A 55,356-nucleotide genomic window follows, 5' to 3' on the forward strand; every position below is an offset into this window, starting at 1 on the left:
GCCTAATCCCCTGTGGGAGCGGGCTTGCTCGCGAAGACGGCGGGTCTGCAACATGGTTTAACCTGACACTGCGCTTTCGCGAGCAAGCCCGCTCCCACATTGGCCGGGGGCGAGTGAAAGATTTTGGTTGAGCCCAATCCCCCTGTGGGAGCGAGCCTGCTCGCGATAGAGGTGGGCCAGTTTGTTATGTTGGATGTGCCGTTGCAATCGCGAGCAAGCTCGCTCCCACAGGAGGAACGCGGTTGCTTCAAAACGCAGGTCGGCTATAAGGCCGCCTCGGCGGGCTTTTGATCTGGGCACACCGAGCCTAGGCGAGGTGCCGAGTGGTGGGGGCAAGAGCGTTTTGCTTACTTTTCGCCGGGCCGCGCAGGCTGTTCAAAAGTGAGCCGCTGTAAGAGCGTAACCGTCAGCCGCCGTTACCGAAGAAACGGATATACACACCACTTCGACCTCGCAGGGAACCGCAAGAATGGCCCTCCACCCCGTCCCAGCTCTCCCATCCCAAGGACTGATCGGCGTAATCGCCCCCGCCGGCCCCGCCCCCCTGGACACGGACAAAGCCGTGCAATGGATGCGCGCCCATGGTCATGAATTGCGGATATTCCCAGGCGTCTATGAAAAGGACGGCTACCTGGCCGGCAGCGACGACATACGCCTCAACGACCTGCACAGCGCCTTCGCCGACCCCGAGGTCAACGCCATCATCTGCCTGCGCGGAGGCTACGGCACGCCCCGTCTGCTGGACCGTATCGACTTCGAGCTGTTGCGCAACAACCCCAAGCCCTTCATCGGCTACAGCGACATCACCGCGCTGCACCTGGCAATCAGCCGTTATGCAGGCTTCGTCACGTTTCACGGCCCATTGCTCAACGCCGATCTGCTGGGCGACAAGCAACCCCCGACCGTCACCTCGTTCTTCAACCTGCTACGTGGGCAGTTGAAGGCCGGCAGTGTGCTGAGCCATCCTGCGGCCTACCCATTGACCACCGTCGAACCTGGCATTGCTCAGGGGCGTTTGCTGGGGGGCAACCTGTCGATCATTGCCGCGACCCTGGGCACGCCTTATCAGATCGATGCCGATGGCCTGATCCTGTTCATTGAAGATATCAACGAACCGCTGTATCGCATCGATCGGCTGCTGACCCAGCTGCGCCTGGCCGGCACGCTGCAGAAGTTGCGCGGCGTTCTGGTGGGGGATGTGGCCGGGGTGGATGTGGCGGCGTTGAATCGCTTGCTCAAGCAGACCTTCGAACCACTGCGGATTCCGGTGCTGTCCGGTTGGCGCAGTGGGCATTGCGACCCGAACCTGACCTTGCCCATGGGGGCGCTGGTCAGGCTGGATGCGGGGGAGAAGCGGTTGGTGTTGGAGCAGGATGTGGTTATCAGCCGCTAGTCATTGGTTGCCTTGGCATCAGTCTTCGCGAGCAAGCCCGCTCCCACAGGTACCGCGTTCCTTTCATGGGAGCACGGTCGATGTGGGGGCGGGCTTGCTCGCGATAGCGCCTTCAGCCATAAGCCGATTCAACGGCTACGCAAACTCTCCAGCAACTGATGCGTCGGATACCCATCCGCCGGCCAACCGAACGACTGCTGGGCGCTGCGGATCGCTTTGCGGGTGTTGGCGCCGATGATGCCGTCGGGATTGCCTGCGTCGTAGTTATGCGTGCTCAGCAAGGTCTGCAATTCGATGCGTTCGCTGCGGCTCAGCGGCAGGTCATCCTTGGGCCACTGGCCGTACACCAGCCCTGCACCGGTGAAACGCCCGGACAACAACCCGACCGCCAGCGCGTATGACGAGGAGTTGTTGTACTTGAGGATGGCGCGGAAGTTGTCGAACACCAGGAACGCCGGGCCGCGATGGCCTGCGGGCAACAGCAGCGCCGCCGGCAGTTGCCTTTCACCCGGGGGAATCGGCATGCCGTCATAGGTGGAGACGCCCAACTGCATCCATTCGGAGAAGGGCTTGCGGATCGTGCCGTCGGCCAGGGCGTAGTCGAAGTCCTTTTCCAGTTCTACCTCGTATCCCCACGGTTGCCCGCGCTGCCAGCCGGAGCTTTGCAGGTAGTGCGCAGTCGAAGCCAGGGCGTCGGTGGAGCTGCCCCAGATGTCCCGGCGGCCGTCGCCGTCGAAATCCACCGCATGGGTGCTGTACGTGGTGGGAATGAACTGGGTCTGGCCCATGGCGCCGGCCCAGGAACCGAGCATTTTTTCCGGGGCGATATCGCCCTGTTGCAGGATCTGCAACGCGGCGATCAATTGCGCATGGGCAAATCCCGGACGCCGGCCTTCATAGGCCAGGGTCGCCAGGGAGTTGATCACCGATTTGGTGCCCTGGAACTGGCCGAAGTTGCTTTCCATGCCCCATACGGCGACCAGCGCTTCGCGATCGACGCCATAACGTTGCTCGATGCTTTGCAGGATCTGGGCGTTCTGCTGGAGCAGTGCCTTGCCTTTGTTGACCCGCAGTGGCGACACCGCGCCATCGAGGTATTCCCACACGGGACGGGTGAATTCCGGTTGGCTGCGATCAGCCTTGATCACGCTCATGTCCGGGCTGACGCCGCTAAAGGCGCGGTCGAACAGGTCGGCACGGATCCCGGCGGCCAAGGCGTCCTTGCGAAACCCGGCCTGCCATTCGGCAAAGGTCTGGGTGGGCACGATGTCCAGGTTTTCACCGGTCGGCACCACAGGCGGCACCATGGCCGGAGCGGTCACGACAGGGACGGTCTGGAGCGGTTGGGCGTCGGCGGCGGTCGGTTTTTCGGCGCAGGCGACAAGCAGGGCGATGCTTGTGGCGGCAATCAGTTGGCGCAGGGGCCAACGACGGGAAAGACAAAAGGGCATGCACGGGTCCAGAAATACAGATCAGGTGCTGACCTTAACATGCGAAAGGGTTGTAGGGCTTGTCCAGGTGTTTCAAGCTGCCAGAAAGCAAGAAGCCTCCCAGTTGTCAGACTGGAAGGCTTCGCGGCGGTAGCTGCCCTTGCCCTTGGCGGGTCGTTCCTGGCGGCTGCGGAACAGGGGCTGGGCGACGATGGACTTGGCCTTGTTGGGGCCATGCCTGGATGGCTTTTTGCTCATGGCTGGATTTCTCATTAGCTGGGTTTTGCGCGGCAAATCATGGGGCAGAGTTGGGGGGCTGTCCAGTCCCTGCATTTGCAGAACATGTCATTTCAGACCGACACCTTTGTGGCGAGGGGACTGATCATTCAGCCGGCAACGCCAGCCGCTGGCCGGCCATCAACAGGGATAACCGGCTGAGGCTCATCCACGGCGAGCCGGCGGCCTGACCCTTGATCTGTGCGTCGATGCGTTGGGCTTCCAGCAACAATTGCGCCCAGCGCGACGCCGAGTAGCGTTGCAGCGCCTTGCTCATCAGCGGCTTGCGTTTGTCCCACACCGGCGGACGGGCTTGGCTGAAGGCCTTGTCCAGCGGTACGCCCTGGCTGTACTGCAACGACAGGTTGGCCAGCAGACGCAACTCGCGCGCCAGGGCCCAGAGGATCACCGGCGGCTCGACGCCTTCGCCCCGCAGGCCTTCCAGCATGCGCAGGGCGTGGGCGGCTTCGCCGTTGAGGATCGCATCGGTCAGTCCGAAGACATCGAAGCGCGCGCTGTCGGCCACGGCCGCCTGCACCGTTTCCACGGTGATTTGCCCGCCCTCGGCCATCAGCTTGAGCTTTTCGATTTCCTGGGCCGCAGCCAGCAGGTTGCCTTCGACCCGGGCGGCAATCAGCTCCACGGCGTCCTGGCTGGCCGAAAGACCGGCCTGGGACAGGCGTTGGCGGATCCAGCTTGGCAACTGGCTGACATCCACCGGCCAGATCTGCACGAACTGGGTTTGCTGGCCCTCGACCAGGGCCTTGCCCCATTTGGTCTTCTGCGCACTGCCATCGAGCTTCGGCAGGCTGATCAGCAGGACCGTGTCTTCGGCTGGCCGTGAGCAATATTCGATCAGCGCGGCGGCGCCTTTGTCACCGGGCTTGCCAGACGGCAGGCGCAGTTCCAGCAGGCGCTTTTCGGCAAACAGCGACATGCTCGCCCCGGCCATCAGCAGCGTGCCCCAGTCGAAACTGGCATCGGCGGCGAACACCTGGCGCTCGTCGAAACCTTGCTGGCGCGCGGCGCTGCGGATGGCGTCGGCGGCTTCCTGGCACAGCAGCGGGTCATCACCGCTGATGATGTAGACCGGCGCGAGGGCGCCTTGCAGGTGTTTGCCGAGTTGGGCGGGAGCGAGCTTCATAAGATAAGGCGAGCAGGGGCGCCGGAGCGCCCCGCCAGCTTATTCGGCCGGGATTTGCATCGGCGACTGCTGCGGGGTTTCCGCTTCAGCCTTGCGAGCCGCTTCCAGCGCGTCGGCTTCAGCCTTGGCGCGGGCGTCGGCCGTTTGTTGCAACTGTTCCAGCTGGGCCGGGCTCAGCTGTTGCAGGCGCAGCATCATGCGCTGTACGAGGTCACGGCGCATTTCGCCACGCACTTCGGTCGATTCCTGGTCGGAACCGGTGATGTTGTTGCCGTCATGCAGGTAGACCTTCTGCACCTGGAGTTTGTCGTCCAGCAGCGACAGGTTGTTATGGCCACGGATCTCATAGTTCAGCACGTTGGTCAGCTCGTATTCAGCCGAACGACCGGCGCCGGCATAGCTCAGGCTGCGCTGGCTTTGCTGTTCGTTGGTCAGTACCAGTTTGTACGGCGCGCCGCTGTAGATCTTCACACCGCTGTTTTCCAGCGTGTCGCGCAGCATTTTCACGGTATCGCCGTAAGCGTCCCGCGCACTGAGATCCAGTTCCTTGATAGCCAGTTCGGTGGTGCCGGTGCCGCGCAGCTGGAAGCCGCAGGCGCTCAACAGGACCGCCAGGCCCATGACCAGCAGATTACGTTTGATCATCTTGTTGCTCCCCTTGAAACCCTATAGGCCGACAATGCGACCCCGCAGGTCATATTCGACGCCCTGCCTGTGGCCGGGCGCCCGATCCAATTAGCTTGCGACGATGTTGACCAGCTTGCCGGGCACGACGATCACCTTGCGAATCGTCAGGCCATCGACGAAGCGCAATACGTTTTCGTTGGCCCGGGCAGCGGCTTCGACTTCTTCGCGCGTTGCAGTGGCCGGCATGTCGATCTGGCCGCGCAGCTTGCCGTTGACCTGGATGACCAGGGTCAGGCTGTCCTGCACCAGCGCGGTTTCGTCCACTACTGGCCATTTGGCGTCAATCACTGGATCGGCGTGACCCAATTGATGCCACAGCTCGTGGCTGATGTGCGGCGTGATCGGAGCCAGTAGCAGCGTTACGGCTTCCAGGCCTTCGTGAATCAGTGCGCGGTCCTGCCCGGTGCCTTGCGCGGCTTTTTCCAGGACATTCATCAGCGTCATCACCTGGGCAATTGCGGTGTTGAATTTGTGGTTCTGGCCGACGTCATGGCTGGCCTGCTTGATGGCCAGGTGGATCGAACGGCGAATGGCTTTCTGTTCGTCGTTCAGGCCGGCAACGTCCAGTTTCCCCGGCAGGCCTTGGGTAACGTGGGCTTGAGCCAGGCGCCAGACGCGCTTGAGGAAACGGTGCGAGCCCTCGACGCCGGAGTCGGACCATTCCGCGCTCATGTCAGGTGGCGAGGCGAACATCATGAACAGGCGGCAGGTGTCCGCGCCGAACTGGTCAATCATCGACTGTGGATCGACACCGTTGTTCTTCGACTTGGCCATTTTCTCGGTGCCACCGATTTCCACCGGCAGGCCGTCGGCGATCAGCTTGGCGCTGATGACCTTGGCCTTGCTGTCGCGTTCGAGTTCGACGTCGGCCGGGTTGAACCAGGTGTAGGCGCCGTTGGCTTCGCGACGGTAATACGTCTCGGCGACCACCATGCCCTGGGTCAGCAGGTTCTTGAACGGCTCGTTGGAGCTTACCAGCCCCTCGTCACGCATCAGCTTGTGGAAGAAGCGGGCATAGAGCAGGTGCAGGATGGCGTGTTCGATGCCGCCGATGTACTGGTCCACCGGCAACCAGTGGTCCGCCGCGGATTTTTCCACGAGGCCGCCTTCATAGTGCGGCGAGGCATAGCGGGCGTAGTACCACGAGGACTCGACGAAGGTGTCCATGGTGTCGGTTTCACGCTTGGCCGGTGCGCCGCATTTCGGGCAACTGCACTCGTAGAACTCGGGCATGCGTGCCAGGGGCGAACCGGCGCCGTCGGGTACGACGTCTTCCGGCAGGACTACAGGCAATTGATCTTCCGGCACCGGCACGTCGCCGCAGCTGTCGCAGTGCACGATCGGGATCGGGCAGCCCCAGTAGCGCTGGCGGCTGATGCCCCAGTCGCGCAGGCGGAACTGGGTGCGAGAGGCGCCGAGGTTCTTCTTGATCAGCGCGACTTCGATGGCATCGAACGCGCCGGCGAAATCCAGGCCGTCGAATGCGCCGGAGTTGATCAGCTCGCCGTGTTCGCCGTAGGCGTCCTGCCAGGGGGCCGGGGTCTGGTCACCGGCGCTGGTGCGCACCACCGGCTTGACCGGCAGGTTGTACTTGTGGGCGAATTCGAAGTCCCGCTCGTCGTGGGCCGGGACCGCCATTACAGCCCCATCGCCGTAGTGCATCAGTACGTAGTTGGCGACCCACACTGGCAGTTTTTCGCCGGTCAGCGGGTGCTCGACGAACAACGAGGTCGGCAGGCCTTTCTTTTCCTGGGTCGCCACGTCGGCTTCGGCGACGCTGCCGCCCTTGCATTCAGCGATGAATGCCTGCAATGCAGGGTCGTTCTGTGCCGCCAGGGTCGCCAGCGGATGCTCGGCGGCCACGGCCACGTAGGTGGCGCCCATCAGGGTGTCCGGACGGGTCGTGAAGACCTTCAGCGTGCCGGCTTCGCCAATCGAGGCGACGTCGTACGGGAACTGCACTTCCATCCCGCGGGACTTGCCGATCCAGTTGCGCTGCATGGTCTTGACCTGCTCGGGCCAGCCGGTCAGCTCGTCGAGACTCTCCAGGAGTTCATCCGCGTAGGCGGTGATCTTGAAGTAGTACATCGGGATCTCGCGCTTTTCGATCAGCGCGCCAGAGCGCCAGCCGCGACCGTCGATCACTTGCTCGTTGGCCAGCACGGTCTGGTCCACCGGATCCCAGTTCACGGTGCCGTTCTTGCGGTAGATCACGCCTTTTTCGAACAGACGGGTGAACAGCCATTGTTCCCAGCGGTAGTAGTCCGGTTTGCAGGTGGTGACTTCGCGGGACCAGTCCACCGCCAGGCCCAGGCTGCGCAGCTGGGACTTCATGTAGGCGATGTTTTCGTAGGTCCACTTGGCGGGCGCCACGTTGTTCTTCATCGCGGCGTTTTCCGCCGGCATGCCGAAGGCGTCCCAACCCATGGGTTGCAGGACGTTCTTGCCCTGCATGCGCTGATAGCGGGAGATCACGTCGCCGATGGTGTAGTTGCGCACGTGCCCCATGTGTAGCTTGCCGCTGGGGTAAGGGAACATCGACAGGCAGTAGTAAGTCTCCTTGCCTGGCTGTTCACTGACTTCAAAGGACTTTTGCTCGTCCCAGAACGACTGGGCGGCGGCTTCGATTTCACGGGGCTGGTAGTGTTCGTGCATGGCTACTTTTGTACTGAATGGGGTGGCCCAATCCTCTTCGTTGCCATGCTGGACGCAGACGACGCCGAACGCGGCGTTTTCGATGCCCAGCCAAGCTGGAAGTGGAGTTACAGGAAGCGCCGTAGCATACATGACCGCGCTCTGCCGAGGGAAACCCTGATTGCAGCCGGCCGTTGCCGGCCGCTGGCGAAATCAGGCGTCCAGGGCCGTTGGTCGCGGCGTGCTGCCGGTTTGCCCAGCGAAGCTAAGCTTCTCAATGGGGAGTGAGTCTTATCTTCAATGAGGTGAGGGATGGTTGAATCACAGCGAAAAGTAACAACACCTGAGTTGTACGAAAAACTGATCGATCGTCTCGGGGTGGCCCTGGACGCTGCTAGAACCGCCGGTCGTTTGCGCGACGAGCGTCCGGCAGAGCTGGAGCTGCGCGGCTTGAGCCCCGCAGAGTTCGAACTGGTCAAGACGTATCTTGAGCAGGTCGGGCACCCGCCCCCCGTCAGTGGGGCCCAGGCAAACAAGCGTCTCGATGCGCCCCGTTCGGCCAACGTTGTGTGGCTCAAGGACCGGACGCCTGACAAGGATGCTATAAAGGTCCGGTCACTGCAGTTCAAGTAGCGCCGGATTCACGAGTGTCGCTTTTTTTGATTCAAGGCTTTTTCGAATCTGTTGTCGCTTTGCGACAACCCCCTTAGGCTTCGGGCATCTATGGAGATGCCCGATGCCGCTTCGCTATTTCATCAAACAACTTTTATTGCCGCCTGGCATCCTTTTGCTGCTGCTGGCGCTTGCCTGGTGGTGGCGCAACTCCCGGCCACGTCTGGCGCGCCTGTGTTTTGCCGTGGGGCTTGGCGGTTTTTGGCTGATGAGCCTGCCGGTGGTGGTGCAGTGGGGCGCCAAGGCACTGGAACGCGACCCGCCGCTGGCGCGCAGTGAGTGGGCAACCCTGGCCCAGCGGGCCGACGCCATCGTGGTGCTCGGCTCCGGGCGCGAGCGTGGCGACCCGGCCTGGGGCGCCGACCAGCCGACCGGTGTCGGGCTTGAGCGCCAGCGTTATGCCGCTCGGCTGGCCAAGGCTTCGGGGCTGCCGGTGCTGACTTCTGGCGGCTTGCACTACGGCACCCCGCCCAGCGAGGCGAAGCTGATGGCTGACTCGATGCTGGATGACTTCGGGGTCACGGTACGCTGGCAGGAAGGGCGCAGCCGCACCACCTGGGAAAACGCTCAAATGAGCGCCGGGATCCTCCTCCCGGAGGGTGTCCGTCGGGTCGTGGTGGTGACCCAGGCGTGGCACATGCCGCGGGCGGTCTTGAGTTTCGAGCGCTCGGGATTTGAGGTAGTGCCGGCGCCAGTGGGTTTCCTGGGCCCGGACAATGCCCGGCCATTGGGCGGCTGGATGCCGGAATTCAAGTCGATCTGGCAGTCGGGGCAGTTGTTGAATGAGGCGGTGGGGCTGGTGGGGTATAGGCTGTTCTATCGCTGAGGTGTCACCGGATCGTTCCCACGCTCCTGCGTGGGAATGCCTGAAGGGACGCTCCGCGTTCCAGATCGTGCTGGCGCCGGCCGCCTGTGTGACGCGGAGCGTCACGGCTGCATTCCCACGCGGAGCGTGGGAACGATCAAAAACCTTAAACCGTCTTGGCCATTCGCCCCGTCATCGACGCCTAGCCCAACAGCAAGTGGTGCTACCGGATCGTTCCCACGCTCCTGCGTGGGAATGCCTGAAGGGACGCTCTGCGTTCCAGATCGTGCTGGCGCCGACCGCCTGTGTGACGCGGAGCGTCCCGGGCTGCGTTCCCACGCGGAGCGTGGGAACGATCAAAAACCTTAAACCGTCTTGGCTATCCGGCTTGTCACCAACGCCCAGCCCAACAGCAGCACGCACAGAATGATCAACGGCCACGAGCGCCATTGCAGGTAGGGCGTCAGCTCGTGCATGGGCACCACTTCGCCGTAGAGGATGCCCCGCTCGAATTGCGGGATCTGCGCGGTGATCTGGCCGAAGGGGTTGATCAGCCCGGTGACGCCGTTGTTGGTGGCGCGGATCATCCAACGCCCGGCTTCCAGGGCCCGCATCTGGGCCATTTGCAGGTGCTGCAATGGGCCGATCGAGGTGCCGAACCAGGTGTCATTGCTGATGGTCAGCAACAGGTCGCTACGCGCCGAGAGGCTGGCGGCGAATTCCGGGTAGACCACTTCATAGCAAATGAACGGTGCGATCTGGTAGCCCTTGGCCTGCAGCAATGGCTGGTCGGCCGGGCCTCGGGCGAAGTCCGACATGGGCAGGTCGAAGAAGGCGATCAGGCCGCGCAGGATGTCCTGCAGGGGCACGTACTCGCCGAATGGCACGAGTTTCTGCTTCAGGTAAGTGCCGTCGCCTTCGCCGGTCACGGTGATGCCGTTGAAGTAACGTTTCTCGTGACGCACCAGTTGGCGAATCGGCACGCCGGTGATCAGCGCCGAATGCCGTTCGGCGGCGAAGCTGCCCATCATGTCCAGGTAGCCCTGGGCCGACTCCTTGAGTACCGGGACCGCCGTTTCCGGCCAGACCAGCAGGTCGACGCGCTTGGAGGCAAAGCTCATGTCGCGATACAGCGCCAACTGCGCGTTGAGCTGTTCCGGGTCCCACTTCATGCTTTGTTCGATGTTGCCCTGGATCGCCGCGACGCTCAGCGGGTCGCCCGATGGGCGGGTCCAGGCGTGGCCCTTGAGCGCCACGCCGGTCACCCAGGGGCCGACCAGCAGCACCACGCCCGCCGCGATAAAACCTTTGCGCCCGGTGCCGATCAACCGGCGCGCGTTGTACAGCAGCGCGGCGGTCAGGGCCAGGATAAAGGAAATCAGCCACATCCCGCCCAGCGGCGCGAGGCCGGCCAAGGGGCCGTCGAGCTGGCTGTAACCGGAATAGAGCCACGGGAAACCAGTGAGGAACCAACCACGGAAGGCCTCCTGGCCCAGCCACAGCGCGGCGAACGCCAAGGCATCGGCCAGCGGCGCTTCGTTGCGCCGCAGCCAGCGCGCCCACAGCCAGGCGGGCAGGGCGAAGAACCAGGCAATGGCCGCAACGAACAGCAGCATCAGCAACCCGGCCAACAGCACCGAGGCGCCGCCGAAGTTATGAATACTGACGTAGATCCAGCTGGTGCCGGCACCGAACAGACCAAAACCGAAGCACCAGCCACGGCCCAGTGCCTGACGCGGCGACAGCTCGCGCAAGCCGGCGTAGAACAGCCCGACCGCCAGCAGGGCCAGCGGCCAGAGATCGAACGGTGCCAGGGCCAGGGTGGTGATCGCACCGGCCGCCACGGCCAGCAGGTTACCGGGCCAGCCGGGGCGGTTTATCCAGCGCATGTGTGTCCTTAGCGGGTCTCGCAGGGTTTAGCGGGCAATGGGTGACAGGCGCAGCAAGTGAATCCGACGGCTGTCGGCGTTCAGGATGCGGAAACGCCAGGAACCGATTTCCGTGGTTTCGTTGCGCTTGGGCAGGTGCCCGAAAGCACTCATCACCAAGCCGCCGACGGTGTCGAACTCGTCGTCGGAGAATTGGCTGTCGAAGAATTCGTTGAAGTTCTCGATCGGCGTCAGCGCCTTGATCAGAAAGTCACCGCTGGGCAGGGGCTTGATGTAGCTGTCTTCCTCGACGTCGTGTTCGTCTTCGATGTCGCCGACGATCTGCTCGAGTACGTCTTCAATGGTGACCAGCCCGGCGACGCCGCCGTATTCGTCGATGACGATGGCCATGTGGTTGTGGTTGGCGCGGAATTCACGCAGCAGCACATTCAGGCGCTTGGACTCGGGCACGAAGGTGGCCGGACGCAGCAAATCCTTGATGTTGAAGCTGTCGCCGTTCTCCTGAAGGATCAACGGCAGCAGATCCTTGGCCAGCAGCACGCCCATGACGTCGTCGTGGCTCTCGCCGACGACCGGGTAGCGCGAGTGAGCGGAGTCGACCACGGCGGGCAGGAACTCGCGGGGTGTCTGGGTCGCCTTGATGCTGACCATCTGCGAGCGCGGGACCATGATGTCGCGTACTTGCAGGTCAGCGACCTGGATGGCGCCTTCGACGATGGCCAGCGCTTCGCTGTCCAACAGTTTGTTCTGGTGTGCATCGCGCAGCAGCTCCAGCAGCTCCTGGCGGTTTTTCGGCTCATGGGCAAAAGCCTGGGTGAGCTTGCCCAGCCATGACTTCTGCCCGTTGCTCGATCGATCTTCGCTCATAGCGATTACTCTGAATCCTTTGTCGTTACAGGTTGATGTATCAGTGTTCGTCGCCGGCATACGGGTCGGGATGACCCAGCTCTGCAAGCAACGTTCGTTCCAGTGCTTCCATTTCCTCGGCTTCGGCATCTTCAATATGGTCGTAACCGAGCAGATGCAAGCAGCCGTGAATCACCAGATGGGCCCAGTGGGCCTCGGAAGTCTTGCCCTGTTCAGCCGCTTCACGCCCCACCACGGGGACGCAGATCACCAGGTCGCCCAGTAGCGGAATGTCGAGCAACTCGTCAGGCACGTCGGCGGGGAACGACAGCACGTTGGTGGCGTAGTCTTTCTGCCGCCAGGTGTGGTTCAGTTCGCGGCCTTCGGGTTCATCCACCAGACGGATCGTCAGCTCCGAATCGGCGCTGCGTTGGCGCAGGGCCAGTTCACACCATTGGCGGAACCGGGCTTCGCTGGGGGCCGGGTATTCGCTGGCCAGTTGCAGGTCGAGTTCAACCATTGTGGCGATTGCCTTTGCCTTCGACCGCATCCTCATCGCTGCGGTTCTCGAAGCGCTCGTAGGCTTCGACGATGCGCTGCACCAGCGGATGACGGACGACGTCCTTGGGCATGAAGTGCGTGAAGCTGATGCCCGGCACGTCCTTGAGGACCTGGATCACATGGTTGAGCCCGGACTTGGTGCCCTTGGGCAAGTCGACCTGGGTGATGTCGCCAGTGATGACGGCGGTGGAGCCGAAGCCGATCCGGGTCAGGAACATCTTCATCTGCTCGACGGTGGTGTTCTGGCTTTCGTCGAGGATGATGAAGCTGTTGTTCAGGGTGCGACCGCGCATGTAGGCCAGCGGTGCGACCTCGATGACCTGGCGCTCGATCAACTTGGCGACGTATTCGAAGCCGAGCATTTCATACAGCGCGTCATAGAGCGGGCGCAGGTACGGGTCGATCTTCTGGGCCAGGTCGCCAGGCAGGAAGCCAAGTTTTTCCCCCGCTTCAACCGCCGGGCGTACCAGCAGGATGCGTCGCACCTGCTCGCGCTCCAGCGCGTCGACGGCGCAGGCCACGGCCAGGTAGGTCTTGCCGGTACCGGCCGGGCCGATGCCGAAGTTGATGTCGTTGCCGAGGATTTCCTTCACGTAGCGCTGCTGATTCAGGCCGCGCGGGCGAATCATGCCTTTTTTCGTGCGCAGGGCGACGGCAGGTTCCGCGGGCGCGTGGTTGTCGAGTTCTTCGACGGCCGATTCCTGCAGGAACAGGTGCACGGTGTCTGGTGACAGCTCGCTCCCCTTGGTTTCCCGGTAGAGACGGCGCAGCAGGTTTTCCGCGGAGGTAGTGTGTTTGGGTTCGCCGATCAATTCGAACTGGTTTCCGCGGTTGCGGATCTCGATGGCCAGGCGCTGTTCGATCAAGCGCAGATGCTCGTCGAATTGCCCGCACAGATTGGCGAAGCGGCGAGCCTCAAAGGGCTCGAGAATGAAACGATGTGGTTCGATGGGTGCGTTCAAGGTCGTTTTTAGCCGCCCAGGGGCAATTGAGATGAGACCAAGGATAGCGCCAGTAGGCTGGGTGCGAAAGGTCTTAAACAGGCGAATCTGACCACAGGGCCTGGCACAACCCCTGTGGGAGCGAGCCTGCTCGCTCCCACAGGGAATTGAGGTGTTATTGAAGCAACGAGCCGCGCAGGGAGTGCGGTTGCGCGGCGTCGATGTGCACGTCGGCGAACTGGCCGATCAGCGCTGGCGTATCGCAGCGAAAGTTGACGATGCGGTTGTTTTCGGTGCGTCCCTGCAACTCGCCCGGGTCTTTTTTCGAGTAGTCGGTCACCAGGATCCGCTGGATGGAACCGACCATTTGTCGGCTGATCTCGAAACCTTGCTGGTTCAGGCGGTGCTGCAAGGCGTTGAGACGTTCTTTTTTCAGCTCCTCCGGAGTGTCGTCCGCGAGGTCGGCCGCCGGGGTGCCGGGGCGCTGGCTGTAGACGAAGGAATAGGAGAAATCGAAACCGACGTCCTCGATCAGCTTCATGGTTTGCTGGAAATCTTTCTCGGTTTCACCAGGGAAACCGACGATGAAGTCCGAACTGATGCAGATGCCCGGCACGGCGGCCCGCAGCTTGCGCAGCTTGGATTTGTACTCCAGCGCCGTGTGGTTGCGTTTCATGGCCGCGAGGATCCGGTCGGAGCCCGATTGCACCGGCAGGTGCAGGTGCTTGACCAGTTCCGGGACTTCGGCGTGGGCCTGGATCAGGCTGTCGGAGAACTCCAGCGGGTGCGAGGTGGTGTAGCGGATGCGGTCGATGCCATCAACGGCTGCCACCACGCGAATCAGTTCGGCGAGGTCTGCCAGGCGCCCGTCGTGGGTCAGGCCGCGGTAGCCATTGACGTTCTGCCCCAGCAGGGTGACTTCGCGCACACCGTTTTCCGCCAGATGGATGATCTCGGCGATCACGTCGTCGAAAGGCCGGCTGACTTCCTCGCCCCGGGTGTAGGGCACCACGCAGAAGGTGCAGTACTTGCTGCAACCTTCCATCACCGAGACATAAGCGCTTGGGCCGTCGATGCGCGGTTCGGGCAGGTGGTCGAACTTTTCGATTTCCGGGAACGAAACGTCCACCTGCGGCAGCTTGGTGATGCGCGCGGCGTCGATCATCTCGGGCAGGCGGTGCAGGGTCTGCGGGCCGAAGACCACGTCCACGTACGGCGCACGGTCACGGATGGCGGCGCCTTCCTGGCTGGCCACGCAACCGCCGACGGCGATGACCATGTCCGGGTTGGCGAGCTTCAATTCGCGCCAGCGGCCGAGCTGGGAATACACCCGGTCCTGGGCACGCTCGCGGATCGAGCAGGTGTTGAGCAGGATCACGTCCGCGTCTTCGGCGCGGGCAGTGACTTCCAGGGCCTGGTGGTCGCCCAGCAGATCGACCATGCGCGAGCTGTCGTACTCGTTCATCTGGCAACCGTGGGTTTCGATGTAAAGCTTCTTGGCCATGGACGGGATCATCACGTGATTCAAAGAACCGCGCATTATAGGGAACAAGTCCCCGGGTTCCTACCGCTGCGCGAGCAGCGGCTATGCTATAGTCCGCACCCTCATTTTTACCCGCCGATGTGTTTCGCCCGCCATGACCAAACGTGAAGCTCCAATCTACAAGGTGATTTTCCTCAACCAGGGCCAGGTGTTCGAAATGTACGCCAAGCAGATCTATCAGAGTGATCTGTGGGGCTTTCTGGAAGTGGAGGAATTCGTCTTTGGCGAGCGCACGCAGGTGGTCGTCGACCCGAGCGAAGAAAAGCTCAAGGCACAGTTCGAAGGCGTGGTACGCAGTTTCGTGCCGATGCATTCGATCGTGCGCATCGACGAAGTCGAACGCCTGGGCACCCCGAAAATCAGCGAAGCCCGCGGCGCGGTCGGCAATGTGATGCCGTTTCCGATGCCGATGCCTGAGAAGTAAGGTTCAAGACCGAGTCGCTGCCAATCGCGAGCAGGCTCGCTCCCACACTGGATAGTGTTCACAAATCTTGTGCTCACCAGAGTGCCATTGTGGGAGCGAGCCTGCTCGCGATGAGGCCGTCAAGGCCACAGCAATAATCAGGGCAGTGGCGAAAAAGGCGTGCGCCCGTCGGCGTTCTGCAGTTCCATCAGGTATTTGCGGAAGATCTGCCCCAGCACCTGGGTGGCGACTTCCAGCTCATCACGGGGCATTTGTTCGGCGACTTCGTCGGCGGTGTCCAAGGCATCTTCGGCGCCATTGACCGCCGCCATCTTCAAGACAATGTAGGCCTGGACGTTATTGGCAGGCACGCCTTCGCCATGAAAGAACATGCCACCCAGCTTGAACTGTGCCTGGGCATGGCCTTGCAGAGAGGCTTTTTCGAAATAGTTGAGGGCTTGCTTGAGGTCGCGCGGCGCAGCCTTGCCTTCGTAGTAGAACTCGCCCAACTCGTATTGCGCTTGTGCGTCACCTGCATCTGCCGCTTTTTGACAGGCGTCGAGTGCCGGTGCGAGATCTTGTGGCTGGGTATTGAGCGTGCAACGGCCCAGCGCCGGGATCAACAACGAGTTGCCGCCTGCCTGGGCATTCGCCAGCAGGGGCTGAAGGAGCAACAGGCAGCCCAAGGCAAGGGTGCGGCCGGTGCGGTTCATGGGAATCGACTTACCTCTGAGGGGCGCGCGGACCCTTCGGGGGATCCAATAAGCGCGCATTATGAAATAAGCGAGGCCATCCTTACAAAGTCTTTACTCGTTTTTCTGCTGCAAGGGAACGCCAGCGGCTGCTTTGCGGCGAAATCCGTAGGAAAAGGCCAGAGGGGTGTCAGTGATAACTGACGCCGGCGTCAGCCAACGTCAGTTATCCACAGCCTTATTTCAGGGCAGCGAACGCACGCTCGGCGGCGTCCAGGGTGATTTTCAGCTCGGCCTCGCCGTGGGCGATGGAGGTAAAGCCGGCTTCGAACGCGCTCGGCGCCAGGTACACACCGCCTTCGAGCATCAAGTGGAAGAAGCGCTTGAAGCGGTCGGCGTCGCTGGCCATGACATCTTCGAAGGTGACGATGTCGTCGGCACCGCTGAAATACAGGCCGAACATGCCGCCGGCCTGGGTGGTCACGAACGGAATGCCGGCTGCGTCGGCGCGAATCTGCAAGCCGTCGAGCAGGCGCGTGGTGTAGTCGGTCAGCTCGGCATGGAAGCCTGGGCGGCTGATCAGGCGCAGGGTGGTCAGGCCGGCGGCCATGGCCAGCGGGTTACCCGACAGCGTCCCGGCCTGGTAGACCGGGCCCAGCGGCGCGATGCATTCCATGATGGCGCGCTTGCCGCCGAAGCAGCCGACCGGCATGCCGCCGCCGATGATCTTGCCGAAGGTGCTCAGGTCGGGTGTCACGCCGTAATGGGCCTGCGCGCCACCGAGGGCGACACGGAAACCGGTCATCACTTCGTCGAAAATCAGCACCACGCCATGCTGGTCGCACAGGCTGCGCAGGCCTTCGAGAAAGCCCGGTGCCGGCGGTACGCAGTTCATGTTGCCGGCCACGGGCTCGACGATGATGCACGCCACTTCCTGGCCGACGTCGGCGAGCATCTTCTCGACTTCTTCGAGGTCGTTGAACGGCAGGGTCAGGGTGTGTTTGGCAAACGCTGCCGGCACGCCGGCCGAGCTCGGCACGCCCTGGGTCAGTGCGCCGGAACCGGCCTTGACCAGCAAGCTGTCGGAGTGGCCGTGGTAGCAGCCTTCAAACTTGATAATGCTGTCGCGACCGGTGAAACCCCGCGCCAGGCGGATCGCGCTCATGGTCGCTTCGGTGCCGGAACTGACCATGCGCACCATCTCCATCGATGGCACGATCGAGCAGACCAGGTCGGCCATCTCGGTTTCCATCGCGGTCGGGGCGCCGTAGGACAGGCCGTGTACCAGTTGCTGACGCACGGCATCGAGCACGTCCGGGTGGCTGTGGCCGAGGATCATCGGCCCCCATGAGCCCACGTAATCGACATAGCGCTTGTCGTCTTCGTCTGTCACGTACGCGCCTTCGGCGTGCTTGAAGAACAGGGGGGTGCCGCCGACGCTCTTGAACGCCCGCACGGGTGAGTTCACGCCGCCGGGGATGTGTTTCTGGGCGTTGGCAAACAGGGTTTCGGAACGGGACATGATGGGGGCTCTCGAAATCGGAAAAAGGTTTATTTGATCTGCAGCAGCGCGTTGAAGGCGCGGGCGCGGCGCGTCACTTCGGCGCTGCTGTCGGCGCCGAACAGGCCATGAACCACGGCCAGCAGGTCGACACCGTGGGCCACCAGCGGGGCGGCGTTGTCCAGGGTAATGCCGCCGATGGCGCAAACCGGCACGTGCAATCTGGCATGGGCTTGTTCGAGCAGTTCAAGGTGGGCGCTGGGGGCGCCGGGCTTGGTGTTGGAGTTGAAGAAGCGCCCGAACGCAACATAACTGGCGCCTTCGGCGGCGGCCTGTTCGGCCAGCTCCAGGCTGGCATGGCAGGTGGAACCGATGATCGCCTTGCGTCCGAGCAACGCCCGCACGGGCGCCAATGGGCCATCAGTCTGCCCCAGGTGCACGCCGACGCCCAGGCGCGCGGCGAGTTCAGCGTCGTCGTTGATGATCAGCTGAGTGTTGTAGCGCTCGCACAGGTTGCGCAGCGCTTCGGCTTCGCGCAGGCGCCGGGCCTCGTCGCTGCTTTTATCGCGGTATTGCAGCAGGGTGACGCCACCTTCCAGCGCCGCTTCAACATACGCAAGGAATTTGCCGGCCAGCAGTTGGCTGTCGGTGATGGCGTAAAGGCCACGTAATTTCATTCGACAGGCCTCCGGTGCTATGAGCAGAAATCCAGCGGCAAGCGACGCGGTACAAACTGGCCTTGGCCCAGTTGTTCGGCATCGCGCAGGGTGCGCCAGGTGTAATCCAGTGCGGTCTTGACGGCGCTGGCGAGCTGTTCGCCCTGGGCCAGGCGACCGGCCAGGGCGCTTGCGAGGGTGCAGCCAGAACCGTGATAGCTGCCGGGCAAGCGCTGGCAGGTATAGGTTTCGCGGCGACCGTCGCGGCTGTACAGGCGATTATGGACTTCATGTTCATCGCCGTGGCCACCGGTGATCAACAGGTGCTTGACGAAAGGCAGGAGTTTTTCCGCGCACTCATCGGCACTGCCCTCGGGCAACTCGGCGAGGATGCGCGCTTCCGGCAGGTTCGGCGTGGCAATGATCGCCAGGGGCAGCAGGCGCTCGCGCATGGCGTAGCCGACTTCATCCTTGCCCAGGCGGCCGCCACCGCCGGCGTGCAGCACCGGGTCGCAGACCATCGGCAGATGCGGGTGCGCCTGGAGCAGTTCGACCACCGTGTCGACCATTTCCAGGGAACCGAGCATCCCCAGCTTGACCGCCGCGACTTGCGAATCGTTGAGCACGGCATTGGCTTGCGCCAGGACCCACTCCCGATCGAGTACGCGGAAATCGCGGACATTGACCGTGTCTTGCACGGTCAACGCGGTAACGGCCGGGGCGGCATGACAACCCTGGGCGAGCAGGGCTTCGATATCTGCCTGCAAGCCGGCGCCACCACTGGGGTCGTGGCCGGAGAGACAGAGGACAACGGGGCGAGAACTGTAGATATTCATGGTGCGCGAGCTTACCACCAAACCCTTCGGCCGGCGCGTGCCTGTGACGATGCTCCGGGGTTGTCTTGCCATCTGGCCAAAGCAACAGCTCTATTTCAATGCTTTCCTCTGGAACGCCTGTTCTAGAGCCTTTGGTGAGGAAGATTTCAATGGTGCAAATTGGCCATCAACGGCTATGCTAGAGATGGATCCAACCATAACAGGTGATGCCGGTTCTATGTCTACTCAGGGAATGGGGGGCTTCCTGACTCAACCGGACAGGCCATGCTGGGGCTTAAATGCGCTATTTGTTGATGTTGCTGCTGTGCTTGTCGCCCTTGGCAAGCGCCCTCGAATTCGATGAGTTCACCCAAAGCCTGCCCTTGGGCCAGGTCCTGCAAGTGTTTGAAGACGCGAACGGCACGGCGACCCTCGACGATGTGCTGGCCCAGGCAGCGGCCGGTGGCTTCAAGTCTCACGATAAAGCCACGCTGAACGCCGGCTACTCGCGCTCGGCGTTCTGGTTGAAGGTCGATCTGCAGTACCGTCCGGCTAATCCGGACGCCCAGCGCACCTGGCTGCTGGAATTGGCGTACCCGCCGCTGGACCACCTCGACTTGTATCTGCCTGATGCCGCCGGGGCCTATCGCCTGGTTCGCCAGACCGGGGATGCATTGCCCTTCGCCAGCCGCGAAATCCGCCAGAACAACTACCTGTTCAGCATCGACTTCAAACCCGAACAACAACGCACTGTCTACCTGCGCCTGCAAAGCCAGGGATCGGTCCAGGCACCGCTGACGTTATGGTCGAGCACCGCTTATCTCGAGCAACAACCGGTGCGCTTGTACGTGTTGGGGATCATTTATGGCGTGCTGCTGGGGATGCTGGTCTACAACCTGTTCATCTACCTCAGCGTGCGGGACACCAGCTACCTTTATTACATTGTCTATATCGCTTCGTTCGGGCTCTACCAGTTGTCGGTCAACGGTGCGGCCGTGGAGTATTTCTGGCCGGACAACCCTTGGTGGGCCAACGCCGCGACGCCATTTTTCATCGGTTGCGCGGGCCTGTTTGGCAGCCAGTTCGCCCGCAGTTTCCTGCAAACCGCCCAACACAGCCGATGGCTTGACCGCCTGTTGCTTGCGCTGATTGCCTATAGCGCGGTGGTGGTGGGCTTGTCGCTGATGACCAGCTATGCCTTGGCACTGCGCCTGGCGACGCTGCTGGCGTTGGTGTTTACGGTGGTGATCTTTGCCGCGGGGCTGTTCGCCTGGTGGCGTGGCCTGCGGGTCGCGCGGTATTTCATCATTGCCTGGTCGGCGTTCCTGCTGGGGGGCATCGTCAATACCCTGATGGTGCTCGGCTACCTGCCGAACGTGTTCCTGACCATGTACGCCAGCCAGATCGGCTCGGCCATTGAAGTGGCGCTGCTGTCCCTGGCCCTGGCCGATCGCATCAACGCCATGCGCGAGCAGCAGGCCCAGACCCTGCTCGACGCCGGGCAGAAGCTGGAGGTGCTCAACCAGCAACTGGCCCATGGCAACAAGCTCAAGGATGAATTCCTCGCGACCCTGACCCACGAACTGCGCACGCCGATGAACGGCGTGATCGGCTCGCTGGAGTTGATGGAAACCGTGGAGATGGACGAGGAGCTGACCCAGTACCAGCAGACCGCCGCCAGTTCGGCGCGGGACATGATGCGCATGGTCAACGGCATCCTGACCCTCACCGAGTTGCAGGCCGGTAAGCTCAAGGCTCGTCCGGCACCGTTCAGCCTGCGCGGGGTGATCGACGCGTTGGAGGTGCAGTTCAGTGCCAATGCAGCGGCCAAGGGCCTGGACTTCAAGGTCGACGTGGCCCCCGGCCTGGCGGACCGGCTGCTCGGCGACAGTTGCAAGCTGGCCCAGTCTCTCGAATGCCTGCTGGACAATGCCATCAAGTTCACCCGGGTCGGCGGCCTGGCGCTGCGGGTCAGCGGTCGACCGACGCAGCTTGATCGGTGGGTGCTGTCTTTTGCCGTGATCGACACCGGTATCGGCTTTACCGACCTGGGCGAGGCGACCTTGTACCAGCGCTTTTTCCAACTCGACGGTTCGATGACCCGCGAGTACGGCGGCCTCGGCGTGGGTCTGGCCATCTGCCGACAGCTGGTGGAACTGCTGGGGGGGCGCCTGACCCACACCTCCGAACTCGGACGCGGCAGTCGTTTCCAGTTGGACGTCGAGTTTGACGTTGCCTTGCCAGTGTCGGTCCCGACAGCGCGCTCGCTCGGTGAGCGTCAGGACGCACGCCTGCCCCAGGAGTGCACGGTGCTGCTGGCGGATGACAACAGCATTGATCAGTTGGTGATGCGCGGCATGCTGCTCAAGCTCGGCTATCGGGTGCGCACCGCCGACAGTGGCCGTGCGGCGCTGGATCTGTTGCAGGGCGAAAGCTTCGACGCGGTGTTGCTCGACTGCCAATCACCGCCAGTGGACGGTGTGTCGGTCTGCTGCCAGATCCGCACACTGGCCGGTTGCGAGGACCTGCCGGTGCTGGTGGTCAGTCCGAACGTGGGGCATGAGCGCTGCCCGTCGGACGCGCTGATCGATTACCTGAGCAAACCGGTGAAATTCGAGGCGTTGCAGGCGCTTCTGCAGCGGCGGGTGTTGTGTCCGAAGCAAGGCGAAAGCGCCGATATTTAGGCGGGTATGACACTTTGTTCGGCTGGGAGGCGGTGCTTAACTGAACCCTGCTGGCCGACCAAGGGAGTCCCGTCATGAACCTGCACCAGTTCGCCGAAACCCACGACGTCACCAATCAGCCGCCTTCCCTGGACGGCGCCAACCTGTATCGCATCGATCTGCCGTTGCAGCAGTGGGCGCAACGTTTCGGTGCTGGCTGGGCGCAGGCGCGCATCGATGCCTACGGTGCGCTGGCCGGCGGGCCGTTGATGGAGGCGGGGTTCCTGGCGAACCAGAACAAGCCGGTGTTTGCCAGCCATGACCGTTACGGTCATCGCCTTGACCTGGTGGAATTCCATCCCGCGTATCACCAGTTGATGCGTACGGCCGTCGAGCATGGCCTGCCCAGTTTGCCTTGGGCTCATCCACAACCCGGCGCCCACGTGGCCCGTGCCGCGATGACCTATCTGCACAGCCAGGCCGAGGCCGGCACCGGTTGCCCGTTGACCATGACCTTTGCCAGTGTCCCGGCGCTGCGCTTGCAGCCCGATCTGGCCGAGCGTTGGCTGCCGAAGGTACTCGCCACCGAGTATGACCCGCGCAATGTCGGCCTGGCCCACAAGGCCGGCGTCACCCTGGGCATGGCGATGACCGAAAAGCAGGGCGGCACCGATGTCCGGGCCAACACCACCAAGGCCTATCCGGTGGGCGCCAGCGGGCCGGGCCAGGCGTATGAACTGGTGGGCCACAAATGGTTCTGTTCGGCGCCGATGTGCGACGCCTTCCTCACCCTGGCCCAGACCGATAAGGGCCTGACCTGTTTCCTGCTGCCGCGCCACCGCCCGGACGACACTCGCAATCAGTTCTACATCCAGCGGCTGAAGAACAAGCTGGGCAACTGTTCCAATGCTTCCAGCGAGGTCGAGTTCCGCGGCGCGCTGGCCTGGATGGTCGGTGAAGAAGGGCGCGGCGTGCCGACGATTATCGAAATGGTCGCCATGACCCGCTTCGATTGCATGGTCGGCTCCAGCGCGCTGATGCGCCAGGCATTGACCCAGGCCAGTCATCACTGCGCCCATCGCAAGGTGGGGGGCAAGTTGTTGAGCGAGCAGCCGCTGATGCAGAACGTATTGGCCGACCTGGCGCTGGAAAGCGAGGCCGCGTTGGCCTTGAGCCTGCGCATGGGCCGGGCGCTGGATCACTTGAACGACGAGCACGAGGCCAGGTTCGCCCGGCTGGTGACGGCGGTGGGCAAGTACTGGATTTGCAAACGCGCGCCCGCGATGATCAACGAAGCGGCTGAATGCATGGGCGGTGCCGGCTATGTCGAGGACAGCATCCTGCCGCGCCTGTATCGGGAAGCGCCGGTCAATTCAACCTGGGAAGGCTCCGGCAACGTGCAATGCCTCGACGTGCTAAGGGCCCTGTCCAAGGAGCCCGGTGTGCTGGAGGTGTTGTTCAACGAACTGGGCGACGGCCACGGTGACAAGCGCCTGGCCGGCCATATCAATCAATTGCACGCGGCGTTCAAGGACACTGACGACATCCAGTACCGCGCCCGGCAATTGACCGAAGACATCGCCGTCGGCCTGCAAGCCAAGCTGTTGCTCGAAGCGGGCAACAGCGACGTCAGCGACGCCTTCATCGCCAGCCGCCTCGGCTCCGCGGGCCGCGCCTACGGCACCTTGCCCCGTGGCGTGAATGTAGAGGCCATCGTGGCACGCTCGATCCCGCAAGGGTTCTAAGCCATTCCGGCTCTTGTGGGAGCGAGCCTGCTCGCGATGGCGTCGGCACGTTCAATATCACTGCAAGCTGACCCACCGCTATCGCGAGCTCGCTCCCACAGGGGCCAGTGGTGGACAGGAAACTTGTGGGCCCTTGCAATCAGGGTGGGGTGGCGGCTTGGTCATTACGCCACTGTTCCCGTTCGGCGGCGATGCAGGCAAGATGAAGGCCTGCAAGTCAGAACACAGGAAGCTGATCGTGACCGAAGCGTTTATTGTCGTTCAAACCGCCGAGCAAGCCGTGGATCGCCTGGCGGCCCTGCACGAGCGTGCAACCACTGCGCTGAACCAGGCGCTGATGCGCTATCTCAAGGACCGCATCGAGCCGGATGCCGAGCAACGTGCGCTGTTTCGCTATCCCGCCCTGCGCCTGACCTATCACTGCCACGGAGAGGTCCCGCAAACCACCCGCGCCTACGCCAAGGTGCAGCTGCCGGGCACCTACAGCGTCACCGTCACCCACCCGGCCGCGTTCCGTAAGTACCTGCTGGAGCAGCTGGTCCCCCTGATGCACGACTTTACCGTCACGGTGGAAGTGGGCGTCAGCGAGCAGAACATTCCCTACCCCTACGTGGTAGAACAGGGCGACGAACTGGCCGGTTCCGGCGTGACCGCTGCGGTGCTGGCGCGGGTCTTCCCCAGCACCGACCTGTCGGCCGCCACTGATGGCATTGCTGACGGCCTCTACGACTGGGAAAACACCGATCCGCTGCCCCTGGCGCTGTTCGACGCCGCCCGGGTGGACTTCTCCCTGCGCAGGTTGGTGCATTACACCGGCAGCGACTGGCGCCATGTGCAGCCGTGGATCCTGCTGACCAACTATCACCGCTATGTCGACCAGTTCATCGTCCATGGCCTTGAGCAACTGCGCAGCGATCCGCGCTTCGTGCGCATGGTCCTGCCGGGCAACGTCATTATCGACAAGAACATGGACCACAGCGAAGCGTCGGCCATCGCCGCCGGCGTGGTCTGGCACCGTTACCAGATGCCCGCCTACCACTTGCAGGCCAGCGATGGACACGGCGTCACGCTGGTGAACATCGGCGTCGGCCCGTCCAACGCCAAGAACATCACCGACCACCTGGCGGTACTGCGCCCGCATTGCTGGCTGATGATCGGCCACTGCGGCGGGTTGCGGCAGTCCCAGACCATCGGCGACTACGTGCTGGCCCACGCCTACATGCGCCGCGATGGCATCCTCGACCGGGTGGTGCCGCCGAACATTCCGATTCCGGCCCTGGCCGAAGTCCAGCTGGCCCTCCAGCAAGCGGCGGCGAACATCACTGGCGAAAAGGGCGACGAGCTGAAAAAGCGCCTGCGCACCGGCACCGTACTGACCTACGACGATCGTAACTGGGAGCTGCGCTGGGCCCAGGAGCGTCCGTTGATCAACCTGTCCCGCGCGGTGGCGGTGGACATGGAAAGCGGCACCATCGCCGCCCAGGGTTATCGCTTGCGGGTGCCGTATGGCACGTTGCTGTGTGTCTCGGACAAGCCGTTGCACAGTGAGATCAAGCTGCCGGGTTCGGCCAACGCGTTCTATGAGCGGGCGGTCAACCAGCACCTGAAGATCGGCATCGCCGCGCTGGACCTGTTGCGCACCGAACTCAATTCGTTGCACTCGCGCAAACTGCGCAGCTTCGACGAGCCGCCGTTCCGCTGATTCGACGGTGGTCATTTAACGGTCGGGCCACTAGCATGGGTGGCCCTGACCGCTAGATGTCGTATTCCGCCATGCCCCGTCCGCCACGCCCCACTTCCCGCCGCCCTGGCGCCAAGCCCCCAACGGCCGCCCCACGTCGTGTCGCCAAGGCTCCGCCGGCCGAGCCGAAGTTGATCCTGTTCAACAAGCCTTTCGACGTGCTGACGCAATTCAGCGACGGTGAAGGACGGGCGACGCTCAAGGATTTTATCGACGTACCCGGCATCTACCCGGCCGGGCGACTGGATCGTGACAGCGAAGGGTTGCTGTTGCTGACCAACGATGGGCAACTGCAAGCACGCATTGCCGACCCCAGGCATAAGCTGGCCAAGACCTATTGGGTGCAGGTGGAGGGCGTTCCGAGTGCTGAACAGCTGCAGCGTTTGCGCGATGGGGTGGAATTGAACGACGGCATGACTCTGCCCGCCGAAGCGCGCGCGTTGGACGAGCCGCCATTATGGCCGCGCAATCCGCCGGTGCGTTTTCGTCTCAGTGTGCCCACGAGCTGGTTGGAACTGGTGATTCGCGAAGGGCGCAATCGCCAGGTGCGACGCATGACGGCGGCGGTGGGCTTGCCGACGCTGCGGTTGGTGCGGGTCAGGATCGGCGACTGGACCCTTGAAGGGCTCGATCAGGGCCAGTGGAAAGAAGTGCCGGCGCGCTTATAAAGCCCCGGATTCGATCAGGCCGATCACCGCGCTCTTGATGACGAACGCCGCCACGCCGAGCCCCAGCACGAAAAACAGGATGAACGAGCCGAAGCGCCCGGCCTTGGATTTCTTCGCCAGATCCCAGACGATGAAGCCCATGAAAATGATCAGGATGCTGACCAGGCCGGTCATCATCCACTCTTCGAAAACGGCAGGATCCATCGAAACACTCCGGCGTGGGCGGGGTTGGAAAGGCGGGGCGAGTATACGGCATGGTGCAAGCGCGAGGGATTGGCCTGCGGCGGTGTGTCGCAGCTATTCATCGCCTGGGCTGGCGCCATCGCGAGCAGGNNGCCTGCTCGCGATGGCGGTTTCAACCGCGCAGATGGGTCAACGGCAGCTCAGTGCTGTTGAGCACCTGGTTCAGCACGAAGCTCGAGCGCACGCTGGTCACGCCGTCGATGCGGGTCAGGTGCCCCAGCAGCAGTTTCTGGTAGTGGTCCATGTCCGGCACCACCACCTTGAGCTGGTAGTCGGCGTCCATGCCGGTCACCAGGCTGCACTCCAGCACCTGCGGCAGGTTGCGGATCGCCGCTTCGAAGTTTTCGAAGCGCTCGGGGGTGTGGCGGTCCATGCCGATCAGCACGTAGGCCGTCAGGCTCAAGCCCAGCAGCTTGCGGTCGAGCAGCGCGACCTGGCGGGTGATGTAGCCGTCGTCCTCCAATTGCTTGACCCGCCGCGAGCAAGGCGAGGGTGACAGGCCGATGCGTTCGGCCAGCTCCTGATTGGAAATGCGCGCGTCGCGCTGCAATTCCGCCAGGATACTCAGGTCGTAGCGGTCGAGCTTGCTCATCGGTCGGGCCTTTATCTGGATAATTGCGGAGGATTATCTATCCAGGGTTAAAAATTGCGCAAGCCATGTTTATTTGAACAATCTTCGCAATCTTCTGCCGGCGCCCCACGCCTATTCTTATCACCAGATCACTGCTCGGACAAACAGTCCAGTGCAGCCCGCCCAAACAGGCCGGCTGCGGTCGCGGCACCCACCGGTGCTGGCAGACCCCCGAGCTGCACACGGTCCAGAAGACAGTGTGAGGTGAGCCGACGTCAAAAGCGTCGAGCACGGACTAGATTCTCGAGGGGAGGCCGACGGGCCTCCTTTTTTTATACCTGCGAAATAAACCCCACGGCTGATAACCTGTCGCAGAACCGGCCTGGGGGTTTCCCAGTCTTAACGTCAGGCCCTGAACCGTTGTGAGGAATAACATGAAGTCGCGCATCTGGCGTTTGGCAGGTGTTGGTCTGTTGTGGGCAAGTGTCAGTGCGCAGGGAATGGCCGATGATCAGCAAAACCGTGGTGGTCCGGACGGCGGGCGCGACCATGATGGACGAGGCGGCAACGGCCAGGGTTATTCAGGTCAGCCGCGCTCCCAGAGCAACGAGATCATTCGGGGCGACAACAGTCGGCAGTTCGAGCCGGATGCCCAGCGTCAGGGCGGGCAAGACTACAATCGGCCCCCTCACGACCCCAATGGTAACGGTCGCCCGCCGCAGCAGCCGGGCAATAACCTGCCGATCCAGGGGCGTCCCGACAGTGTGACCCAGACCCGGGAGCCGCAACCGGGCTATTACCGCGATATTCCCCGCCGCAATGATGGCTATCCCAATGGTGGCCCCCGTCCGAGCCATGACCATCGCCCCGACCCGCACTGGGCTGGTCGCCCGGATGGCCATGGCAATGGCTGGGGCGCCGGGCCGCAGTATCGTCCCGGCTATGTGATCGACCGTTTCCCGGATCGCAACTACCGTGTGCCTTACCGCGGCCAGGATTATTTCTACTCGGGCGGCTACTGGTATCGCCCTCAAGGGCCGCGCTATGTCGTGGTCGAGCCGCCACGGGGCATCCGTACCCGTTACCTGCCCGATTACGCCAGGGAAGTGTGGATTGGCAGCTCGCTGTTCTTCCTCGCCGCCGGGGCCTATTACGTCTATGAAGCCAATACCCAGGATTACGTCGTGGTCGACGCGCCGGCGGCCAACCCGCAACCCCAGCCCCAGGGCAACAGTTTTGATGTGGTGGCGTACCCGGCCAACGGCCAGTCGCCCGAGCAAGTCAACCAGGATGGCTACGACTGTTATCGCTGGGCGGTGCAGCAGAGCGGTTTTGATCCCCGCAGCTACACCTACCCACCGGCGCCGGAAGTGGTGCAAACCTATCGTCAGGCCCAGGGGAGTTGCTTGAGCAGTCGTGGGTATCAGGTGAGTTACTGAGGTCTGGTTTGTTCAGTGGAGAAGGGCTTGGCTGCTTGATGCCACCACAGGTATCAAGGCTCATCAATCCTTGCGTGCTTGACCACTTCCGACGGGTCGGCATGCACCAGCACTTCAGTTTTCGGATAAGCACGATGAATGGCGTCGGCGGCCTGGTCGCTGATGCCGTGGGCCACTGACAGGGTCAGCTCGCCCGGCAGCTCCAGGTGCAGTTGCACGAACCAGTGGTTGCCGGAGATCCGCGTGCGCAGGTCATGGGCACCCAGCACACCGGGCACGGCGCACGCCAGTTCAAGCATGTGCTGGCTGACGTTGGGCGGCAGTTCTTCATCCATCAGCACCGCGAAGCTTTCCCGGCCGATCTGGATGGCGCTCCACAGAATGTACACGGCGATGCCCAGGCCGAACCAGGCGTCCAGTTGATACCAGCCGAACCCGGCCAGTACCAGGGCGACCAGGATGCTGCCGTTAAGCAACAGGTCGGAGCGATAGTGCAGTGAGTCGGCGCGCACGGCGTTGGAGCCGGTGGCGCGGACCACCCGATGTTGCAGCGCCAGCAATGCCACGGTCAGGGCCAGGGAAAACACGATCACCCCGACACTGACCCAGGGGGCATCCACCGGCACAGGCTGTTTCAAACGCTCGAACGCCTGCAGGGCTATCAACACGGCGCTGCCACCGATGAACAGCGCCTGGGCCATGCCGGCCAGGGATTCGGCCTTGCCGTGGCCGTAGCGATGGTCATCGTCGGCGGGGCGCAGGGCGTAATGCACCGCCAGCAGATTGAGCAGCGAGGTGACGCCGTCCAGTGCCGAATCGGTCAGCCCGGCGAGCATGCTCACCGAACCGCTCAGCCACCAGGCCAGCGCCTTGGCGACAATCAGGATCAACGCCACGGCCACCGAGGCGCGGGTGGCCAGGCGCAGCAGGCGCGCGTGTTCGGTCGCCGAGGTCATTACGCGGTCATTCCTTCAGTAGCGTCCATTACGCGGCGGGCTTGAGCCCGAGCGCAGCCAGTTGCTGCGCGCTGCCCTTGTGCTGGATCAACCGTGGATCGTCCAGCGGGAAGCTGCGGCCCAGTTCGCTTTCGAGAATGGCTTGCAGCTTGTGATTATCGACGCTGCCGTCGGCGTTGATGGCCGGCTTGAGCTTTTCCGGTGCGATCTGGGCGGTCTTGCCCGGTTCGAAGTAAATGGCCCCGGTGGCGAAGTCCACCGCGAAGGCGACCAGGCCAGGAATGATGTAGAACAGCAGGCCGACGGCGTCGAGCGCGGCAATCGCCGGGTCGATCTTGCCGTCGATCTGGCCGCGGCGGTCCGGGTAGAAGATCGAGCCGCAGGCGCTGATCTGGGTCAGCAGGGTGGCGACCAATACGCCGCCGATCACGCGAAAGGGAATACGCATCACAATCTCCTGAGCAGGTAAAGGCATTGCTGGTTGGAGTCCAGACCACGCCAAACAGTTCGCCGTTATACTCGGCCCTCTGTTTTGGAGCCAGCATGATTTCTTTGCCGATTGATGAAGTTTTACCCGCCCTGCGTCAAGCCTTGGCATCGCGCCACGAAGCCGTGCTCGAAGCACCGCCCGGTGCCGGTAAAACCACCCGCGTGCCCTTGGCACTGCTGAACGAGCCCTGGCTGGCCGGGCAGACCATCCTGATGCTCGAACCCCGGCGTCTGGCGGCACGGGCAGCGGCCGAGCGACTGGCCAGCGAGCTGGGGGAAAAGGTCGGCGAAACAGTCGGCTATCGGATTCGCCTGGACAGCAAGGTCGGCCCCAGGACCCGCATTGAAGTGGTCACCGAAGGCATCCTCACCCGCCGCTTGCAGGACGATCCGGCACTGGACGGCGTGGGTTTGCTGATTTTCGATGAGTTCCACGAACGCAGCCTCGACGCCGACCTGGCCTTGGCCTTGAGCCTCAATGGCCGGGAGTTGTTTCGCGAAGACCTGCCGCTGAAGATCCTGCTGATGTCCGCGACCCTCGAAGGCGAGCGCTTGGCCGGGCTGCTGGACGATGCGCCGATCCTGCGCAGCGAAGGGCGCATGTTTCCGGTGACGGTGCGCTGGGGCCGCCCGTTCCAGCCCGGTGAGTTCATCGAGCCGCGCCTGGTGCAGACCGTGCTGGAAGCACTGCACGATGAAACCGGCAGCGTGCTGGTGTTCTTGCCTGGGCAGGCGGAGATCCGCCGGGTCCATCAGCAACTGGCCGATGCCTTGGGCGAGGGCGGCAACGTCTTGCTGTGTCCGTTGCACGGCGAACTGGACCTGGCGGCCCAGCGCGCTGCTATCGACCCGGCGCCACCCGGTCAGCGCAAAGTGGTGCTGGCCACCAACATCGCCGAAACCAGCCTGACCATCAATGGCGTGCGGGTGGTGATTGATGCTGGCCTGGCCCGGGTCCCGCGTTTTGACCCGGGCAGCGGCATGACCCGTCTCGACACCCAGCGCATCTCCCGCGCCAGCGCTACCCAGCGGGCCGGCCGGGCCGGGCGTCTGGAACCGGGGGTGTGTTATCGGTTGTGGTCCGAAGACCAGCACGAGCAACTGGCCGCTTATGGCAGCGCGGAAATCCTTTCGGCTGACCTGGCCGGGTTGGCTCTGCAACTGGGGCGCTGGGGCGTGACGCCGCAGCAACTGGTCTGGCTCGACATCCCGCCGGCCGCCGCTTACGCCCAGGCTCAGGAGCTGCTGCAACGTCTGGGGGCACTGGACGGCGAACAACTGACGCGCCACGGTCAGGCCATGGCCGAACTGCCGGCGCACCCGCGCATCGCCCATTTGTTGCTGCGGGGGCAGGCGCTGGGGTTGGCAGACATGGCCTGCAACGTCGCCGCGTTGTTGGGCGAGCGCGACATTCTCCGGGGCGCTGGCGCGGATCTGCACAGTCGCCTTGCCCTGCTATCGGGTGAGGAACGGGCCGCGCGGGGCGCCCAGGGCGCAGTGCAGCGGGCGCGTCAGTTGGCCCGGCAATACCGCGGCTACCTGCGGGGCAAAGCTGAAGAGGCCGTTGCCGACCCGGATCATCCGCGCTGGCTCGGCGCCTTGCTGGCGTTGGCCTATCCGGATCGTGTCGCGCAACAGCGGCGTCCCGGCGGGGCGGAGTATCGGCTGGCCAACCGCCGGGCGGCGCTGTTTGCCGAGGCCGACAGCCTGATGAAACAAACGTGGCTGGTGATCGCCGACCTGGGCAGCCGCCAGGGCCAGCGCGAGGAGCGCATTTACCTGGCGACGGATTTCGACCCGGCGCTGTTCGATTCGGTACTGGCCGAGCAAGTGCGCACGGTGGATCAACTGGATTGGGACGAGCGCGAAGGCGTGCTGCGCGCCGAGCGTCAGCGCAAGGTTGGCGAACTGGTGCTCAGCCGCGAGCCGCTGACCGGCCTGGATGAGTCAGCGCGCAGCCAGGCGTTGGTGAATCTGGTACGGCGCAAGGGTCTGGAGCTGTTGCCCTGGACTCCGGAGCTGCGACAGTGGCAGGCGCGAGTGGCGCTGTTGCGCCGGCTCGATCTGGACGCCAAGGGCGAAAGCGAATGGCCGGACGTCAGCGATAGCGCCTTGCTGGACAGTCTTGAGCATTGGTTGATGCCGTATCTGGGCCGCGTCTCGCGTCTCAGCCATTTCGCCAACCTGGACGTGTCGAGCTTCGTTCACAACCTGCTGCCCTGGCCCTTGCCGAAACGCCTGGATGAACTGGCGCCCCATCACCTGAGCGTGCCCTCGGGTTCTTCCATTCGTCTGGACTACAGCGAGCATCCACCGATTCTCGCGGTGCGCTTGCAGGAACTCTTCGGCCTGGCCGACACCCCGCGCATCGCCGGCGGGCGCCAGGCGGTCAAGCTGCACCTGTTGTCACCGGCCCGCCGACCGGTGCAGGTGACCCAGGACCTGGCGAACTTCTGGCGCAGCACCTATGCCGAGGTGAAGAAGGACCTCAAAGGGCGTTATCCCAAGCATTACTGGCCGGATGATCCGTTGGTGGCGGAGGCGACGGCGCGGGTGAAGCCGAGGAGGTGAGCCGGGGGCAGTTTCTGGACATGAAATAGCGAAGCTGTGGGAGCGGGCTTGCTCGCGAAGGCGTCAGCATATTCAACAATCAGATGACCGGAAAACCGCTTTCGCGAGCAAGCCCGCTCCCACATTTCCTGGCGGCGGCGACATTCAGGTCACGGCGTAGCCGGCAACAAGAACCGCGCAATCACCGGCAAATGATCGGAGATGCGCAGCGTATCGTCTTGCCGCACCTGGGCCTCGACCCGCTTGATCCGTGGGCTGTAGAACAGGTAGTCGACGGTGCGGTCGGGGCCGTTGAGGCCGGGGTCGTTCGGGTAGTGGGTCAGCCAGTGCGCGCGGTCGATGCCGCTGGCCTCGTTGTTGGTGGGGATCATCGGGTACTTGTCCCACAGCAGGTGCAGCGGGCTGTCGACGGAATAGGGCCTGCGTTGTTCGACCGGCAGGCGCCGGTATTGGCCCAGGGGCAGCAGGTTGAAGTCGCCGCCGATCAGCCACGGCGTGCCGGAAGATTCGAGTTTGTCCAAGGCCTTGGCGACGGCGGCAACCTGTTCGGGTAGGGTTTCGTCCGGCTCGGTGGCGCGCTCCAGGTGGGTGTTGAGCACCGCCAACTGGCCGCCATTGCTCAGCGCCAGATAGCTCGCCAGCACGGCATTCTTCGGCTGGAACTGGCGGCTGATGAGGTTGGCCTCGGCCACCGGCAGTTGCACCCGTTCGGCGTGATCGATGCGATAGCGGCTCAGCGTCGCCAATTGTCGGCCGACGCTGCCGAACACGTGCGGGTTGGGGATGAAATCGGCTTTCCAGTCGAAGGCGCTGGCGCTGCACGGATAGAGATCGGCCAGACGCTCCTGCAACAGCTTGAGTTGATCCTGGTAGTCGCTGGCCTTGGCGCCGTTGTCCAGTTCCTGGAGCAACACGACGTCCGGTTGCTCGTCGCGGATGACCCGCGCCACTTCGTCAAGGCTGAAGGCCATGTCTTCCAGGGTCGGGCTTTCATCGTCGCCCTGGGCCAGGTCGTGCCAGAACACGTAGCGCTTGCCGGCCAGGAACTGCACGTTCCAGGTCATCACCTTCAAGGCCTGGCCGGGCACCAGCGGGGCGGTGTTGGCGGCACAACTGACCGGCAGCGTTTCCCGGGGTTGTGGACGCCAGGTCAAGCCGTAGATCGCCAGGGCGGCCAGGCTCAGGGTCAACAGCAGGCCCAGCAGGGTGTAGCGCAATAGACGGGTCATGGCTCAGCTTATGGGCGAACGCAAAGTGATCCCGAGCATAACCGAGAGCGGTTCCCAAGCCCAAGCCCGGGGCCAGCGCCGTGTGGTCAGCGGGTGCCGGGCTTTGCTTCGATCAGCATGAATATTCGGAACAGCACCACGCTGGTGAACAATTGCAGGAAGCTGTGGACGCTGTCGATCAGCAGGCTGAGCACCGGGTTCTGCGACGGTGGATACGCCGAGAGACTGGCACCCTTGAGCAGCCAAAGTGGCGCCATCACGCAGAGAATGCACAGCAGGATCCGCCAGAAATTGCCACGGCTCATGTTCAGGCTTTCCTTCATGGCGGCCAGTGGCGTCAGACCCCTGAGCACCAGCAGGTATTCGCTGAAGGCCAAGGTCACCATCAGCCACAGGCCTGGCAGGAAGTACAGGGAAATGCCCACCAGGATCAGCAGCGTATTGAGCGCGGTGAGCAAGGCAAAACGCGGCCACAGGGTCAGGGCCGTGGCGAGCAGGTCTCGCGGGCGTGGCGATTCGCCGCGGCTGCGGGCGTCGAGAAACAGGATCAACGCGGCGGTGTAGAGCGGATACACCAGCAGCCCGACGATCACGCTGTAGCCAGGAAAGCCTTCCGGGCCGACGGCGCTGTCCACGCCTTGCTGCAGCACCGCCTCAAGTATCACCAGTGGCAGACACAGCTGGGCGATCCGGCCCAGATGGCGCTTGAAGAAATACAAAGAGTCGCGCAGCACGTCAAACGGATTCATGGGTCGGTATCGCAGGTCAAAAAGCGGTCCGACACTCTAACCGATCAAGCGCCCGCACAAGAAACGTAAACATCTGGTAAAGACCATTGAAACCCGTCTGGCGGGCCCCATTACTGACGAGCACCGGTCTTGGTGATCGGAATGGTTTTCTACCCGGCAATCTGATGAGGTCGCCATGAACAGCGAAGAACAAACCCTGATCGATGGACTGTTTTCACGGCTGCAACAGGCCGAAAAGGATTCAGCCCCGCGCGACGCCCAGGCCGAGGCGCGGATCAAGGAACACCTGGCGAGCCAGCCCGCCGCGGGCTATTTCATGGCCCAGGCGATTCTGGTGCAAGAGGCTGCGATCAAGCGTCTCGATGAACAGAACAAGCAACTTGGCCAGCAAGTCGAGCAATTGCAGGCCGAACTGCAACAGGCGCGGAGCCAGACATCGGCACCTGCCAGCGGCGGCGGCTTTCTTTCAAGCATTTTCGGTGGCGGCAACCGTGATTCACGTCCCGCCAGTCCTCCGCCATCCAGCGGTGGCGGTTGGCGCGAACCGGCACGGTCGTCTTTCAACGCTGCGCCCCAGCAAGGCTTCGGCGCGCCGCAAGGCAATTATGCCGCGCCGCCCCAGCAGGCCCCTGCTGCGAACAGCTTCCTGGGCGGCGCCCTGAAAACCGCGGCCGGCGTGGCCGGGGGCGTGATGCTCGCCCAAGGCATCAGCAGCTTGTTTCACAGCGGCCAGCAGCCTCAGGAGATCGTCGAGATTCTCAAGGAGGAACCGGCTCAACCGGTAAACGACGCCGGCAACGGCGCTGACAATGGTTGGAGCGATGACCAGCGGGTGGCCGATAACGGTGCCTACGGCAACGATTCGGCTGGCTTCAGCGACGCGGACTACAGCGACGACTCCTCCCTCTTCAGCGACGACGACTCCTTCGTCTGACCTGCCATTCGTCCGGGGCGCCCTGGCGCCTCGGACCGATTATTCGCGGAACATTCCTCTTGGCTGGCATACTGAGCGACTTTTCGGGCCTGATGGCCTGCGCTTGTGCATCCATGAGGAAACGCGGTGAAGAAAATTGCAGTGTTCGCCGATGTCCAGAACCTCTACTACACCGTGCGCCAGGCCTATGGTTGCCATTTCAACTACGCCGCGCTATGGGCCGATGTCAGCAAGCAGGGGCAGATCGTCGAGGCCTATGCCTACGCGATCGATCGTGGCGACAGCAAACAGCAGCAGTTCCAGCAGATCCTGCGCAACCTGGGTTTCATCGTGAAGCTCAAGCCCTATATCCAGCGCAGCGACGGCTCGGCCAAGGGCGACTGGGACGTGGGCATCACGCTGGACATCATGGACGCCGCCGACCATGTCGACGAAGTGGTGCTGGCCTCCGGTGACGGTGACTTCGACATGCTGCTCGAACGCATCATCAGCAAGCACGGCGTGCAGGCCGTGGCCTACGGCGTGCCTGGGCTGACCGCCAACTCGCTGATCCGCGCCGCCAGCCGCTACGTGCCCATCGAAGGCGCGTTGCTGCTCAAGAATTGATTTTTACGGAGTTCAGACAGGTTTGGAACGCATCGCAGTCATCGACTTTGAAACCACCGGCATCACCCCGAGCAGCAGTTGCCGGGCCACCGAAATCGCCGTGGTCATCCTCGAACGTGGCCAGATTGTCGACCGTTACCAGAGCTTGATGAACGCTGGCGTGCGAGTGCCGTCCTTCATCGAGCAACTGACCGGCATCAGCAATGCCATGCTGCGCAGCGCCCCGCCGGCGGACAGGGTGATGAACGAGGTCAATGAGTTCGTCGGCATCACGCCGCTGCTGGCCCATAACGCCGCGTTCGACCAGAAGTTCTGGGATTTCGAGCTGGGCCGCATCAAGCGCACACGCCTGCAGAACTTCGCCTGCTCGTTATTGCTGGCCCGGCGCCTGATGCCGGCGGCGCCGAACCACAAGCTCGGCACCCTCAACACGTTCGCCGGCCTGCCCCACACCGGCCAGGCGCACCGGGCCATGGCCGACGCCGAAATGGCCGCCAACCTCACCGCGCACCTGGCCTCGGAACTGCGGCAAAAGCATGGACTGCGGGAGTTGTCTCATGACCTGCTGTGCAGTTTGCAGAAAGTGCCGGCGGCGAAGATCAGTGAGCATTTGAAGCGGCATCGAGCTGTATGAACCGTAAGAATTCGCAATCATGGTGGGTCAGTCAATACCTTGTAGGCTGATCCAATTAGACACAAGACATCTCAACTGCGTTGCGACTCCTGAATAGTGCCCGTCGCTGCCGCTGGCGAGGATCTTAGGGTTGCTGCTCTGGTTTGTATTGCTCCGGTAGCTATTTTTGAGCCGTCATTCTCTCGTGTTTTTCTGAATAACGACTGTTCGACCATGGTGTCGAAGACTCGTCGGCTGTGCGGCACTTTGCGAAGCACAGGTATCGCCTACCAACCATCTCGCCAAATTGAATAGAGTCTTTTCGCTCATAAGAGCTGAACCATTTGGTTGTGAGAATTTTCTGTAAGTCTTTTTTCTCTGGCTTGTAGCCTTACTCTCTTTTTTGATTTGCTTAGCCCTTACCCTCGACAACCGTGATGTAGATGATAGCTTCAATGGACAGCTTACAAATGGCTAGGCCAACGATCATCGCGAGCGGAACATTGAGCAACGGGTTATGTGGCTCGCAATTGTACCTTCTGTATTTATGAATATAGAAGGAGCTCTTCATTATTTCTGATTTCCGAAAGAGGAACTGACAATGAGCGAGTACCCGGATGCATCTAATTCTCCACCCGTATCTACTTTGGGTGTCGTACCTCTAACTATGTTGGCGCAAACAATAAGAGCTGACAGGTATGGAGCACCAAAAGACGCCTTTGTTATGGAACGGGTGGCTGTACCAGAACTCGATGTTGATGAATGTTTAATCCGGGTGATGGCTGCGGGCGTAAATCATAATGGCATTTGGGCTGCCCTCGGACACCCTATCGACGTAATTAGTGCACACAAAAAACGCGACGAAGACCATGATTTCCATATTGCTGGGTCCGATGCGTCGGGGATTGTCGTAGCGATAGGGCGAGATGTTGTTGATGTGGCCATTGGTGATGAGGTTGTCGTGCATTGTGGCTGGTGGGATTGCGATGCAGTAGCCGATGAAATCATGGATAAGTCGGCGAAGATCTGGGGCTACGAGATCAACTTTGGCGCATTCGCTGAGTACGCCAGGGTCAAGAGTCAAGCCATTCTGCCCAAGCCTATGCAATTGAGCTGGGAAGAAGCGGCCTCTTATATGCTATGCGGAGCGACGGCCTATCGGATGTTGCACGGTTTCGCCCCTCATACGGTGAAACGCGGTGATGTGGTGCTGATCTGGGGCGGCAGCGGTGGAATGGGATCAATGGCTATTCAGCTTGTTAACGCTGCCGGAGCCATACCTATTGCTGTAGTCAGTAGCGACGAAAAGGCCACCTATTGTCGGGGAATTGGAGCCAAAGGTACTATCAATCGACACGATTACAGACACTGGGGTGGGCTGGATAATATAGAGGATCCAGAAAATTATATTCGTTGGCTTGCAGAAGCTCGCCGATTTCAGAAGGAAATTTGGCGTTTGGTCGGCGAACGTAAATGCCCTCAGATTGTAATAGAGCATCCAGGCGAAGATACTTTTCCAACCTCATCATATGTGTGTGCTCCGGGTGGGATGGTAGTTATCTGTGCTGGTACCAGTGGTTACAAGGGAACGTTTGATATCCGTTATCACTGGATGCGACAAAAACGATTGCAAGGTTCGCATTTTGCCAATCGAACTCAGTGTCGTGAGTTTAATAGCTTAATTGAGCGAGGCTTGGTTAAGCCTTGCCTGACCCGCTCGTTTGATTTTGAAGATCTTCCAGAAGCTCACCAAATCATGTTTGAAAATCGAGAGCCAGTGGGAAATTTTGTTATTCGCATCGGTAGTCGCTCGGAGTCTTAATTTATGTTATTCACTGAGAGGTTTTTAGAGCAGGTCGCTAGATATTCTCACCTGCCCGCAATTTCCGATGAGGTTTCGGACGTCAGCTACGAAGAGCTGTATCTTCGTGCTAGACGAGCGGCTCGGTATATTGCCAAAGCTGGTTCAGAAATAATGGTCGGCGTCGGCGTGAGCAAAAGTGTCGACTACATAGTCGCGATACTTGCAGTCCATCTGCTGGGGCGTACGGTTGTCCCGTTGGATTGCCATTATCCGATCAGCCGACTGAAGCAAATGATTACGTCTGTCGATCTATCATTGTGTCTGATCAGCTCTCAGCAGAAGAGCGAATTGACGGACATGCTGCATACGTACACACGCGTGATGTATATCGAAGATGTCACAGGGACTGAGAGTGCAAATGACGACGTGGGGTTAGAAGTCCCAATCGAGGGCGAGTCACCAGCCTATGTCGTATTTACTTCTGGAACCACCGGCAAACCAAAACCGATTCTGATGCCCTACCGCGCGCTCAGCACCCTGATCGACTGGATGGGGAAGGCGCCAGAGCCCAGCGGAACCACGCTGTTGTATGCCGCTCAAGGCTTCGATGTTTCATTTCAGGAGATCTATGCCACGTTGTGCTACGGGGACCGCCTGTTGATCATCACGGAAGCGCAGAAGAAAGATCTACAGGAATTAACCCAACAGTTATCCAACGGAAAAGTGACGCGACTTTTCTTACCTACCTCGATGCTGATTCCGTTTATGACGTTCAACCTTCAAGAGGGTAGAGCACTATCCGATTTGAGGGAAGTGATCGTGGCAGGAGAACAGCTAAAAGTCACCCCCATCGTCAGGAAATGGTTCAAAGCCCATCCATTCTGTCGGTTTATCAACCACTACGGACCATCCGAAACTCATGTCGTTATGGCCTGCCAGCTAGATAATGAGCCAGATGGCTGGCCGGACCTGCCCCCGATCGGGCAGCTTATCGCAGGCAATGAGGCTTGGTTGCTTGATGAGAGACTGCAACCCGTGAAACCGGGCAGTGCCGGGCAGTTGTACATTTCCGGCAGTTCATTGGCGCTGGGTTATTACGGCATGCCAGAGCAAACGTCAAAGAGCTTCACTGTTCATCCTGTTACTCAGAAGCGTATGTACGGAACGGGTGATATCTGTGTACTCAATGAACGAGCCCAATATGAGTACAAGGGGCGGCATGATCGGCAGTATAAAGTTCGTGGTTATCGAGTGGAACTGAAGGAGATCGAGGTGGCCGCCATGGCTTCCGGATTGGTAGATGATTGCCTTATCGTCGCATCGAAGTTGGGTCTAACCACCTCACTGACCCTTTATTTTACAACGCAGAAGCGTGTTCAGGATTTGAGTTTGAGCCTACACACGCATCTTGCCGCAGCGTTACCCGAATACATGCTGCCATCCTTCTATAGAAAAATCTCAGCTATTCCATTGAACCAAAATGGCAAAGTCGATATCGCGAAGCTCCCTCCGGTAGGAGGTATAACATCGCAGCTTTCGTCAAACTATGTAGAGCCACAAGGCCAGCTAGAGACGCTGGTATGTGCACTGACAGCAGAGTGTATAGGGCTCGATCGGATAGGCGTAAACGATAATTTTATGGAGGCAGGAGCGAACTCTTTCACATTGATCTCCATGCTAGCCGAATTGCGCCACGTGCTGGGTCACAGGTTTCGCCAGACCGATTTTTTCGAGTATCCAACCCCAAGGTTGCTGTGCGAAAACGCCCAACGCCTTAAGGAGGCTCCTGAATCAAAAAAATCCATCGTCGCTGACACTAAGCGCAAGCTGAGATCGGCCGCCATTCAGTACTCAGGGACGAAAAAGGGGCTGATATGAATAAGCACGAGGGGGGCTCGGTCACACGGAACGAAAACAGTATTGCCATCGTCGCTATGTCCTGCCGATTCCCGGGAGCCGTATCGGTGGGTCAATACTGGCAAAATCTCTTGGACGGGGTTGAGAGCATTCAGGTTGAGTCGGATCCAGATGGCCGCGTTCGGGCGCGTGCCGAACTGTCAGGTATCGAAGACTTCGATTACGATTTTTTCGGTTTCAGCTTCAAGGAGGCTCAGTTGCTTGATCCGCAACACAGAGTTCTACTCGAATGCGCCTGGGAGGTACTGGAGGATGCTTCATTTCATGAGCAAAGTGACTCTATCGGAGTATTTTGCGGTGCAGGTCCCAGCTCCTATTTCATCAACAATATCTATGGCCTGAATGCCCATGACAATGCCGGAAGCCTGTACCAATCCTCTGAGTCCTTGGCCCAATTCATGGCCACAGACAAGGAATTTTTAGCCAGCAGGATCGCTTACAAACTCAACTGCTGTGGCCCTGCCGTGAACGTTCAAGCCGCTTGTGCGACGTCAATGTTTGGTGTGCACGCCGCAATTCAAGCTTTGCTTCTGGGCGAGTGCGATGCCGCGCTGGTGGGGGCTGCTACTATCTCGGTCCCACAATCGATTCCTTACTATTTTGAGCCTGGCATGCCTTTCAGCTCCGACGGGCATTGTCGTCCTTTCGATGCCCAGGCCAGTGGCACGGTGTTCGGTTCCGGAGCTGCTGTAATCGGGTTGAAGAGATTCGCTGATGCACTTGCCGACGGTAATCATATCCACGCAGTGATTCGTTCGGTAGCCACTAATAACGATGGTGCGCATCGGGCAGGTATGTCGGCACCTTCTGTTGCTGGGCAGGCTCGGGTCATTTGCGAAGCGCTCGATCTGGCCGGTGTGGCTCCTGCCGATATCAGTTATATCGAAGCACATGGTACCGCTACTCCCATTGGTGATCCGATCGAGATTAAAGCGCTCGCCACTGCTTTTACTGATCGTGACTGCGGGCACACCTGCTATTTGGGAAGTGTCAAAGGCAACATCGGGCATCTGGGATGGTCGGCTGGAATGGCTGGATTGATTAAGGCGGTTCTGATTGCCCAGCACAAAGTTATTCCTCCGACCCTCAATTTTCAGCAGTACAACCCGCAGCTGTACATTGAAGAAACACCTTTCGTGATTAACCGGCAGCCAGTTTCGATCAACCAGCCTCATATCATCGTTGGGGTCAGCAGTTTTGGGTTAGGCGGCAACAATTCGCACTTGATCCTCGAGACAGCACCGCCGACACCGGTGACCGGCTCTTCGGTCGGTGATAACACGCCATGGCTGATTCCTATTTCGGCCAGAGACGTTGACGGTTTGCGTGACCTGTGCAATGCCTATCGGCAGTTTCTCGAAACTCAGGCAGATGATTGTTTCTTGGGGTTTGTCTCCAATCTGCGGTATTCCAAGTCAACTTTCCAACAGCGTGCTTACATCTGTGTCAGTGATCGCTCGCAAGCCATCGAAGCATTGGCCGCGCTGTCCTTCAACAATCGCTCGCCAGACACGCGTACCCCACGGGTGGGGCTGATGTTCAGCGGCCAAGGCGCAGAGCATCGGGAAATGGGACGCGAGTTGTATATTCAGGAAGCTCTGTTCAAATCCGAGCTTGATGCGTTCAACTCGGTGTGTCGGGAAGCGTTTGGTGCCGACGTCGCAGATCTGCTGTTCGATACCCGGATCAATATGCGGATCGAGCAGGATATTGCTTTATCGCAGCCACTGACGTTCGCACTGCAAGTGGCGATGGCGAGGTTGTTTCTAAGCCATGACATAACCCCCGTCGCGGTGTTCGGACATAGCCTAGGTGAGTACGCTGCTGCCTGCATCTCAGGCGTGTTCAGCCCTGAGCAGGGGTTCAGGATGCTCGTGCAGCGCAGTCGGTTACTGGATTCACTTGGTGATATCGGTGCGATGGCGGTATTGGGATGCGATCACGCATGTGCCTCAGGGTTTATTGAAAAAATAGCGGATGATTTATCTATTGCCGCACTGAACGGCACCATTAACACAGTAGTCTCCGGAACACGTGAGGCTATCGAAAGGCTCCTGCACAACGCGCAACTCGCTGGAGTCAATGCGTCACGGCTGAACATCTCACGCCCAGGGCATTCCTGCCTGCTTGACCCATTGCTGGACAGCTTTAAAGCGTACCTGGACTCAGTCGCATTTAGTCCGCCGAGCAGTCCTTTCATCTCTACGCTGACAGGTGTCCTGGCGGGAGAAGAAGTGGCGACCTCGCAATATTGGTGTCGGCAACTGCGTGAAACCGTGAATTTCAGCGCAGGTGTGGCCTCTGCGCTCGACCAAGGTTGCACTCATCTAGTCGAATTAGGGCCAAAAGCCATCCTGTCAGGTCTGGTGCTTGGTGACTGGGGTGACCAGCTGAACGTTTTGCCAATAGCCAGAGGCGGGCAGAAGGATCACCAGCAATATTTGGCGGTATTGGGTGAGTTGTACCAAGCGGGAGCGGATGTTCGATTTACGGCGCCTTCAGTGCGAGTGCCACTCCTTTCGGGGCTGCCGGGATATCCCTTTAGACGTGTTCGCTGCTGGATCAATGCTTCGCAATCTGAAGCTGCCACGTCCGAACTCATCTATCAGACAGTCTGGCAACCATTGACAGATAAATCGATGGACAGTCGGGCGGCAAATCTTAAGGTACTGTTCCTCAGCTTGGGAGAGCAGCCGCGAGACGAGGTTCGCTATCTGGATGGCGTCTTCAAGAAAATCCATCGAGTTGCTCTGAATCGTTTGGTGGGCGCTTGCTGCGACGCTATACAGAACACCGCGACGCAGGCCTTCGCCGAATTGTGGCGAGAATACTCAGATGGACTCGACCGGGTTTATCTCGATCTGCGCCAGCTGCCGGATAGTGACGTTAAAGCATCAATAAGTGCCTGTGCGCAAACCTTGAGTCTAATGCGCAGCATGACCGACCGCTGTCCTCATATCTGTCTATTGTTTGCAACACAAGCTTGCTGCGATGGAGACAAGACTCCCGGGCCAGTGGCGAATAGCGTCGTGGGAATGCTGCGTTCGTTGTTGCTCGAAGAGCCTGGCCGGAAGGTCACTGTCCTCAACTTCCTCAGAACCTGTCTTCCTCAAAGTACCGAAGAGGCTGAACCAATACTGCTGCTGCCGTCCACTGATGAACTCGTCGTCACGATCGAGAAAGGACAGGCATATGTGCCCCGATTGGAGCGGTTCATGGAAGACTATTCTAGTGTTGAGGAGGAGCGCGATCAGCACTATGTGTTGCTCGGTGGTGCCGGTGGTATTGGACGAAAACTGATCGAAAGCCTTTGTGCCGAACAAGATCGCTCCGTTCTCGTCATTGGGCGTTCACCTAATCCAAATGATGCATTGCGCGAGTTGATGGTGCGTCATCCTGGCGTCCTTTATTTCAGTTTCGATCTGTCGAGCGATCAAGGGCAGGATGATTGCGCGCAGTGGTTGCATCAAGCGTCATTGCAGCGGGCTACGATCTTTAATCTAGCGGTCGATCTCAACGATAAGTTATGGGGTGATGTCGGGACTGCGGATCTGCAGCAATCCTTTGATGCTAAATGCAACAGTGTCCTGGCCTTGTACCGCTTGCTGAGTGAGCAAGGTACAAAAGTCGAATGCGTATTTAATTTTTCTTCAGCTACCTCAATTTTGGGTAACGCTGGGCAGCTGGCCTATGGGGCTGCCAGCGCATTCCTCGATGCGGCCCACGGGACTTTATTCTCCGGAGCGGCCAAAGTGCTAACGGTCAATTGGGGAGTGTGGGGCGACGCCGGAAAACTACTTGATGAGCATCAGCGCCTAAAAGTTTTGAAGATCAGCGGCCTGAACAGCCACAGTAGCGAACGAGGCATTCGGTTCGTGCGTACACTTTTGGGCGGTCCATCCCGCCGCGTCGCTTACATGAACATTAATGAGAGAGCATTGGGAGATAGGTCCCGAGCCAGCACCAGGTTTCTTGAATGTTTGGCACCCAAGGTCAGCGAACGTGATAGCAAAAACCAGGACAATGTTGCGACGCGACTGCTCGCCTGTAACGACGAGTATGAAGTCATCAAGGTGCTGAAAGCTTGGCTGTTTTCGACTGTCAATACGTTGGTTGGGCTTGAGCCTGCGAGCCAGGGATATTATGAATCGATCAAGTCACATAGTTTCAAAACGCTTGGATTCGATTCCCTAGCACTGGTGCAACTCAAGAATGCCTTGAATTCGCAACTGGGCTTACAGTGGAGTCTCGAGCGCTTCCATGCTAGTCGGGCGCTGAGTGAGTTGTTTTCCGACATGGTTGCTCATGTCAATCAGCCCGCGTGGCGCGATGCCAATAAGGTGCGCAAAGAGTCAGTGCTGCCCAAGGGGCAGGGTGCGCTTGTTTCGTTGCAACAGGCTCGGTGGATATCGCTAATCGGTCAGGATTACGGTCTGCGAATCATTCCGTATCGAATCCACTGCCCTTTTGACGCTGAACATTGCCGCAAGGCCATGTTGCAAGTACTCGAGGAACACCCACTGTTGCGCACGTTTTTCCCTGGGGGCCGGGCTGTAGTCAAGACGCCAGCGCAGGTGCTTGAGGGTTTCACCGAGTTATATACGGATCTCGCCGGAAAATCGGCGCAGCAGAAGACACAAGAGATAAAGACCCTTGTAAGGTCAATGGCGCAGGCATTGCCTAAACCCGAGGAAAATGTGACGTGGGCCATACACTTCGTTGACATAGGAGAGTCCTGGTTTGTCGCCCTGCTGGGTGTTCAGCATCTGGAGTTTGACGGTAAATCCCTGACGTTGATGTTCGACCGGTTTGGTGAATGCCTGTATCAGTTGGCCAATGATCAGCCTCTGACCTGCATCAATCACATCATTGCTTATGCCGATTACGCACAACGTCAGCAGCAGTACCTGCACGGGCAGTGGAGGTACGATGTAGGTTTCTTCAAAGGGCTTTACAACGCCTTCAAAAGCCCGACTGTTTTGCCTGGCCATTTGGGGTTCAGCGCCACTGCGGTGCGTCGGTCGGCGCGCCACAGTGTCATGATTGCTGATGCCAACCGCCTTCTAAGCAAAATGGCAGCACAACACGGTTTCAGCGTGTTCAACGCCATTTTGTACGTGTATGCCGCAACCATGGCCGAGGTGATCGGCTGCAATCAGTTGATGATCAGTGCAATCAACAGTGGACGTGGTCTAAGCGAATTCAACGATGTGATCGGCCCGTTCACCTCCCCACTACCTGTACCGATCACTGTGCATCACGAGTGGCTGAACGGTATTTCCATGGTCGCACGCACGCTTGAAGCCATTCAGGATTATCCGTTGATGCACCCGACGATGATGATCGATGAAGTGGCAGTGTTTTCGGGCATGGCGCATGACTCCTATTTTTCTGATCTTGGCATCAACTTCCTGAATTATCGTCAAAGTGCCACCCGCCAAGGCAAGGTATGGATCGAGGGGGTGGAGATATTAGGGCCGATCGGAGAAGGAGTCTTGTCCGGCGCCAATGTCGAAGACATGAGACGCGTGCCAGGGTTGCATCTAGTTGTTGAAATAGACGGTCATGACCTGCGGTTTAATTTCTGGTATCACGGCCAGCGTTTTTCACGCGATGAGGTCAAGCGCTGGAGCCAGCTTATGATGCGGAACTTGAACATGTTGCTGAGCGCGGTGAGGGAAGGCAATGAATGAAGCCGTTACCTTGCTCTGCTTCCCTTACGCAGGCGGAAGCGCCGGATTTTATACACGCTGGCGGCGTGTATTACCAAATATCACGGTAATTCCGGTCGACATACCAGGGAGGAGCGCCGCTCATGGGGCAGGAGCTCAGATGACACGTGATGGCTTGATTGAATATCTGCTCAAACATTACCTACGCTGTTGTGTACCGCCATTTGCACTTTTCGGTCACAGCCTCGGGGCGCGTGTAGCGTTTGAATTGCAGACAGTGCTCCAGCATAACCATGGATTGCACGCGTCACGCCTGTTCATCAGCGGGTGCCTATCACCGGAGCGATTCGCCAGCGCCATGGTTGCTCACGAGCAGGATCTAAGCGACTCGACATTGCTACGAGTACTGGCAGAACTAGGAGGTACCCCGCCGGAGCTACTATGTAATCCGGTAGTGATGCGAGCGGCACTCCCGATGATAAGAGCCAATTTTGAATTGGCGATCGACCTCTCGAAAAGCGCCACATCGCCCATCGCATCGCCAATCGACCTCTTGCTGGGGAGCCGGGACACGGTTACCAGCCTGTTTGAGGACTATTCGGGTTGGTTGCGTCATACCTCCCGCGGATGTCAGGTATCACTATTCGAGGGCGATCACTTTTTTATCCGTTCCCAAACAGACCAAGTTGCCAGTCTGGTGAGAGAAAAGCTGCAAGAGGTTGCGCGGCATGAGGGATGAGTCTCAGGCACTGGATTGGCTGAACATTGGTGGCTGGTCCTTACCCATGACCGGTGAGCGAATGATTGAGCGAGCAAGACTAGAGCCATCCTGTGCCTACCGCTGGTGTATCCGTGATGTGATGCAGGGTACCCACCATGCGTTCAATGAGCATGCTCGCTGTCCTGCTTCAAGTACTCGCAAACTTTACATTCTTGTCACGGTGTTGCTGCTGATCGAGCGCGGAGAATTGGCGCTAGAAGACACCCTCTTTGTGGAAAAGGACAGGGCAGGGGCGCAAACCTGTGGGGGCCTTTGGCTCTTGGATACGCCTCGAAAGTTCAGCATCGCCGAACTGCTCAAGCTGATGATGGGACTGAGCGACAATATCGCCGCATTTTATCTCGTGGAACTTATTGGTTTGGAGCGCCTGAATGCGCTTTCAACGACGTTAGGATTATGTCGAACCCAGCATGTGTCCTCGGTACCTATCCACGATTTGACCCTTGATCATCCGTTGGATGTAGTCAACACCACTACAGCGTGGGATTTGATGACAGCGCTGTCGTTGCTGGTTGATGGCGCTAATGGACGGTTGCCTTTCAGCTCACCTTTCATCCGCCGAGATTTATGTTTGTTCGGCCTTGATAGCATGCGTGCCCAACAGGACACCACAGCGGTAAGAAGTTGGATGACCGACGTGGGTCATATAGGCGACAAACAAGGCATTGGCTATCGCAATTACAACAATATCGGCTATCTGGTTCGCGATGGCGCAGTGAGAATGATTTTTTCGTTCATTGTTGATGACCTCCATCGCATAGCGGAGCCTCGACCCGCCTTCGCACACGCTAGGGATTTTATTGCTCTTTTTTTTCGCTTGCTGGATGACTGCAGCAAGTTTGAGCCTCCCCCAAAGGAATCCTGAAAATGGCACATTCTCTTGCTGACGGTTACCTCAACAAGTCTACGATCTATGACAGTGCCAGGCCTTCCTACCCAACGCAGGCAATAGAGTTTATCCACCGTCAACTCGACTTGTCTTGCGGCCTGCCGGTGCTGGACGTCGGTTCGGGAACCGGAATATTGACCCGCCAACTGGCGTCTACTGGGATGCCCGTAATCGGCGTGGAGCCTGATGCGCAAATGTTGGCGACGGCCCGTATGAACACTGCTGCGACGAGCGCAGCTTTTCGATGCGGTACTGCCGAGCGCTTGGGGTTTGCAGCCGACTCTGTATCGGCACTGGTTTGTGGCCAATCTTTCCACTGGTTTGATCCAGGCAAGACCCAGTCTGAATTCAGGCGAGTGCTTGCTACCAACAACCCGGTCTTTCTCGTTTGGAATATCCGCAGTCCTGACTGTGATGAGTTTCACCATGCTTACGAGCAGCTGCTGTGTGACCAATTCGAGCGTTATGAAGAGACGTTGCAAATCGATCAATGCTTGGAGGACCGCATTCGGAAATTTTTTCAGGGTTCTATCCAAGAGTGCACGTTTCTCAACAGTCAGCAGCTAAGCGAACCGGGACTGCTCGAAAGAACAATGTCGTGCTCTTATGCCATGCAGCCGGGCACTGCTGAATATATGTCCGCCATTTGCGCATTAAGCGCTCTGTATCAGCAATACGGGCAAAAGGAGGGGGTGTCTTTGAACTATAGAACACGTGTGGTCTATGGGAATATATGAGCGCATGGGTATGAGCCGACTGTTTCAAGGGGCAGCCTTGGTGGTGCCGTTGTCTTTCTTTCCGACGTTGGCGCGGGCCGCATTTCTCTCCTATTTTCTGATGTTTCTTAGTGAGCGATTCGAGCTTTCCGTGGATCACATAGGCCTATTTGTCGGAGGGTTCATCCTGCTGAGTTCTGTTTTCAGTCTGGTGTCTGGTCCATTGCTCGACAGAATGAGTGTCAGAAGCTTGTTGCTCACGTCATCCTTCATCCAGTCCTCGGTATACGCCGGCCTGCTGCTGTCCGATTCGCTGGCGCTGGTTTTCATTCTTTGTCTGGTGCTCAATCTGGCTTATTTATCACTCGAAACGGCAGTGCGCATGTGTATCGCCCGCCAATTTCCCACGGAGCAGACGGCTTCGGTGCTCTCTTTCAAATATACCCTCACCAATACGGCGTACGCACTAGGGCCCTTGATCGGCCTTTGGTTGAACAAACAATCCGTGTCGCCTCTGTTGTTTTGCAGCATTGCAGCACTTGTTTTTGTTCTGATAGCAAGGAAGCCCTTTGCAACTTCGCGGAGATGCGCGCAGCAAAAAATCGATAATGAGGGCCTGTTAGCGTCTTTGGCAATCATGGCTAAGGATCGCAAACTGCTGAAATTTACAATCGCCAGCATCCTGCTAGCAGCCGTGTTCGGACAGTTTCATCTGTACGTGGGCCAATATTTGTTGACGACCCATACCGCCGGAAGAATGTACGAAATCATCAATGCTGTTTTCGTCACCAACGCGCTGACTTCAATTTTATTGCAGTACCTAATTGGTCGCCGGGTGACCATTGAGTATTTTAGGCTGTGGACGTGCGTCTGCGTCTTGGCTTTTTTCGCCGGGTTATTAGGTTTCGCATTCTCCAGTACGCTATTGACTTGGATTCTCTTCACCGTCCTCTTTACAGTGGGCGAAATTATTATCCAGCCGTTGGAGTTTTTATATATTACTCGTATCGCGCCTCCCCACATGACAGGGGCTTACTATAGTTCGCAAAATCTCACTTATTTAGGGGCAGCGTCTACGCCGGTAGTCTGCGGTTTTATACTTGCAGCCTGCAATCCAATGTACTTTTTCCTATATCTGCTTGCATTGCTAATGGCAGGCGGGGCAATGTTTTACAACGCAGGCGGCAGGTTGGCCTTTCTTGGAACAGCATAGCCCTGCAGTCGCAGGGCCATGAGCGATCAAGGATCAATATGACTTTGCATAAATGGCCCAAGTTTTTGTTGTTGTTCCAGTAAATATACAGGTGGCAGAAATGCTGGGCTGCTTAAGCGGAATGCAGCGAACGGTTACGCCTAATTCGCGAACGGCTGTCTCGACTTTCTCATGCTCAGTAAATGGCGCGAGAATGAATTTTCCAGGTTTTTCATTTGTTTTTAATGCGCTTTTAAATGTCTCCAGCGTTGATGCGGTGATGGTGTTTTCAAATAGATGTTTACGTGCGCTTTCTAGCATGTCGCTCTGAATGGTAGAAAGTATTTTTGAAATATTGTTGATGAAGAAGTCAGTGCCCGTCTTGAGCGTTTTGTTAACGCCGTTGCGGCACGAGTAGGAAATTATGTTCTGCTCCAACTCCTTTATGCCTACCTCAATTCGAACAGGTACGCCGCGTTTGATGTGATACCATTTTTTTTCACCGCTGCTCATATCTCGTGCGTCAATCTGCACACGTAGATTTTGCCCTTTCAATTTTTTTCGAATGATCTGCTTGCGTAGTTTTTCACAGCAATCATGGATGGCTTCGGCATCCTGTTCCTTTCTCACTATCGGAATAATTACAACCTGAACCGGCGCCACCAGAGGCGGAATTACCAGCCCGTCATCGTCACCGTGCGTCATGATCATAGCTCCGATCAAACGCGTGGATACGCCCCAGGATGTGGTCCATGCCAGTTCCTTTATGCCTTCTTTATTCACGAAGCGAATGTCTGAGGCTAGTGCAAAATTCTGTCCCAGGAAATGTGAGGTCCCCGCTTGAAGCGCCTTAACGTCTTGCATCATCGCTTCGATAGTGTAAGTGCTAACGGCGCCCGGGAAGCGCTCCCAAGAACACTTTTCTCCTTTGATGACCGGTATCGCCAAGTAGTTGACCGTGAACTGTTCGTAGACATCAAGCATCTTCATTGTTTCTTTTTGGGCTTCTTCGCTAGAAGCGTGAGCTGTATGTCCCTCTTGCCAAAGAAATTCTGACGTCCGCAGGAAAATCCTTGGGCGCATCTCCCAGCGCAGCACGTTAGCCCATTGATTGATGAGCAGTGGTAAGTCCCTGTAACTTTGCACCCACCGGGAAAACGAGGCGCCAATAACTGTTTCACTGGTTGGCCTGATGATAAGCGGTTCTTCAAGCTCTCCGGCTGGGGTCAGTTTACCGTCAGCTGTTTGCTCTAGGCGATGATGAGTAACTACTGCGCATTCCTTGGCGAATCCGTCTACGTGATCAGCTTCTTTCTGCATAAAGGAAAGTGGAATAAGTAGCGGGAAATATGCGTTAAGGTGCCCCGTTTCCTTGAATTTATTATCAAGTTCGCGTTGGATATTTTCCCAGATGCCATAGCCCCAAGGGCGTATAACCATACATCCTCTGACTGGGGAGTTTTCGGCCAACTCTGCCTGGATAATGACTTGCTGATACCATTCGGAAAAATTTTCACTTCTTGTAGGATTTATCGCGCTCTTCATATAAATCTCACTGCATAAGAGAGGTACGCAGTCGAGTCTAACACAGAGGGTGTTCAAGTCTAATGTTGTCTGGTGTTGGTTTGTTGTGTTAGACGATTACGCTTAGATATGGCGGCTGGTTGGGCGAGTCGGTGGGCTATTTGTTTTACGGCGAAAATCCACTGTCTTTTTCTGAGTCAAGATGCGTAGTAGGGAGTCGGTGTGGAGTTTTCCTACAGTGTATTCCCAAGTTCCAGCCCTGAAGGCTATATGCACTCTCTTTGATGTTTAATGAGCACTAGTGACGCGGAGTGTGGGGGCGATTAGTAGCCTTTTGTTGACTGTCACATGAACTCACTCCCACAATTTTGATCCGTGCTAAACAGATGATTTGCCGTTGCCCTCCAACTGCCCCAACGGCACCCGCTTCTCTATAGCACTGGACAACACAATCGACGTCTTGCTGAAACCAAACTTGGCGATGCGATTGATCAATGCTTCCAGCTCCGGCATCGAACCCACCGCCGCTTGCATGATCACGCACGGGTCGCCTGTCACCCGGTGGCACTCAGTCAGCTGTGGGATTTTGCACAGGTCGTCGTAGGCCTTCTGGTTGCCGTGCTGGTTCATTCGCAGTTCGATCACGCACTGCACTGGCAGGCCGATTTTTGCCATGTCGACTTTGGCTTGATAACCGGTGATCACGCCGCTGGCCTCCAGCTTGCTGACCCGCTCGGCCACGGCGGGGGGCGACAGGTTCACTTTGCGAGCCAGGTCGGCGTAGGAGGCACGGCCGTTTTCCAACAGGGCGTTGAGCAGCATGCGGTCGTATTTATCCACGGTTTGGCTTCCAGGTGACGTGACTTTCGAAAGCACGGTTTATAGCGCTCATCTCCGTGGTTTGAAAAGTGTATGGGTGGGATAAACAGGTTTTGTAACTTATTTTTCGCCTGCCGCCTTTTTAGAATAACGGCTTTCATTGTCCTGACTTCGAGCTGACCATGCCGGGCCTTCGCCGTTTTCCTCTGCCATTGATTGCTGCCTTTTTCGCCTTGTACGTCATCTGGGGGTCGACCTACCTGGTGATCCGCATCGGCGTGGAACATTGGCCGCCGCTGTTGCTGGCCGGTGTTCGTTTCGTGCTGGCCGGCTCACTGATGTACGGCTTCCTGCGCTGGCGCGGGGCGCCGGCGCCGACGTGGGCGCAGTGGAAGGCCGGGGCCGTCATTGGCGTGTTGCTGCTCAGTTTCGGCAACGGCGCGGTCAGTGTGGCCGAGCACACGGGCGTGGCGTCCGGGGTAGCGGCATTGGCGGTGGCAACGGTGCCGTTGTTCACCTTGCTCTGCGGATATTTCTGGGGTGCGCGTAATACGCGTCTGGAATGGGCGGGGATTGTGCTGGGGCTGATCGGCATCGCCATGCTCAACCTCGGTTCCAACCTGCAATCGAGCCCGTTGGGCGCGACCTTGCTGGTGTTTGCAGCAGCGTCCTGGGCCTTCGGTTCGGTGCTGAGCAAACACGTGCCGTTGCCGGCAGGAGCGATGGCCAGTGCCGTGGAAATGCTCGCCGGCGGCGTGGTGCTATTGATCGGCAGCTTCGCCAGCGGCGAACACCTGGAGCGTGTGCCACCGTTCGAAGGCTGGTTCGCGCTGGCCTACCTGACCTTCTTCGGTTCGATCATCGCCTTCAACGCCTACATGTACCTGCTCAAGCATGTACGTCCGGCGGCGGCCACCAGCTATGCCTACGTCAACCCGGCCGTGGCGGTATTGCTGGGCATCGTGTTTGCCGGTGAGAGCATCGGCGTTGAAGAGGCCTTGGCGATGCTGGTGATCATCAGCGCCGTGGTGTTGATCGGGCTGCCCCAGTGGCGCAAACCCAAGCCTGCGCCGGTCGAATCCTGAATTGAGGTAAACTGCCGCGCATTGCACACCCTGCGCTGACTTTTCCTACGGTATTTCCATGACTTTCGCCTCCCTTGGCCTGATCGAACCCTTGCTGCGCGCCCTCGAGACGCTCGGCTACCAGACCCCGACCCCGGTGCAGGCCCAGGCCATGCCGGCGGTGCTGGCCGGTCGAGACTTGATGGCTGCGGCCCAGACCGGCACCGGCAAGACCGCCGGTTTCGCCGTGCCGCTGTTGCAATTGCTGACCACCGAAGGGCCAAAAGTGGCGGCCAACTCGGTGCGGGCGCTGATCCTGGTGCCGACCCGGGAGCTGGCCGAGCAGGTCCATGAAAGCGTGCGTGAATATGCGCAGAATCTGCCGTTGAGCACCTACGCGGTGTACGGCGGCGTCAGCATCAACCCGCAGATGATGAAGCTGCGCAAAGGCGTCGACCTGTTGGTCGCCACGCCGGGTCGCCTGCTCGACCTGTTCCGCCAGAACGCGCTGAAGTTCAACCAGTTGCAGACCCTGGTGCTTGACGAAGCCGACCGCATGCTCGACCTGGGCTTCTCCGAGGAGTTGGCGAACATTTACAAGGCGTTGCCGAAAAAGCGCCAGACGCTGTTGTTTTCAGCGACCTTCTCCGACGCGATCCGTTTGCTGGCCGGGCAGATGCTCAACGATCCGCTGAGCGTCGAAGTGAGCCCGCGTAACGTCGCGGCCAACACCGTCAAGCAATGGGTGGTGACGGTGGACAAGAAGCGCAAGCCGGAACTGTTCGTGCACCTGATGCGCAAGGGCAAGTGGAAGCAGGTGCTGGTGTTCGCCAAGACCCGCAACGGCGTCGATGCGCTGGTGGAAAAACTCCAGGGCCTGGGTGTCAACGCCGACGGCATTCACGGCGACAAACCCCAGGCCACCCGCCAGCGCGCGCTGGACCGTTTCAAGGCCAGTGAAGTGCAGATCCTGGTCGCCACCGACGTTGCCGCCCGCGGGCTGGATATCGAAGATTTGCCTCTGGTGGTGAATTTCGACTTGCCGATCGTGGCCGAAGACTACATCCATCGCATTGGCCGTACCGGTCGGGCTGGCTCGACCGGGCAAGCGATTTCCCTGGTCTGCGCCGACGAAGTGAACCTGCTGTCAGCCATCGAGACCCTGACCCGTCAGACGTTGCCGCGGCAAATGGAATACGATTTCGAACCGGAACATCGGGTGCCGGAAACCGATGCCAGCGGCCAGGTTGTCAAGAAACCGAAAAAACCGAAGAAACCGAAAGCCTCGGGCGGCGGTGGCAAGCGCAACCTGGGCAAGTGGGTCGACAGCGGTGACTCGGCGCCGGTGGAACCTTCGGTCAAGCCTGTGCGTAAGGTGCCGGTGTTCAATACCGGGCCGCGCAAGCGTAAGCCATGAGGGGCAGCGGCGAGCTGCAAGCCTCAAGCTGCAAGTAGAAGCGCTAGGCTTGTAGCTTGCAACTTAAGCACCGCTGTTTCGAAGAAACTCCACCATCCCCAACCCCGCCGCACGGCCACTGGCAAAGCAGGCCGTCAGCAGGTAGCCGCCGGTCGGCGCTTCCCAATCGAGCATTTCCCCGGCGCAGAACACGCTGGGTACTCGCTTGAGCATCAGGCGTTCATCCAGGGCTTCGAACGTCACCCCGCCGGCACTGCTGATGGCTTCATCCAGCGGCCGGGTTTTCACCAGGGTGATGGGCAAGGCCTTGATCGCCTGGGCCAGCCGCGCCGGGTCGGCGAAGCAGGCGGCCGGGGTGAGTTCGCGCAACAACGCGGCCTTGACGCCATCGAGCCCCAATTGGCTGTGCAAGTGCTTGGCCATGGAGCGGGAACCGCGTGGCTTGTTCAGGGCCTGGTGGATTTTGTCCACAGGCCGGCCTGGCAAAAGATCCAGGTGGACGGTTGCACTGCCGTGCTGGTTGATGGCCTCGCGGATCGGCGCCGACAGCGCGTAAACCAGGCTGCCTTCAAGGCCCGTGGCGGTGATCACGCATTCGCCGAGGCGCGGCGCATCGTCGTTCAGGCCGAGGGCGATGTTCTTCAGCGGGGCGCCGGCGAATTTGCTGACCATCAGATCGCTCCAGGCCTGCACGTCGAACCCGCAGTTGCTCGGCTGCAACGCTGCGAGGGCAACGCCACGTTGTTCCAGGGGCAGCATCCAGGCACCGTCGGAGCCCAGGCGCGACCAACTGCCGCCGCCCAGCGCCAGCAATGTAGCGTCGGGCCGCAGGCTTTTTTCGCCTTCCGGGGACGCCACGCGCAAGCTGCCATCCGGGTTCCAGCCGAGCCAGCGATGGCGCGTGTGGATCACCACGCCTGCGTCGCGCAGGCGCTTGAGCCAGGCACGCAGCAGCGGGGCGGCTTTCATGTCGGTAGGAAACACCCGGCCGGAGCTGCCGACAAAGGTGTCGATGCCCAGCCCGTGAATCCACTCGCACAACTCATCAGCGCCGAATGTTCGCAGCAACGGCGCGAGGTGCTGTGCGCGCTCGCCGTAGCGGGACAGGAACGCCGGGAACGCTTCCGAGTGGGTGATGTTCATGCCGCCGACACCGGCCAGCAGGAATTTCCTGCCGACGGAGGGCATGGCGTCGTACACGTCGACCTGGACACCGGCCTGGCTCAATACCTCGGCCGCCATCAGGCCGGCTGGGCCGCCGCCGATGATGGTGACGTTGGAGGTAGCGGGATCGGTGGGTTGGGTCATGGCGTGGGCTGCGGTGAAGATGAATAAGCGGCCCATTCTAGCAGCACAGAACCTTGTGGGAGCGGGCTTGCTCGCCAATGCGGCGTGTCAGTTGGCACTGATGCTGGCTGAAAAACCGCCTTCGCGAGCAAGCCCGCTCCTATCAAAC

General features: G+C 59.9%; 45 protein-coding genes. 22 read left to right on the plus strand and 23 right to left on the minus strand.

The window, feature by feature from the left end; translation table 11 throughout:
• The first annotated feature begins 469 nt into the window (after positions 1-469).
• Positions 470-1,393 carry a S66 peptidase family protein gene (locus J7E36_RS16140; protein WP_215004610.1) on the plus strand — a complete coding sequence of 308 codons (924 nt, stop codon included), beginning with the start codon at positions 470-472 and terminating at the stop codon, positions 1,391-1,393.
• Between the two features lie 128 nt (positions 1,394-1,521).
• Here J7E36_RS16140 and J7E36_RS16145 read toward each other — a convergent pair whose 3' ends face one another.
• The 5 genes from J7E36_RS16145 to leuS all read right to left on the minus strand — a co-directional run bounded on the left by J7E36_RS16145 (position 1,522) and on the right by leuS (position 7,585).
• Positions 1,522-2,844 (minus strand): lytic murein transglycosylase, encoded by a 1,323-nt coding sequence (locus tag J7E36_RS16145; RefSeq protein ID WP_215004612.1) that lies wholly within the window; start codon positions 2,842-2,844, stop codon positions 1,522-1,524.
• Positions 2,845-2,916: 72 nt separating this feature from the next.
• The gene (arfA, locus tag J7E36_RS16150; RefSeq protein WP_030140368.1) at positions 2,917-3,081 is read right to left on the minus strand and encodes an alternative ribosome rescue factor ArfA; all 165 of its coding nucleotides are present in this window, start codon (positions 3,079-3,081) and stop codon (positions 2,917-2,919) included.
• A 124-nt stretch (positions 3,082-3,205) separates the two neighbouring features.
• The gene (gene holA, locus J7E36_RS16155; protein WP_215004614.1) at positions 3,206-4,243 is read right to left on the minus strand and encodes a DNA polymerase III subunit delta; all 1,038 of its coding nucleotides are present in this window, start codon (positions 4,241-4,243) and stop codon (positions 3,206-3,208) included.
• A gap of 39 nt (positions 4,244-4,282) precedes the next feature.
• On the minus strand, positions 4,283-4,888 hold the full coding sequence (lptE, locus tag J7E36_RS16160) for an LPS assembly lipoprotein LptE (RefSeq protein WP_215004617.1): 606 nt from the start codon (positions 4,886-4,888) through the stop codon (positions 4,283-4,285).
• Between the two features lie 90 nt (positions 4,889-4,978).
• A complete protein-coding gene (gene leuS, locus J7E36_RS16165) occupies positions 4,979-7,585 on the minus strand; it encodes a leucine--tRNA ligase (protein ID WP_215004621.1) in 2,607 nt (868 codons plus the stop codon).
• Positions 7,586-7,876: 291 nt separating this feature from the next.
• On the opposite strand from leuS, the gene J7E36_RS16170 reads away from it, so the two are divergent.
• Entirely contained in the window at positions 7,877-8,197 is a 321-nt protein-coding gene (locus J7E36_RS16170) for a hypothetical protein (RefSeq protein ID WP_215004624.1), read from the plus strand.
• 103 nt (positions 8,198-8,300) lie between these two features.
• Positions 8,301-9,062, plus strand: a complete 762-nt coding sequence (locus tag J7E36_RS16175) for a YdcF family protein (RefSeq protein ID WP_215004627.1) — start codon at positions 8,301-8,303, stop codon at positions 9,060-9,062.
• Positions 9,063-9,406: 344 nt separating this feature from the next.
• Here J7E36_RS16175 and lnt read toward each other — a convergent pair whose 3' ends face one another.
• The 5 genes from lnt to miaB form a co-directional block, all read right to left on the minus strand.
• The gene (gene lnt / locus J7E36_RS16180; protein ID WP_215004630.1) at positions 9,407-10,930 is read right to left on the minus strand and encodes an apolipoprotein N-acyltransferase; all 1,524 of its coding nucleotides are present in this window, start codon (positions 10,928-10,930) and stop codon (positions 9,407-9,409) included.
• Positions 10,931-10,957: 27 nt separating this feature from the next.
• Positions 10,958-11,797: an HlyC/CorC family transporter gene (locus tag J7E36_RS16185; protein ID WP_025215634.1), complete on the minus strand. Its 840-nt coding sequence runs from the start codon at positions 11,795-11,797 to the stop codon at positions 10,958-10,960.
• A gap of 40 nt (positions 11,798-11,837) precedes the next feature.
• Entirely contained in the window at positions 11,838-12,296 is a 459-nt protein-coding gene (ybeY, locus tag J7E36_RS16190; RefSeq protein ID WP_215004635.1) for an rRNA maturation RNase YbeY, read from the minus strand.
• Positions 12,289-13,299 (minus strand): PhoH family protein, encoded by a 1,011-nt coding sequence (locus J7E36_RS16195; RefSeq protein ID WP_215004638.1) that lies wholly within the window; start codon positions 13,297-13,299, stop codon positions 12,289-12,291. The genes ybeY and J7E36_RS16195 overlap by 8 nt, the downstream gene beginning before the upstream one ends.
• 154 nt (positions 13,300-13,453) lie before the next feature.
• Complete coding sequence (gene miaB, locus J7E36_RS16200; RefSeq protein ID WP_215004641.1) at positions 13,454-14,782, minus strand: tRNA (N6-isopentenyl adenosine(37)-C2)-methylthiotransferase MiaB; 1,329 nt, start codon at positions 14,780-14,782, stop codon at positions 13,454-13,456.
• Between the two features lie 133 nt (positions 14,783-14,915).
• On the opposite strand from miaB, the gene J7E36_RS16205 reads away from it, so the two are divergent.
• A complete protein-coding gene (locus J7E36_RS16205) occupies positions 14,916-15,245 on the plus strand; it encodes a DUF1820 family protein (protein ID WP_003185742.1) in 330 nt (109 codons plus the stop codon).
• 137 nt (positions 15,246-15,382) lie between these two features.
• On the opposite strand, the gene J7E36_RS16210 is transcribed toward J7E36_RS16205, so the two are convergent.
• The 4 genes from J7E36_RS16210 to J7E36_RS16225 form a co-directional block, all read right to left on the minus strand.
• Positions 15,383-15,937: a tetratricopeptide repeat protein gene (locus tag J7E36_RS16210; RefSeq protein WP_072411482.1), complete on the minus strand. Its 555-nt coding sequence runs from the start codon at positions 15,935-15,937 to the stop codon at positions 15,383-15,385.
• A gap of 217 nt (positions 15,938-16,154) precedes the next feature.
• The gene (hemL, locus tag J7E36_RS16215; protein ID WP_215004644.1) at positions 16,155-17,438 is read right to left on the minus strand and encodes a glutamate-1-semialdehyde 2,1-aminomutase; all 1,284 of its coding nucleotides are present in this window, start codon (positions 17,436-17,438) and stop codon (positions 16,155-16,157) included.
• A gap of 29 nt (positions 17,439-17,467) precedes the next feature.
• Positions 17,468-18,094: a thiamine phosphate synthase gene (gene thiE, locus J7E36_RS16220; RefSeq protein WP_215004647.1), complete on the minus strand. Its 627-nt coding sequence runs from the start codon at positions 18,092-18,094 to the stop codon at positions 17,468-17,470.
• Positions 18,095-18,111: 17 nt separating this feature from the next.
• A complete protein-coding gene (locus tag J7E36_RS16225) occupies positions 18,112-18,909 on the minus strand; it encodes a hydroxymethylpyrimidine/phosphomethylpyrimidine kinase (protein ID WP_215004650.1) in 798 nt (265 codons plus the stop codon).
• Between the two features lie 278 nt (positions 18,910-19,187).
• Between J7E36_RS16225 and J7E36_RS16230 the strand changes: the two genes are divergently transcribed.
• From J7E36_RS16230 to J7E36_RS16245, 4 genes are all read left to right on the plus strand, one after another.
• Positions 19,188-21,572 (plus strand): hybrid sensor histidine kinase/response regulator, encoded by a 2,385-nt coding sequence (locus tag J7E36_RS16230; protein ID WP_215004653.1) that lies wholly within the window; start codon positions 19,188-19,190, stop codon positions 21,570-21,572.
• Between the two features lie 74 nt (positions 21,573-21,646).
• Positions 21,647-23,296, plus strand: a complete 1,650-nt coding sequence (locus J7E36_RS16235; protein ID WP_215004656.1) for an acyl-CoA dehydrogenase family protein — start codon at positions 21,647-21,649, stop codon at positions 23,294-23,296.
• 202 nt (positions 23,297-23,498) lie between these two features.
• Positions 23,499-24,998: an AMP nucleosidase gene (gene amn / locus J7E36_RS16240; RefSeq protein WP_215004721.1), complete on the plus strand. Its 1,500-nt coding sequence runs from the start codon at positions 23,499-23,501 to the stop codon at positions 24,996-24,998.
• Between the two features lie 71 nt (positions 24,999-25,069).
• Positions 25,070-25,705: a pseudouridine synthase gene (locus J7E36_RS16245; RefSeq protein ID WP_231286379.1), complete on the plus strand. Its 636-nt coding sequence runs from the start codon at positions 25,070-25,072 to the stop codon at positions 25,703-25,705.
• On the opposite strand, the gene J7E36_RS16250 is transcribed toward J7E36_RS16245, so the two are convergent.
• Together J7E36_RS16250 and J7E36_RS16255 are read right to left on the minus strand one after the other, a co-directional pair.
• Positions 25,700-25,909 carry a DUF2788 domain-containing protein gene (locus J7E36_RS16250; RefSeq protein ID WP_215004661.1) on the minus strand — a complete coding sequence of 70 codons (210 nt, stop codon included), beginning with the start codon at positions 25,907-25,909 and terminating at the stop codon, positions 25,700-25,702. The genes J7E36_RS16245 and J7E36_RS16250 overlap by 6 nt on opposite strands.
• 151 nt (positions 25,910-26,060) lie before the next feature.
• Complete coding sequence (locus J7E36_RS16255; protein WP_215004664.1) at positions 26,061-26,540, minus strand: Lrp/AsnC family transcriptional regulator; 480 nt, start codon at positions 26,538-26,540, stop codon at positions 26,061-26,063.
• A 413-nt stretch (positions 26,541-26,953) separates the two neighbouring features.
• On the opposite strand from J7E36_RS16255, the gene J7E36_RS16260 reads away from it, so the two are divergent.
• Positions 26,954-27,958: a DUF6515 family protein gene (locus J7E36_RS16260; RefSeq protein ID WP_215004667.1), complete on the plus strand. Its 1,005-nt coding sequence runs from the start codon at positions 26,954-26,956 to the stop codon at positions 27,956-27,958.
• Positions 27,959-28,011: 53 nt separating this feature from the next.
• Here J7E36_RS16260 and J7E36_RS16265 read toward each other — a convergent pair whose 3' ends face one another.
• Complete coding sequence (locus J7E36_RS16265) at positions 28,012-28,914, minus strand: cation diffusion facilitator family transporter (protein ID WP_215004670.1); 903 nt, start codon at positions 28,912-28,914, stop codon at positions 28,012-28,014.
• A gap of 28 nt (positions 28,915-28,942) precedes the next feature.
• Entirely contained in the window at positions 28,943-29,362 is a 420-nt protein-coding gene (locus J7E36_RS16270; protein WP_215004673.1) for a polyribonucleotide nucleotidyltransferase, read from the minus strand.
• Positions 29,363-29,457: 95 nt separating this feature from the next.
• Between J7E36_RS16270 and hrpB the strand changes: the two genes are divergently transcribed.
• Positions 29,458-31,974 carry an ATP-dependent helicase HrpB gene (hrpB, locus tag J7E36_RS16275; RefSeq protein ID WP_215004675.1) on the plus strand — a complete coding sequence of 839 codons (2,517 nt, stop codon included), beginning with the start codon at positions 29,458-29,460 and terminating at the stop codon, positions 31,972-31,974.
• A 149-nt stretch (positions 31,975-32,123) separates the two neighbouring features.
• On the opposite strand, the gene J7E36_RS16280 is transcribed toward hrpB, so the two are convergent.
• Positions 32,124-33,203, minus strand: a complete 1,080-nt coding sequence (locus J7E36_RS16280; protein ID WP_215004678.1) for an endonuclease/exonuclease/phosphatase family protein — start codon at positions 33,201-33,203, stop codon at positions 32,124-32,126.
• Positions 33,204-33,289: 86 nt separating this feature from the next.
• Positions 33,290-33,952, minus strand: a complete 663-nt coding sequence (locus tag J7E36_RS16285; RefSeq protein ID WP_215004681.1) for a YciC family protein — start codon at positions 33,950-33,952, stop codon at positions 33,290-33,292.
• 175 nt (positions 33,953-34,127) lie between these two features.
• Here J7E36_RS16285 and J7E36_RS16290 point away from each other — a divergent pair, with 175 nt between their 5' ends.
• From J7E36_RS16290 to J7E36_RS16335, 10 genes are all read left to right on the plus strand, one after another.
• Positions 34,128-34,886, plus strand: coding sequence for a DUF2076 domain-containing protein (locus J7E36_RS16290; protein ID WP_215004683.1), 759 nt, complete (start codon positions 34,128-34,130; stop codon positions 34,884-34,886).
• Between the two features lie 126 nt (positions 34,887-35,012).
• Entirely contained in the window at positions 35,013-35,492 is a 480-nt protein-coding gene (locus tag J7E36_RS16295; protein ID WP_008012653.1) for an NYN domain-containing protein, read from the plus strand.
• A 22-nt stretch (positions 35,493-35,514) separates the two neighbouring features.
• On the plus strand, positions 35,515-36,126 hold the full coding sequence (locus J7E36_RS16300) for a 3'-5' exonuclease (RefSeq protein ID WP_215004686.1): 612 nt from the start codon (positions 35,515-35,517) through the stop codon (positions 36,124-36,126).
• Positions 36,127-36,706: 580 nt separating this feature from the next.
• Positions 36,707-37,927, plus strand: a complete 1,221-nt coding sequence (gene ccrA / locus J7E36_RS16305) for a crotonyl-CoA carboxylase/reductase (protein ID WP_215004689.1) — start codon at positions 36,707-36,709, stop codon at positions 37,925-37,927.
• A gap of 3 nt (positions 37,928-37,930) precedes the next feature.
• Complete coding sequence (locus tag J7E36_RS16310) at positions 37,931-39,787, plus strand: non-ribosomal peptide synthetase (protein ID WP_215004692.1); 1,857 nt, start codon at positions 37,931-37,933, stop codon at positions 39,785-39,787.
• Positions 39,784-45,519, plus strand: a complete 5,736-nt coding sequence (locus tag J7E36_RS16315) for a type I polyketide synthase (protein WP_215004695.1) — start codon at positions 39,784-39,786, stop codon at positions 45,517-45,519. Before J7E36_RS16310 ends, J7E36_RS16315 begins: the two co-directional genes overlap by 4 nt.
• On the plus strand, positions 45,512-46,237 hold the full coding sequence (locus J7E36_RS16320) for a thioesterase II family protein (protein ID WP_215004698.1): 726 nt from the start codon (positions 45,512-45,514) through the stop codon (positions 46,235-46,237). Before J7E36_RS16315 ends, J7E36_RS16320 begins: the two co-directional genes overlap by 8 nt.
• Positions 46,227-47,144: a serine hydrolase gene (locus J7E36_RS16325; protein WP_215004701.1), complete on the plus strand. Its 918-nt coding sequence runs from the start codon at positions 46,227-46,229 to the stop codon at positions 47,142-47,144. The genes J7E36_RS16320 and J7E36_RS16325 overlap by 11 nt, the downstream gene beginning before the upstream one ends.
• A gap of 2 nt (positions 47,145-47,146) precedes the next feature.
• Positions 47,147-47,905, plus strand: a complete 759-nt coding sequence (locus J7E36_RS16330) for a class I SAM-dependent methyltransferase (RefSeq protein WP_215004703.1) — start codon at positions 47,147-47,149, stop codon at positions 47,903-47,905.
• A 10-nt stretch (positions 47,906-47,915) separates the two neighbouring features.
• Positions 47,916-49,097, plus strand: a complete 1,182-nt coding sequence (locus tag J7E36_RS16335) for an MFS transporter (protein WP_215004706.1) — start codon at positions 47,916-47,918, stop codon at positions 49,095-49,097.
• A 33-nt stretch (positions 49,098-49,130) separates the two neighbouring features.
• On the opposite strand, the gene proS is transcribed toward J7E36_RS16335, so the two are convergent.
• Both proS and J7E36_RS16345 read right to left on the minus strand, forming a co-directional pair.
• Positions 49,131-50,621 carry a proline--tRNA ligase gene (gene proS / locus J7E36_RS16340; RefSeq protein ID WP_215004709.1) on the minus strand — a complete coding sequence of 497 codons (1,491 nt, stop codon included), beginning with the start codon at positions 50,619-50,621 and terminating at the stop codon, positions 49,131-49,133.
• 357 nt (positions 50,622-50,978) lie between these two features.
• Complete coding sequence (locus tag J7E36_RS16345) at positions 50,979-51,440, minus strand: Lrp/AsnC family transcriptional regulator (protein ID WP_215004712.1); 462 nt, start codon at positions 51,438-51,440, stop codon at positions 50,979-50,981.
• 161 nt (positions 51,441-51,601) lie between these two features.
• Here J7E36_RS16345 and yedA point away from each other — a divergent pair, with 161 nt between their 5' ends.
• Complete coding sequence (gene yedA, locus J7E36_RS16350) at positions 51,602-52,504, plus strand: drug/metabolite exporter YedA (RefSeq protein WP_215004715.1); 903 nt, start codon at positions 51,602-51,604, stop codon at positions 52,502-52,504.
• 58 nt (positions 52,505-52,562) lie between these two features.
• On the plus strand, positions 52,563-53,900 hold the full coding sequence (locus tag J7E36_RS16355) for a DEAD/DEAH box helicase (protein ID WP_215004718.1): 1,338 nt from the start codon (positions 52,563-52,565) through the stop codon (positions 53,898-53,900).
• 63 nt (positions 53,901-53,963) lie between these two features.
• Here the strand turns inward: J7E36_RS16355 and J7E36_RS16360 are convergent, their stop codons facing one another.
• Entirely contained in the window at positions 53,964-55,208 is a 1,245-nt protein-coding gene (locus tag J7E36_RS16360; protein ID WP_215004728.1) for a TIGR03862 family flavoprotein, read from the minus strand.
• Positions 55,209-55,356: the final 148 nt, after the last annotated feature.

Origin of the sequence: Pseudomonas fluorescens (genome assembly GCF_018614775.1) — a bacterium.
GTDB classification, from domain to species: Bacteria; Pseudomonadota; Gammaproteobacteria; order Pseudomonadales; family Pseudomonadaceae; genus Aquipseudomonas; species Aquipseudomonas fluorescens_BY.

Bases quoted from the DNA above. Each gene is read 5' to 3' on its own strand.
- J7E36_RS16140 (WP_215004610.1), top strand. From the start codon at position 470: ATGGCCCTCCACCCCGTCCCAGCTCTCCCATCCCAAGGACTGATCGGC.
- J7E36_RS16145 (WP_215004612.1), bottom strand. From the start codon at position 2,844: ATGCCCTTTTGTCTTTCCCGTCGTTGGCCCCTGCGCCAACTGATTGCC.
- arfA (WP_030140368.1), bottom strand. From the start codon at position 3,081: ATGAGCAAAAAGCCATCCAGGCATGGCCCCAACAAGGCCAAGTCCATC.
- holA (WP_215004614.1), bottom strand. From the start codon at position 4,243: ATGAAGCTCGCTCCCGCCCAACTCGGCAAACACCTGCAAGGCGCCCTC.
- lptE (WP_215004617.1), bottom strand. From the start codon at position 4,888: ATGATCAAACGTAATCTGCTGGTCATGGGCCTGGCGGTCCTGTTGAGC.
- leuS (WP_215004621.1), bottom strand. From the start codon at position 7,585: ATGCACGAACACTACCAGCCCCGTGAAATCGAAGCCGCCGCCCAGTCG.
- J7E36_RS16170 (WP_215004624.1), top strand. From the start codon at position 7,877: ATGGTTGAATCACAGCGAAAAGTAACAACACCTGAGTTGTACGAAAAA.
- J7E36_RS16175 (WP_215004627.1), top strand. From the start codon at position 8,301: ATGCCGCTTCGCTATTTCATCAAACAACTTTTATTGCCGCCTGGCATC.
- lnt (WP_215004630.1), bottom strand. From the start codon at position 10,930: ATGCGCTGGATAAACCGCCCCGGCTGGCCCGGTAACCTGCTGGCCGTG.
- J7E36_RS16185 (WP_025215634.1), bottom strand. From the start codon at position 11,797: ATGAGCGAAGATCGATCGAGCAACGGGCAGAAGTCATGGCTGGGCAAG.
- ybeY (WP_215004635.1), bottom strand. From the start codon at position 12,296: ATGGTTGAACTCGACCTGCAACTGGCCAGCGAATACCCGGCCCCCAGC.
- miaB (WP_215004641.1), bottom strand. From the start codon at position 14,782: ATGGCCAAGAAGCTTTACATCGAAACCCACGGTTGCCAGATGAACGAG.
- J7E36_RS16205 (WP_003185742.1), top strand. From the start codon at position 14,916: ATGACCAAACGTGAAGCTCCAATCTACAAGGTGATTTTCCTCAACCAG.
- J7E36_RS16210 (WP_072411482.1), bottom strand. From the start codon at position 15,937: ATGAACCGCACCGGCCGCACCCTTGCCTTGGGCTGCCTGTTGCTCCTT.
- hemL (WP_215004644.1), bottom strand. From the start codon at position 17,438: ATGTCCCGTTCCGAAACCCTGTTTGCCAACGCCCAGAAACACATCCCC.
- thiE (WP_215004647.1), bottom strand. From the start codon at position 18,094: ATGAAATTACGTGGCCTTTACGCCATCACCGACAGCCAACTGCTGGCC.
- J7E36_RS16225 (WP_215004650.1), bottom strand. From the start codon at position 18,909: ATGAATATCTACAGTTCTCGCCCCGTTGTCCTCTGTCTCTCCGGCCAC.
- J7E36_RS16230 (WP_215004653.1), top strand. From the start codon at position 19,188: ATGCGCTATTTGTTGATGTTGCTGCTGTGCTTGTCGCCCTTGGCAAGC.
- J7E36_RS16235 (WP_215004656.1), top strand. From the start codon at position 21,647: ATGAACCTGCACCAGTTCGCCGAAACCCACGACGTCACCAATCAGCCG.
- amn (WP_215004721.1), top strand. From the start codon at position 23,499: ATGAAGGCCTGCAAGTCAGAACACAGGAAGCTGATCGTGACCGAAGCG.
- J7E36_RS16245 (WP_231286379.1), top strand. From the start codon at position 25,070: ATGCCCCGTCCGCCACGCCCCACTTCCCGCCGCCCTGGCGCCAAGCCC.
- J7E36_RS16250 (WP_215004661.1), bottom strand. From the start codon at position 25,909: ATGGATCCTGCCGTTTTCGAAGAGTGGATGATGACCGGCCTGGTCAGC.
- J7E36_RS16255 (WP_215004664.1), bottom strand. From the start codon at position 26,540: ATGAGCAAGCTCGACCGCTACGACCTGAGTATCCTGGCGGAATTGCAG.
- J7E36_RS16260 (WP_215004667.1), top strand. From the start codon at position 26,954: ATGAAGTCGCGCATCTGGCGTTTGGCAGGTGTTGGTCTGTTGTGGGCA.
- J7E36_RS16265 (WP_215004670.1), bottom strand. From the start codon at position 28,914: ATGACCTCGGCGACCGAACACGCGCGCCTGCTGCGCCTGGCCACCCGC.
- J7E36_RS16270 (WP_215004673.1), bottom strand. From the start codon at position 29,362: ATGCGTATTCCCTTTCGCGTGATCGGCGGCGTATTGGTCGCCACCCTG.
- hrpB (WP_215004675.1), top strand. From the start codon at position 29,458: ATGATTTCTTTGCCGATTGATGAAGTTTTACCCGCCCTGCGTCAAGCC.
- J7E36_RS16280 (WP_215004678.1), bottom strand. From the start codon at position 33,203: ATGACCCGTCTATTGCGCTACACCCTGCTGGGCCTGCTGTTGACCCTG.
- J7E36_RS16285 (WP_215004681.1), bottom strand. From the start codon at position 33,952: ATGAATCCGTTTGACGTGCTGCGCGACTCTTTGTATTTCTTCAAGCGC.
- J7E36_RS16290 (WP_215004683.1), top strand. From the start codon at position 34,128: ATGAACAGCGAAGAACAAACCCTGATCGATGGACTGTTTTCACGGCTG.
- ccrA (WP_215004689.1), top strand. From the start codon at position 36,707: ATGAGCGAGTACCCGGATGCATCTAATTCTCCACCCGTATCTACTTTG.
- J7E36_RS16310 (WP_215004692.1), top strand. From the start codon at position 37,931: ATGTTATTCACTGAGAGGTTTTTAGAGCAGGTCGCTAGATATTCTCAC.
- J7E36_RS16315 (WP_215004695.1), top strand. From the start codon at position 39,784: ATGAATAAGCACGAGGGGGGCTCGGTCACACGGAACGAAAACAGTATT.
- J7E36_RS16320 (WP_215004698.1), top strand. From the start codon at position 45,512: ATGAATGAAGCCGTTACCTTGCTCTGCTTCCCTTACGCAGGCGGAAGC.
- J7E36_RS16325 (WP_215004701.1), top strand. From the start codon at position 46,227: ATGAGGGATGAGTCTCAGGCACTGGATTGGCTGAACATTGGTGGCTGG.
- J7E36_RS16330 (WP_215004703.1), top strand. From the start codon at position 47,147: ATGGCACATTCTCTTGCTGACGGTTACCTCAACAAGTCTACGATCTAT.
- J7E36_RS16335 (WP_215004706.1), top strand. From the start codon at position 47,916: ATGAGCCGACTGTTTCAAGGGGCAGCCTTGGTGGTGCCGTTGTCTTTC.
- proS (WP_215004709.1), bottom strand. From the start codon at position 50,621: ATGAAGAGCGCGATAAATCCTACAAGAAGTGAAAATTTTTCCGAATGG.
- yedA (WP_215004715.1), top strand. From the start codon at position 51,602: ATGCCGGGCCTTCGCCGTTTTCCTCTGCCATTGATTGCTGCCTTTTTC.
- J7E36_RS16355 (WP_215004718.1), top strand. From the start codon at position 52,563: ATGACTTTCGCCTCCCTTGGCCTGATCGAACCCTTGCTGCGCGCCCTC.
- J7E36_RS16360 (WP_215004728.1), bottom strand. From the start codon at position 55,208: ATGACCCAACCCACCGATCCCGCTACCTCCAACGTCACCATCATCGGC.